Origin of the sequence: Saccharomonospora sp. CUA-673 (assembly GCF_001942305.1) — a bacterium.
In the GTDB taxonomy this organism is placed as follows: domain Bacteria; phylum Actinomycetota; class Actinomycetes; order Mycobacteriales; family Pseudonocardiaceae; genus Prauserella.
The window spans coordinates 1-57671 of sequence record NZ_MKKE01000009.1; the positions used below are offsets into that span (position 1 = coordinate 1).

Below are 57671 nucleotides of genomic sequence, written 5' to 3' on the forward strand. Positions count from 1 at the left end.
GTAACGTCGCCGCTGCGGCGCCGGCGCGAATCGGCGCCGAGACGATGGCGATCGTCAAGGCCGACGGCTACGGCCACGGCGCCGTGCCGGTCGCCAGGCCGCGCTGCGCGGGGCGCCACGTGGCTCGCGCGGTACTCGCTGGCCGAGGCGCTCGACCTGCGCGCCGCCGGGATCGACGTCCCGCTGTTCAGCTGGCTCGACACGCCCGACACCGATTTCGCGCCCGCGCTGGAGGCCGACATCGACGTGTCGGTCAGCTCGGCCGCCGAACTCGCCCGCGTCGCCGGCGCCGCCGCGCGGACCGGGCGGCGGGCCCGCGTGCACCTCAAGATCGACACCGGGCTCTCGCGCAACGGCTGCCCCGCCGAACAGTGGCCCGCGCTCGTGAAGACGGCCGCCGCCGAACCGGACGTCGACGTCGTGGCCATCTGGTCGCACCTGGCCGCCGCCGACGAGGTCGGCGACCCGTCGATCGACCGGCAGGCCGAGCGGTTCGCCGACGCGTACGCGCTCGCGCGCGAGGCCGGGCTGAACCCGTTGCGACACCTGGCGAACTCGGCCGCCACGCTCACCCGGCCCGATCTGCACTTCGACCTCGTGCGCCCCGGGATCGCGATCTACGGCCTCAACCCCGTGCCGCAACAGGAGAATCTGACGCCGGCGATGACGTTCAGCTCGCAGGTCGTGCTCACCAAGCGCATCGCGGCGGGGGAGTCGGTGTCCTACGGACTGACGTGGACGGCGAGCGAGGACACCACGCTCGCGCTCGTGCCCGTCGCTACGCCGACGGCGTGCCGCGCACCTTGTCCGGACGCATGGACGTGTGGCTCGACGGGCGCAGGCGGCCCGTGCGCGGGCGCGTGTGCATGGACCAGCTCGTCGTCGACTGCGGGCCGGAGCCTGCTGGTTCGGACACTGCCGGCGAACCGGCCGTGGGGACCGAGGTCGTGTTGTTCGGCACCGGTGCAGGTGGCGGGCCCACCGCACGCGAATGGGCCGACAAGATCGGCACGATCGACTACGAGATCGTCACCGGCATGTACCGTCCTCGCGTGCAACGCGTGTACACGGGTGGTCGGGAGTGACGAGCGGATCCGACGACGCCGCGGTTCGCCTCGGCGAGTTCGACGACGGCCGCGTGTCGACGGTCGCCGTCGACGACGGCACGCCGCTGTCGGTGGAGGAGGTTCCCGCGGCGGGCGGCGAACCCGCGCTCACCGTGCTCGGGGTGCACGGTTTCGCGCTCTCGCGCCGCAGCTGGCACTTCCAACGGCAGGCGCTGACCGAGCTGGCCGACCCCGCCGTGCGGCAGGTGTACTACGACCACCGCGGGCACGGCCGGTCGGCGGCCGCCGACGAGGCGACGTGCACCATCGAGCAGCTCGCCGCGGACCTGCACTCGGTCATCCGCACCGTCGCGCCGGAGGAGCCGCTCGTCCTCATCGGACACTCGATGGGCGGCATGGTGCTGATGGAACTCGCGCAACAGCGCCCGAGCTGTTCGCCTCGCAGGTGCGCGGCGTCGGCCTGCTCGCCACGGCGGCCGGCGAGGTCGGCAGCCAGGGTCTGCCGAAATCGTTGCTGTCGCGCCGGAATCCGATCACCCGCGGCGTCGGCGAACTCGCCGGCTGGCAGCCGGGCATCGTGGAGTTCGTCCGCGCGGCGAGCGGACAGCTGGCTCGCACCGCGGTGCGTAGGCTCGCGTTCGGCAAGAACGACGTTCCCTCCGAGGTCGTGTCGTTCATGCAGGAGATGCTCGGGGTGTCGACGGTGCGGCAGTTGGCGAGCTTCGCCGACACCTTCGGCACCCACGACCGGTACGCCGCGCTCGCCGGCCTCGCCCACGTGCACACGCTCGTCGTCGGCGGCGACGCCGACCGCATCACGCCGTACGCGCACACCGAGCGGATCGCCGACGGGCTGCCGGACGCCACGGTGCTGCGGCTGCCCGAGGCCGGGCACATGGTGCAACTCGAACGGCCCGACGAGGTCAACGCCGCCGTGCTCGAACTGGTGCGCTCGTGCGCCGACGGCAGGACGGTGAAACGTCAGGGATCGGGGCCGCGCCCCGGTTCTCGCAAGGTGGATCCGGCGACGCTGCTGGACCGGGCGAAGCGCGCGAGGTGGTGGCGCCGATGAGCATCGAGCTGACGACGGCCGACGAGGCGATCGAGTTCGGCCGCAGGCTCGGCCGCGCCCTGCGGCCGGGCGATCTCGTGTTGCTGGCCGGCCCGCTCGGCGCGGGCAAGACGACCATGACGCGCGGCATCGCCGACGGCATGGGCGTGCAGGGCCGGGTCAGCTCGCCGACGTTCGTGCTGGCCCGCGTGCACGCGGCGGGCGCCGACGGCGGCACGCCGCTGGTGCACGTCGACGCCTACCGGCTCGGCGGCGATCTGTCCGAACTGGACGATCTGGACCTCGACGCCGAGCTGGAGTCGTCCGCCGTGGTCGTGGAATGGGGCGAGGGCCTCGCCGAACCCCTCACCGAGGACCGCCTGGTGGTCCGCATCGACCGCCACGCCGACGACACCCGCACCGTCACCCTCGAACCCGCCGGCACCTGGACCGACAGGGCCTCCCACCTCACGTAACCCCGCGTGTCAGCACCCCACGTCGCCGTGTCAGCACCCCACGCGGGCGTGTCAGCGTTCTGCGTCGCCGTGTCGGCATTTCGGGTACGGGGTCAGCGCACGATGCCGCGGGCGATGCCGAGGTCGACGACGTCCTGCGGGCGTAGGCGGAGCTGATCGGCCGTGGCGGGGACGTCGCCGGCGTCGCGTTTGAGGATCTGCGCGGCGGCCTCGGGGGAGGTCACCGAGAAGTAGGCGTCGGCGGTGATCCACATACGTTCGCTCGCCGCGAACGCCAGTGCCCCACCGGATCCACCCTCGCCGATCACGAGGGTCGTCACGGGCACCGATGCCGAGGCGATGGCGTCGAACAGCTCCGCGATCGCCGGTCCGACGCCGGCCCGTTCGGCGTCGGCGTCGTTGGCGGCGCCGGGCGTGTCGACGAGCGTCAGCACCGGGATGTCCAGCCGCGAGGCCAGCCGCACCAACCGCGCCGCGGTGCGGAAACCGGCCGGCGTGGTGGGCGTTCCGCACTGGGCGGCGTAGGCGGTCGTCACCCCGTCGCGGTGGCCGAAACCGCACAGCACGCCGGGATCGACACCGCCGCAGCGGTCGCCGCCGATGTCCTCCCGCCACGCGAACTCGGCATCCACATAGGACTCCGCGCGCGGTCGGGTCTCGGCGCGCGCCGCCTGCACGGCGTCCCAACCCGACCGCGGCGGCGTCGTCGCCCCGAGCGGACGCGGCGGATCGACCGGACCGGCCGGCGTGGTCACCAGCCGTAGCCAACGGCCGAGTGCCCGCGGCAGGTCGGCGGGGTCGACGACCTGGTCGACGTGCCCGGTGCGCAGCTGGCCCTCGGCGGTGTAGGCCGCGGCGTCGTCGGGACCGCCGTCGGGCCGCACCCGCGCGCCGGCGAAGCCGACCTGGGCCCCGGCGACCGCGAGCGTGACGTCGGCTCCCGCGCCGAGCGTGGCCCAACCACCGCCGGTCGCCGGGTCGCACAACACGGCGATCCGCGGCAGTCCGGCGTCGCGGGTCGCCGCGGACGCCCGCGCGATGCGTTGCAACTGCGTCAACGCCCGCATGCCCTCCTGCATGCGACTGCCGCCCGTCGCGATGAGCGACACGACGGGCAGCCGCAGCTCACGTGCCCGCGCGAAGGCGCGTTCGATGCGGAGGCCGGTGCGTTCGCCGATCGAGCCGCCGAGGAAGCCGAACTCGAACGCGATGAGCATCGCGTCGGTGGCGCCGCCGGGACCGGGCACGGTGCCGACGCCGCAGAGCACGGACTCGTCCTCACCGGTGCGTTCGGCCGCCCGGCGGCGGGCGGCGTCGTACCCGGACCACCCGATCGGACCGTCCACATCGGAATGCTCGATGTCGGGGTCGGCGACATCGGCGCCCGACAGCTCGGTGAACGTCGACGTGAGGGAGCGCAGCAGCGCACGGGCGGACTCAGGCATGCAACGACCGCTTCAGGACCTTGCCCATGTCGTTGCGCGGCAACGCATCGAGATACCGCACCACGCGGGGCCGCTTGTGCGGGGTGAGCAACCGGGCGACGTGGTCGACGAGCGCCGACTCGTCGGGCCGCCCGCCCGCGGGGACGACCCACGCGACGATGCGCTCGCCGAGATCGTCGTCGGGTTCGCCCGTCACCGCGACCTCGGCGACCTCGGGGTGTTCGAGGAGCGCGTTCTCGATCTCGCCCGCGCCGATCTTGTAGCCGCCGGACTTGATGATGTCGGTTCCCTTGCGCCCCACGATCTTCACGTAACCGTCGGCGTCGCGCACCGCCATGTCCCCGGTGCGGAACCACGGGCCGTCGAAGGCCTCCGCGGTCGCGTCGGGACGGTTGAGGTACTCGGTGAACAGGTTGGGCCCGTGGACCTGGATCTCGCCGACCGTCTCGCCGTCCCACTCCTCGACGGGCGCGTCGGACTCGTCGACCAGCCGCAACGCGACCCCGGCGAGGGGAACGCCGACGGTGCCCGCCTTCCGCTCGCCGTCGGCGCGCACGCTCGTGTTCATCAGCGTCTCGGACATGCCGTACCGCTCGATGACGCGTTGTCCGGTCGCCGCGCGGATGCGTTCCTGGTCGTGCACCGGCAGGGCCGCCGACCCGGACACCAGCAGCCGCGCGCCGCGCAGCGCATCGGCCAGGTCGGGCCGGTTGTCGAGCTCCTCGGCGATGCGGTGGTACATCGTCGGGACGCCGAACATCATCGTGCCGCCGTGGGCGAGCGCGCCGGTGAGGCCGTCGAGGGTGAACGTGCCGAGGTGCCAGGCCGTGCCGCCCTGCCGCAGCGGTCCGAGGATGCCGAGGATCAGCCCGTGCACGTGGAACAACGGCAATCCGTGCACGACCGTGTCGGCCGCCGTCCACCGCCACGCGTCGGTGAGGGCGTCCATGGTGGCCGCGATCGCCCGGCGCGGCAGGACGACGCCCTTGGGCGCCCCCGTCGTGCCGGACGTGTAGACGATCATCGCGGGCGATTCGGGATCCGGTTCGCCGAAGGTGGGCGCGGATTCGGTGGCCGGCTGGGTGTGGACGTCGATGCGGGGCACGTCGGCCAGGCCCGCGGGCAGCGTCGCGCCGGGGTCGGCGAGCACCGCGTCGGGGCGGCTGTCGGAGACGATGTGCGCCAGTTCCCGCTCGCCGATCTTCGGGTTGACCGGCACCGCGGCGACCCCGGCCGTCAGCGCGCCGACGACGGCGACCGCCGACTCGAGCGTCGGCGTCGCCCACACGGCCACCCTGCGCGCGTCGCCGAGGCGCCGGGCCGTCGCGCCCGCGACGTCGACGAGCTCCCGGTAGGTCAGTGTCCGGTCACCGAACCGCACGGCGACGTCGTCGCTGGGCGCGCCAGGGCGGGAAACAGGGGCTGGGTCATGCGATCTCCTTCGATCCGACGTCCGACGACGATGGCGCTGCCGGCGTTGATCCACTCTCCGACACGGGCGGCTCATCCGAAACCCGGCACGACGAGGATCAGCCAACAGGCCAGCGGTGCCACGGCGACGACGATCCCGCCGTAGATCATGAGTTGTCGGAAGAAGCGGTCCCGGTCGGCTCCCTCGGCGTTGGCGAGTACGAGCGCGCCGTTCGTGGAGAACGGGCTCACATCGACGACCGTCGAGGCCACCGCGAGCGCGGCGATCATGCCGATCGGGCCGATGGTGCCTTCGGCCAGGAACGGGACGGCCAGCGGGATCAACGCGCCCATGATGCCGACCGACGACGCGAACGCGGACACGATCGCCCCGATGTAGCAGATCAACAGGGCTGCGACGAGGGGAGCGCCGACGCCGGACACCGCGTCGCCCGCGTATCCGATGGTGCCCATCTCCTCAAGGACGCCGACGTAGGTGAGCATGCCGCAGATCAGCAGCACCGTCGGCCAGGTGATGTGCTCGATGGCCTTCCTGCTCGTCGCCGGCCACACGATCGACAACAGCACGGCGAGAGTGATCGCGGAAAGGCCGACGTCGAGTTCCGCGACCAGTGCGCCGGTGACCAGGGCGACCAGGCCGACGAGCGTGGTGATCCTGGCCGGGGTGAGCCGCAGCGCCGGGGTGCCGGTGTCGGCGTCCGTGGGGCTGTCGCCAGGGTTCCGGTCTCCGCCGTCTCCGCCGTCTCCGCCGCGTGTGTCGCCGCGCCGGCCATGGCGAGTGCCCGGTCGGCCGAGCGCGACAGCTTGAGCCCACCGCAGACGACGAACACGATGGCCGCGATGGCGAGGTTGACGATCACGCTGGCCAGGAACAGGACGATCTCGTTGCCCGGCAGGCCCTCGCGCGCGACGATCCCGTTGACGATCGTGCCGTAGATGCTGATCGGCGAGAACCCGCCTGCTTGTCCACCGTGGACGACCATGGCCCCCATGAGCAGGGGGCTGATGCCGTACTTGCGGGCGAAGTTCAGAGCGATCGGGGCGACGATCGCGACGGCTGCTGGGCTCACGGCGCCGATGGCGGTGAGCACACCGGTGACGCCGAACATCACCCACGGGATCAGTGCGAGACGCCCGCCGACCAGGCGGATCGACGCGTGCACCAGCCAGTCGGTCGTGCCGTTGGCGCGGGCGATCGCGAACAGGTAGGTGACGCCGACGAGCACGACGAACAGGTCGCCGGGAAAGCCGGCGAAGATCGCGTCGGCATCCATGCCGGCGGCGAGGGTGCCGACACCGAACGCGGCGGCGAACGCGAGTGCGCCCATGTTGATCGATCTCGTCGTGGCGATCACGAACACCACGGCCAGGACGAGGATGGAGACGAGTTCGGCGGACATGCGGATCTCCCGTCGTTGGGCTCGCAGTCGTGGGTGCTCGCCGATGAACACCCCGGCCGACCAGTGGTCCACAGGACCAGTGGCTGGACCACTTTGCGGCCGACTGTGCCGCGATGTCAAGACCGGATTGGATGAGTGGATGGACCACTTTGCGGAGTCGGTCTGCTGTTAGCCTTGCCGGTGGAAGCGCAGGTCAGAGTGAACGTGAAGGGATCGCCGTGTCCGACGCACTGCGGCCGATGGCCCGTCCTCGGCTGTACGAGCAGGTGCTCGACCGGTTGCGGGAGTACGTCACCGGTGCCGGGCTCGGTGCGGGCGACAAGTTGCCCGCCGAACGCGAACTGGCCCAGCGACTCGGCGTGAGCAGGACGTCGATCAAGCAGGCGATCGTCGTGCTCCAGGTGCAGGGGCTCGTCGAGGCGCGCCACGGTGGCGGCACCTATCTGGTCGCCGACACGCTCGACGCCGAACCTGTCGAGCGGCTTGTCGAACGGCGCAAACGGTTGCCCGACGTGCTCGACGCACGCGAGGCGATCGAGACCAAACTCGCCGAACTCGCCGCAGAGCGGAGGACCACGGCCGACCTCGACGCCATCGCCGCGGCACTGGACCACATGCGGCACGAGATCGCCGACGGCGGGCACGGTGTCGAGGGCGACCGGCGGTTCCACGCGGCCGTCACCGAGGCCGCCCACAGCGTGCTGCTCGCCGACTTCATGACGTCGATCGCGGATCAGATCACCGAGAGTCGCAACGAATCCCTGCGTCAACCGGGCAGGCCCACGCGGTCGCTCACCCAGCACACGGCCATCTTCGATGCCGTCAGTCGCGGTGACGGCAAGCGCGCCGCCACCGCGATGCGCCGCCACCTGCGCACCGTCGCCAAGGTGCGCCTGCTCAGCTGGAACCCGGACGCGGAGCAACCCGAGGACTGAGCCGGGCAACCGCGCCCGGTGCGAAAGGCGGTGTCGGAAGCCGGCGCAACCGGGTGGCGGGACCGTCGTACGCTCGAAGGGTGCTGATTCTCGCCCTGGACACCGCCACCCCCGCGGTCACGGCCGGGCTCGTGCGCCTGGTCGACGGCGCCGAGCCCGAGCAGGTGGCCGCGCGCGTGACCGTCGACCCGCGGGCGCACGGCGAGCTGCTGACGCCGCACGTGCTCGACGCCGTGGCCGACGCCGGCGTGACGCTGGCCGACGTGGCCGCCGTCGTCGTCGGCACGGGGCCCGGGCCGTACACCGGCCTGCGCGCCGGCCTGGTCACCGGCGCCGCGCTGGCGCACAGCCTCGGCGTGCCCGCCTACCCGGTGTGCACGCTCGACGCGCTCGCCACCGACGTCGACGGGCCTGCGGTGGTCGTCACCGACGCGCGCAGGCGCGAGGTGTACTGGGCGACCTACGACGAGCGCGGGCAGCGGGCCGACGGGCCGAACGTCGGACCGCGCGCCGACGTGCCCGAGGTCGCCGGGGCGACGCTCGTGGACCACGCCCAGCCCAGCCCTCTCGGCCTGGTCCGGGCCGCCGTGGACGAGATCCGCGCGGGCGCGAACCCGGCCCGTTGACCCCGCTGTACCTGCGCAGGCCCGACGCGGCCGAACCGTCGGCGCGGAAGCGGGTGACGACGTGACCGCCGTCGAGGGCCTGCCGACGACCGTGGCCCTCGAACCGATGCGTCGCCGGCACGTGCGGACCTGCGTCGCGATCGAGCAACTGCTGTTCGCCGAGGAGTCCCCGTGGCCGCCCGCCGCGTTCCACGGCGAGCTCGACCTGGGCGGCTACTACCTCGTGGCGGTCGAGGACGGCGAGGTGATCGGCTACGCGGGTCTGGCGATCATGGGCAAACGCGGCGATCGGGAGACCAGCCTGCACACCATCGGCGTGCACCCGCAGCACCAGGGACGCGGCATCGGCAGGGCGCTGCTGCGCGCGCTGCTGGCCAAGGCCGACGCGCTGGCCGCGCCGGTGTTCCTCGAGGTGCGGGTCGGCAACGACCCCGCCATCGCGCTGTACCGCGCGCACGGATTCGAGCACCTCGGCGTCCGCAAGGGCTACTACCAGCCTCCGGCGCCGACGCCCACACGATGGGCCGCCCCGCCGCGGCCACCCGGTCACAGGAGGACACCCACTGATGTCGAAGATCATCATGGGGATCGAGAGCTCGTGCGACGAGACGGGCGTCGGCCTGGTCGCCGCCCACGACGACGGCACCGTGGAGCTGCTGGCCGACGAGGTCGCCTCCAGTGTCGACCAGCACGCGCGCTTCGGCGGCGTCGTGCCCGAGATCGCCAGCCGGGCGCACCTCGAGGCGATGGTGCCGACCACGCGGCGCGCGTTCGAGGCCGCCGGGCTGTCGATGTCCGATGTGGACGCCATCGCCGTGACGGCCGGGCCCGGCCTCGCGGGCGCACTGCTGGTGGGGGTGTCGGCGGCGAAGGCGTACGCGGCGGCCCTCGACGTCCCGCTGTACGGCGTCAACCACCTGGTCGGCCACATCGCCGTGGACACGTTGCAGCACGGCCCGTTGCCGACACCGTGCCTGGCGCTGCTCGTGTCCGGCGGGCACACGCAACTGCTGCGGGTCGACGACCTCGCGGGCGACATCACCGAGATCGGCTCCACTGTGGACGACGCGGCGGGGGAGGCCTACGACAAGGTCGCCCGGCTGCTGGACCTGCCGTACCCGGGCGGACCGCCGATCGACAAGGCCGCCGCCGACGGCGACCCGGCGGCCATCGCGTTCCCGCGCGGCATGACCGGCCCGCGGGACGCCAAGTTCGACTTCTCGTTCTCCGGCCTGAAAACCGCGGTCGCGCGGTGGGTCGAGGGGGCGCAGGCGCGGGGCGAGACGGTGCCGGTGGCCGACGTCGCCGCGTCGTTCCAGGAGGCCGTGGCCGACGTGCTGACCGCGAAGGCCGTGCGCGCCGCGACCGAGGCCGGCATCGGCACGCTCGTCGTGTCCGGCGGCGTGGCGGCCAACTCGCGGCTCTCGAGCCTGGCGCGCGAGCGCTGCGCCGAGGCCGGCATCGAGCTGCGCATCCCGCGTCCCCGACTGTGCACCGACAACGGCGCGATGATCGCCGCCCTCGGCGCCCACGTCGTGGCGGCCGGCCACAAACCCAGCACCCTCGACCTCTCGGCCACCCCCGGCCTCCCCGTCAACACCGTCCTCCTCTGAGGAAGCTCCCGAGGGCCCCATGGTCGCGCCCACCCGTCGCCCGACCACCGCCCCCCAACGACGCGCTGACGCGCGGCTGCGCCTGATGCGACTAATGTTCCCTTCGCTCTGTGTGAGGAGGTGTCGTGACGGGTGAGTTCCGGCGGGCCGGCGCGTGGCCGCAGCTCGAGATTCGGCGTAGCTGCACGGAGAACTCCTGCTACCGGCCGCACAGCCACGACACGGTGTCGATCGGGCTCATCGACGAGGGCACGTCCGTGTTCCGCGGCCCGCCCGGCGGCACGGTCCGCCTCCTGCCGGGCGACGTCGTCGTCATCCCCGCCGGGCACGTCCACGCCTGCAACCCCGACGCCGGACGTTGGCGGTACCAGATGGTGCACCTCGACGAGACGTGGGCGGCGTCCCTGCTGGACCGCGACGACCCGTCGAGCCGTGCCTTGATGAACGAGGTCCGGGTGCTGCGGCGCCCCGACCTGCACCGCCGCATCAGCGAGGCCTGCGACGCGATCCTCACCCTCGACCCCGCGACCGACACCGACCCCGACACCGATCCGGACGTCCACCTCGCCCCGGTCCTGCGTGCCGTGGCGGCGGCCGCGCCGGATCACGTCGTGCCCGACGGCACCGACGCCGCCCTGCGCGCCCGCCTGCGGCCCGTGCTGGAACGCCTCCGCGGTGACGAGACGAACCCGCCGCTCGACGAACTCGCCCGGCTGGTCGGGTTGAGCCGCGGAGAGCTCGTCCGCGCGGTGCGCCGCGCGACCGGGCTGAGCCCGCTGGCCTGGCGGCAGAACGCCCGCATCGTGCGCGCCCGCAATCTGCTGCGCGCGGGCAGGCCGATCGCCGACACCGCGCAGGCCCTCGGCTTCACCGATCAGAGCCACTTCCACCGGGTGTTCCGCGCGCACGTCGCCGCGTCACCCGGCGTCTACCGCGGGCGGGCGCACGAACGTACAAGACCCACGGCCTGAGCGCTCCGCATGCTCGGCGCGTCCCAACGCCGCCGAGTGTCACGTGAGGAGACATGGAGCAGTTCGCCGCGGTCGCCGCCGCGCATTTCCTCGCCCTGCTGATTCCCGGGGTCGACTTCGTCCTGATCGCCCGCACCGCGCTGGTGACCGGCCGGCGCCGGGCCGTCGCCGTGTGCCTGGGGATCGCGGGCGCCAACGGAATTCTCATCGCCGCCGCGTTCTCCGGCGTGGCACTGCTGTCGCATCCCGTGCTGCTCGGAGCCGTCCAGGCGGCGGGCGGGGCGTTCCTGGTGTTCGTCGGGGTGGTGTTCGTGCGGTCGAAGGTGCGGATCGACCTCGGCGACGGTGCACGCGCCGGGGCCGCGGCGGCCGACGGGCGTGTGTGGTGGCGCGCCGTCGGCCTCGGACTCGCGTCGGGGTTGCTGAACCCGAAGAACGCGCTGTTCTACGTCAGTCTCGCCGCTGCCGTCGCGGCCGCGCCGGCGCCGGCGTTGGTGGCGTACGGCGCGTGGATGGTGACGGTCGTGCTCGCCTGGGACGTGTTCGTCGCCGTCGTACTCGGCTCGCGCCGGGCGTTGGCGAGGATGGACCGCGCCCTGCCGTGGTTGACGGCGATCGCGGGCGGATTCCTCGTCCTGTTCGCGCCGGAATGCTCGCCGACCTCGCCGCCGAGTTCCTACGGTGAACACCGCCTCGCGTCCCGAACCCGATACAGCCCGCCAAGGCCGATCACGGGCGAGGGATGCCGGGTTCAGAGCCCGAGCCGGACGGCGGCGCGAATCGCCGGGCCGAGCATGCCGGACGGGCCCCGGCGGGGCAGGGCGTCGATGCGGTGAGAACGCCGGAGCAGGCCGTCGAGATCGCCGTTCCGGACATGGTGGGCGACGTGGAGCGCGGCGAGCTGGTGGGTGTCCATCGCGCTGTGCCCGTTGCTGGGCAGGTCGACGAGGGTGGCGCGAGAAAGCAACGACACGGCGCGTTCGGCGATCGGCCGCGGGGTGCGCAGATCGCGCGCGCCGGAGACGACCGCCGTCGGCCACGTGAACGTCGGCAACGCGGCGGGCAGATCGACCGGATCGCCCCGGAAGGGCGGCGCGTCCGGGTGGGCGGCGGCCGCCGCGAACGCCTGCTGAGGATCGAGCGGCAGGCCGTCCGGGTTCGCACCGAACCCGAGCGTGCCGTGCGTGATGCCCGCGACCAGGTCGAACTCGGCGACGAACGGCTGGTTCCGGCCCTCGCGTTCGCCCGCGCCGAGCGACGCGATCCACTGCCACGTACGCCCGGCCCGTCCGCGGAGCCGCGCTTCGAGGAGCCGTTCGAGCGTCTCCGGGCCCGCGAACTCGTGGACGACCTGCACGACGCCCCCGACCCCGGCGGCACCGTGCCCATCGGGTGCGCCCGCCGCGAGGACCTCGCGCACCAGGGCGGGCAGGCGCCCACGGCCGTGCAACAACAGTTCCCGCCGGTACTCCCGGACCGTGTCGCGGTCGGCGGCCGAGAGTACGGGGGAGTCGAGGACCATCCCCGCGACCCGGCCGGGGTGCCGCACCCCGAAGACCTGGGCCAGGTAGGAGCCGTATGACGTGCCGTAGACGACGGCGCGTTCGACTCCCTCCCGGTCGAGCACCGCGGCGAGGTCGTCGGCCGCCGCTTCGACCGTCACCTCCGGAACCGTCAGTTCCCTGTCGTCGCGGTGCATGCGGGACAGGCCGACGCCGCGGTGTTCCATCATGAGCACGTCGAGCCCGCGGACGACGGCGTGTTTGCGCAGTCGGTGGTACAGGAACACCGACGCGAGTCCCGGCCCTCCCGGTAACAGCACGACCGGGGTGCCGTTCGACGGCGCGGGACGCACGTAGGCGATCCGGGCGCCGTCGCCCGCCTCGGCGATGCGGGAGTCGTACCGTTCGGCGGCCTTCCGGGCGCGCTCGGTCCTCATGCCCGCCCACCGTACAGCCCGCCCGGTCGGTTCCGTGCGCAGCGAGGTGACCAGGGCGGATACCCCTGGTTGCGCGGCTAGCACTCCCATGGCTAGAGTGCTAATTACACGGCACCCAACACGCCCCGGCACCCGCGACGGCGGGGTGGTAGGCGCCGTACTCAATAGGTACCTGCCAACGCTTTCTTCGACCCGTGGAGGTCAACCCGGTGAGCGTGAACATCAAACCGCTCGAGGACAAGATTGTTGTCCAGAGGAGCGAGGCCGAGGAGACGACGGCTTCCGGTCTCGTCATCCCCGACACCGCTAAGGAAAAGCCCCAGGAGGGCAAGGTTCTGGCCGTGGGCCCGGGCCGTGTCGACGAGAAGGGCAACCGCGTCCCCGTGGACGTGAACGAGGGTGACGTCGTCATCTACTCCAAGTACGGCGGCACCGAGGTCACGTACAACGGCGAGGAGTACTTGATCCTGTCCGCCCGCGACGTGCTGGCCGTCGTCAACTGAGACGACCCGCGTATGCGCAGCGCCCCGGGCCCCGCATGAAGCCGGGGGTCGGGGCGTTTCGCGCGTATGGAGAGAGGTTCCTCAATGCCTAAGCAGATTCACTTCAACGAGGACGCTCGCCGCGCACTCGAGCGCGGGGTCGACAGGCTGGCCAACGCCGTCAAGGTGACGCTCGGCCCGAGCGGTCGTCACGTCGTCCTCGACAAGCAGTTCGGCGGCCCGACGGTCACGCTCGACGGCGTCACCGTCGCACGGGACGTCGAGATCGACGATCCGTTCGAGAACCTGGGCGCCCAGCTCGCCAAGAGCGTCGCGACCAAGACCAACGACGTCGCCGGCGACGGCACCACCACGGCGACCGTGCTGGCCCAGGCGCTGGTCAGCGTCGGCCTGCGCAACGTCGCCGCCGGGGCCAACCCGGCCGCGCTCGGTGCGGGCATCGAGAAGGCCGCCGACCACGTCGTCGAGCTCCTCAAGAGCAAGGCGACGCCGGTCAAGGGCCGCGACAACATCGCCCAGGTCGGCACGGTCACCTCGCGGGACGCCAACATCGGCGCCCTGCTCGGCGAGGCCGTCGAGAAGATCGGCGAGGACGGCGTGATCACCGTGGAGGAGTCCTCCACGATGGCCACCGAGCTCGACATCACCGAGGGTGTGCAGTTCGACAAGGGCTTCCTGTCGGCACACTTCGCGACGAACCCGGAGGAGCAGCGGGCGATCCTCGAGAACGCCTACGTGCTGCTGCACCGGGACAAGATCTCGTCGATCAACGACCTGCTGCCGTTGCTGGAGAAGGTCGCCGAGGCCAAGAAGCCGCTGCTGATCATCGCCGAGGACGTCGAGGGCGAGGCGCTGTCCACCCTCGTGGTCAACTCGCTGCGCAAGACGATCAGCGCGGTGGCCGTGAAGGCTCCGTTCTTCGGTGACCGTCGCAAGGCGTTCCTGGACGACCTCGCGGTCGTCACGGGCGGCACCGTCGTGGCCGGCGAGGTCGGTCTGAAGCTGTCCGAGGTCGGCGTCGAGGTGCTGGGCCAGGCCCGGCGCATCGAGGTCACCAAGGACGTCACGACGATCGTCGACGGCGCGGGCACCTCCGGCGACATCGACGCGCGGATCGCCCGGATCCGCAAGGAGATCGAGACGACCGACTCCGACTGGGATCGCGAGAAGCTCCAGGAGCGGCTCGCGAAGCTCGGCGGCGGCGTCGCGGTCATCAAGGTCGGTGCGGCCACGGAGACCGAGCTCAACGAGCGCAAGCACCGCATCGAGGACGCCGTGGCATCCACCAAGGCGGCCGTCGAGGAGGGCATCGTGCCCGGCGGTGGTTCCGCACTGGCCCACGCGTCGAAGGAGCTCGAGGGCAACCTCGGACTCACCGGCGACGAGGCCACGGGCGTCAAGATCGTCCGCGAGGCGCTGACCGCTCCGCTGTTCTGGATCGCCAGCAACGCCGGCCAGGAGGCCGCGGTGCTCGTGTCCAAGGTCAAGGAGCAGGAGTGGGGCCAGGGCCTCAACGCCGCGACCGGTGAGATCACCGACCTGCTCGCGGCCGGCGTGGTCGACCCGGTGAAGGTGACGCGTTCCGCCGTCGCCAACGCCGCGTCCATCACCCGCCTCGTGCTCACCACGGAGAGCTCCGTGGTGGACAAGCCCGAGGAGGAGGACGAGGACGCGGGCCACGGCCACGCGCACTGACGCCTCCACGCAGAAACACCACAGGGGCGGCACTCCCACCGGGGGTGCCGCCCCTGTTGGGAGTTACGGCCGCTTTTCGTGCGGAGTGTTTCCCCGATCGGTTTCGCGGCCGGTCCGGTATCGCATGCGGCGTAGAAGTGTCGGACGATAAACGTTTCGCGGGGAAGTACTTAGCGTGGAAGACAATGCGGGCAAAAGAAAGGGACGCCCGCCCGGGGCGTCCCTTTCTTCTTCCCCCTCGGGAATCGCGAATATGCCTCAGCTTGTCAGGGTCAGCGTACGCCGGTCCTGTCGGATGATGTGCTCCCGTTCGCTTTCCGACAATCCGCCCCACACCCCATAGGCTCATGGACCGCCAGTGCGTGCTCCCGGCACAGCTCCAACACCGGACACGATCGGCATACCGCCTTTGCCCTGGCCTCCCTGCGAGCCCTGGCCGGCCCTCGTTCGCCGTCCGGGTGGAAGAACGAGGCGCTGTCCATCCCTCTGCAGGACCCCTCGAGCTGCCAATCCCAGATATCTGCATTCGGACCGGGAAGCCGGCGAATATCGGCCATCGGGTGCCCCCTTGCTCACAGTCCGGTTCCACGCGAACCGGAGTTGCTGCGGCTACTCCATTTGGTGCAACGAGGTGCACGTTAGGAGTGTGGGAAAAGTTGTTCAAGGGATCTGCGCCGATTCATTCTTTAGGCATCCCCCAGTGGTGTGATGGACGACACAGAGTGGGTTTCGGGTCGCCGGATTCGGCGACCACTCCCACGAAGGGCAGGATGCTCGCGTGACGATGGTGACGCTTGAGAGCCGGTTGCGCCAGTTGGCGTTCGGTGACGTCCCCGAACCGGGGGCCGACCCGGGTCACCGGATCGTTGGTGCGGCCCGCACGGATCGTGAGCGCTGGCTCGCCGCGGTCGCCCTCGGTGCCCGCGGGCACTACGCCGCGGCTGCCACGCTCCTCGAGTCCCTGATGCGCTCCGCCGGTGTCCGAACGGGTCGCCGACCTGCGGTTCTGTCGTCCCTTGCCCTCAGTGCGCTCGCCTCGCACCGGCGGCAGCTCGGCGGGCACAGGGCGGCGATGCGACTCGACGGCATCGCCCTGGCCCGCGTCGGAGGCCTCGAGCCCCCGCCGCAGGCGGATGTTCCGCGCGGGCACGGCGGGGACGGCTGGGACGGCGGGGATGTCGACGGGGTCGACGCCGTCGGCGCGTGGGCGGACGCCGTGCTCGGCCTCGCCGCCGACCACCTCGGCACCGGACGACCCGATCTGGCCCGCGGACTGGTCGCCCGCGTCCGCACCGTCGAACCCGTCCTGCCCTGGCGCTCGCGCGTGCGCGCGAACTGGGTGGGTGCCGAGGCCGCATTGGTCGCGGGCGATGCCGCCGCGCCTGCCGATCGCCGAACGTGCGCTCGCGGTCCTCGACGAGCCCCCCGCCGACAGGGACGACGACGGTAGGGGCGCCGACAGGGACGGGACGCCGTCGCGGTCCGGGGCGCTCCCCGCAGGGCGCCGCGGCATCGGGCGAAGTCGGCACTCGTCGTCGCCGCCGCACTGGTGGCCGGGGGCGGCGACGCGCGGCGGGCCGGATCGCTCGTGACGTCCGCGCTCGAGACGATCGAGGCGCACGGCTTCCGGTCGCTGTCGTGGCCGGCCCACCTCCTCGCCGCCGACCTTGCCGACGGTGCTGCCGGCGGCGGGTCGTCACGCACGGCGACAGGCGGGTCGGCCGGGACGGCGGACGAGCATCGACGCCGGGCCACGTGTGAGGTACACGCACTGTTACGCAGCGCTGATCCCGAGGCGCGCAGACTCGCGGTGGCCTCGCCGTGGATCCCGAACTGACAGGTGGAGCCCACGTTCCGGCATCCGGGTCAGAGAAATTTCAAAAAAGCCACCAGATCGTGTCAAGGTCCGGCCTAAAGCGTCCGATAGTGGGGGTAGTACGTCACCCGGCTGCAGGAAGGAACCCCCCGTGACAACGGTCTTGATCTGCGACGACCGACGCAGTGTCCGTGAAGGGCTCACCCGTGTGATGTCCGCTGTGCCCGGCGTCAGTCGCATCGACTGTGTAGCGCACGGTGACGAGTTGCTGGCCCGCTACTCGCGGCAGCCGGTCGACGTCGTGCTCGTCGGCACGCAGCGTGCCGTGCCGACCGGCGTCGAAGCGACCCGTCGTCTCGTGTCCGCGAACCCGCAGGCCAACGTGATCGTGTTCGGCGCCCCGGACGACGCGGGCAGCATCGCCGCGGCGATCGCGGGCGGTGCGCGCGGCTACCTGCGCTGGGACGCCTCGCGTCCCGAGCTCGTCGCCGCGCTCGCGCACACGCTCGCCAGCACCTCCGTGCCCGCCCAGCGGCAGCCCGCCGACCCGGGCGTGCAGCTCACCGAGCGCGAACTGCAGGTGCTGCGTGGGATGGCGCAGGGCAAGAGCAACGGGCAGATCGGCCGCGAGCTGTACCTGTCCGAGGACACCGTGAAGACCCACGCCCGCCGGCTGTTCCGCAAGCTCGGCGTGCGCGACCGCGCGCAGGCCGTGGCCCACGGCTTCCGTCGCGGCCTGGTGGCCTGAGCACCGACGTCCGGGAGAGCACCGGAGTTCGGGGCGGGAGAGTTTCGTAGCTCACATCCGCCACCGACGACAAACCAGCACCACCCCGCAGCCGGGGACCACAGCGGACGGGGCGCGGCATGCCTGCATGCCGCGCCCCGTTGTACTGTGAACCGCGCCCACGACGCGGCCTGCGACAGTTTGCCGGGATTGCGCTTCATCCAGCGGATTCCCGGGGTTCGGAGGGGACGTGGGACGCGTCACGCGCGCGTGCGTGCGCTCGGAACTCACGCCGAACACAGGGCGCGGCCAGGTAGTGTGGTCGCATCACCGGCGTGAGGGACGCTGAGGCCCGCACGCCGCTTTTCATGCACACCGAGACGTAACACCGGGATCGTTGTCTGCGATGGCCACTGTGGGGGATGGACTGGACGAGTCAGTCGCCGCCGCTGTTGAGGGAGATCAGCAAGCGGTAGAGCGACTGCTCGCTTCGATCCGTCCCCTTGTGGTGCGGTACTGCCGCGCCCGAGTTGGAAGGCAGGAGCGTTCGTACGCTTCGGCAGACGACGTGGCCCAGGAGGTGTGTCTCGCGGTGCTGACCGCATTGCCCTCCTACCGCGACCAGGGACGTCCGTTCCTGCTTTCGTCTACGGGATCGCCGCCCACAAGGTGGCCGACGCCCACCGCGCCGCCGCCAGGAACAAGGCGGAGCCGGTCGCCGAGGTGCCGGACGAGATGGAGCGCGACGTCGGGCCCGAGCAGTTCGCCATCCAGGGCGAGCTGAACGAGCGCATGACGAAGCTGCTGCAGGTCCTGCCGGAGAAACAACGCGAGATCGTGGTGTTGCGTGTGGTCGTCGGACTCTCCGCGGAGGAGACCGCCGAAGCCGTGGGTTCGACCCCCGGCGCGGTCCGGGTCGCCCAGCACCGTGCTCTCGCGCGGCTGCGCAAGGTGCTGGCCGCAGAGGAGGTGGTCTGAGTGACGGAACACACCGGTCCCCACGGTCCGGCCGACGAGCCGGAGCGGGATGCCGACGCGGTCGAGGGCTCGGCGGGCGCCGAGCGCCCCGAGGGCACCGAGGGCAGCGACAACACCGACAGTGCCGACAGTGCCGACAACGTCGAGCAGGTCGAGCACGTCGAGCAGGTCGAGGTCACCGGCGGCGCGGAGGTCACCGACCTGACCGCGGCCATCGAGGCTGCGCGCAACGGGTCGAACGGCACGCATCCCGTCGACGAGAGCGGCGAGACGTCCGGCGCGAGCGCCGTGGACGCCGCCGCCGTGGACCTGACCGTCGTGCAGGCCGACGACGTGCTGCTCAACGCGCTGGGCGGGCCCGACCCGCAGGCCGCCGACGAGCTGAGCGCGGACGAGCTGGGCGCGGTGCTGCTGGCGTGGCGCCGCGACATCGACACCGAGCGGATCCCCGAGCTCGTCGACATCGACACGGCCGTCACCGAGATCAAGACCGCCGCGCTGGCCAGGAAGCACTCCGGCCGCGGACACAAGCGCCGGTTCATGGTTCCCGTCGCCGCGGCCGCCGCCGTGCTGGCGATCGGCTTCACCGGCACGTCGCTGGCCGCGCGGGACGCGCAGCCCGGCGACACCCTGTGGGGCCTGAGCAAGGTCCTCTACGCCGACCACGCCCGATCCGTCGAGGCGGCGGCGTCGGTGCGGTCGTCGATGGACGAGGCGCGCCTCGCGATGGCCTCCGACCGTTACGAGGAGGCGCGGAGCGCGCTGTCGAAGGCCGAGACCGACCTGCGGAACGTGACCTCCGACGAGGCCGAGCAGCTCAAGGCCCGGCACACGCAGCTGATGGCGCAGCTCGACGAGCGTCCGGACCCGGCCAACCCGGCTCCGCCGGAGTCGTCGGAGGACGAGGACTCGCAGCACCGGCCGACGTCGCCGGACGAGTCGCCGCGTCCGACCGACCCGTCGAGCCCGACGACCACGGACCCGTCCGACCCGACGACGACGGACCCGACGGACCCGACGACGACGGACCCGGACGACTCGACGACGACGGATCCGGACGACTCGACCAGCACGACGCCGACGTCGCCGACCGACGAGAGCGGCAGCTCACCCGGCAGCAGCGGCTCGGACGAGTCGGGCCTGTTCGGCAGCGCCCCCAACTGACCGCTTCAAAGCACCCGAGGCATGGTCGCGTTGAACGCGCCATGGGGCCCTCGGGTGCTTTTTACGGACGGAGGCTGTTCGCTCTGCGCGAACAGGACCCTCAGTAGGCGTTCTCGGTGGCGGTGATGCCGTCGGCGAAGCCGCGGCAGTAGTCCCACGTCACATAATCGGCGGGGTCCGGGTCGAACGCGGGTTCGTGCGGACGCATCCGGCCGTCGGCCAGCAACTGCTCCAGGCTCGCCTTCAGCAGATGCCAGTCGTGGTAGTGGGGCAGGTCGCACTCGCCGCAGTCCACGACGATTCCGCGCACCCCGCGAGGTTCGAGGAGCGCCTGGTAGACGGTCAGATCCGCGAGATCGGCGAGCAGCTCGGAACGCTCCTCGTCGGAGATCGGCTCTCCGATCGGTTCCTCGCGGTCGGCGATCTCCTTGGCGGGATCGTCGGGGTCGTCGGCGAATGGGTCTGGGGGCAACACGTCGTGCGGCACGCGCTGCACGGTACCGGCTAGGTACCCGGGTGCGTCCAGATACCATCGATAACGAGGCATTAAGCCGTGTCGCACCACCCCCGCCCCGAGGAAGGTCCGCCCCACCATGTCGAGTGAAGTCACCGGCTCCGACATCCCCGGCTCCGGCGCTGTCGGCCACAGCGGTGCCGACGAGGCCGCCGTGCAGACGGACAAGTTCGCACTGCTCGGGTTGACCTTCGACGACGTCCTGCTGCTGCCCGCCGAGTCCGACATCGTGCCCAGCGCGGTCGACACGGGCACCCTGGTCACCCGCAACGTGCGACTGCGCATCCCGCTCCTGTCGGCGGCGATGGACACCGTCACCGAGGCGCGCATGGCCATCGCGATGGCCCGCCAGGGCGGGATGGGCGTGTTGCAGCGCAACCTGCCGATCGACGAGCAGGCGCAGGCCGTGGAGATCGTGAAGCGGTCGGAGGCCGGCATGGTGACCGACCCGGTGACGTGCTCGCCCGACGACTCGCTGGCCGACGTCGACGCGTTGTGCGCCCGGTTCCGCATCTCCGGTGTTCCGGTGACGGACGCCTCCGGCCAGCTGGTGGGCATCATCACCAACCGCGACATGCGGTTCGAGCTCGACCACTCCAAGCAGGTGCGCGAGGTCATGACGCCGGCGCCGCTGGTGACCGCCCAGGTGGGCGTCACGGCGGAGGCCGCGCTCGGCCTGCTGCGCAAGCACAAGATCGAGAAGCTTCCGATCGTCGACGGCGCGGGCAAGCTGCGCGGGCTGATCACGGTCAAGGACTTCGTCAAGACCGAGCAGTACCCGGACGCCAGCAAGGACGCCGACGGGCGGCTGCTCGTCGCGCGGCGGTCGGCGTGGGCCCGGACGGGCACCAGCGTGCGATGGCGCTGGCCGACGCGGGCGTCGACGTGCTCGTGGTGGACACCGCGCACGGCCACTCGAGGGGCGTGGTCGACACGGTGGCGCTGCTGAAGAAGGAGCTCGGCGACGCGGTCGACGTCGTGGGCGGCAACGTCGCGACGCGCGCGGGCGCGCAGGCGCTCGTCGACGCGGGCGCGACGGTGTGAAGGTCGGCGTCGGCCCCGGGTCGATCTGCACCACGCGGGTCGTCGCGGGCGTCGGCATGCCGCAGATCTCCGCGATCCACGAGGCCGACAAGGCGTGCCGGCCCGCGGGCGTCCCGGTGATCGGCGACGGCGGCATCCAGTACTCGGGCGACATCTCGAAGGCCATCGCGGCCGGCGCGTCGACCGTCATGCTCGGCAGCCTGCTCGCGGGCACCGCCGAGGCGCCCGGCGAGGTCGTGCTGGTCGGCGGCAAGCAGTTCAAGACCTACCGCGGCATGGGTTCGCTCGGCGCGATGAGCTCGCGCGGCGGCGGGAAGTCGTACTCCAAGGACCGCTACTCGCAGGACGACGTGCTGGCCGAGGACAAGCTGGTGCCGGAGGGCATCGAGGGTCGGACACCGTTCCGCGGTCCGCTGAGGGGCGTCGTGCACCAGCTCGTGGGTGGACTGCGTTCCGGAATGGGGTACGCCGGTGCGCAGACGATCCCCGAACTGCAGCGGGCGCAGTTGGTGCGCATCACGGCGGCGGGACTCAAGGAGAGCCACCCGCACGACGTCACGATGACCGTCGAGTCGCCGAACTACACGAGCCGCTGACCCGTCCCGCGTTCGCGGCGGTACGGGAAACCAGGGGAGACAGGCGCTCGAACGCGGGCGCTGGAGAGGACTGACACGTGCGGGATCTGGTCGAGATCGGCATGGGACGGACCGCGCGGCGGTCGTACGACTTCGACGACATCGACATCGTGCCGTCGCGGCGGACGCGGTCGTCGAAGGTGGTGTCCACCGCGTGGCAGATCGACGCCTACCGGTTCGACCTGCCGCTGGTGACGCATCCGACGGACGCCGTCGTCTCGCCGCACACCGCCATCGAGGTCGGCAAGCTCGGAGGTCTGGGCGCGTTGAACGCCGAGGGCCTGTGGGCGCGGCACGCCGACGCCGAGAGCGCGTTGGCGAAGGTCGCCGAGGCGGCCAAGGAGGGCGCGTCGGCGTCGGAGGTCGTGCGGCGCCTCCAGGAGCTGCACTCGGCGCCCATCCGCACCGATCTGCTCACCGAGGCCGTGCGCACCGTGCGCGACTCGGGCACGACGGTGGCCGCGCGCGTGAGCCCGCAGCACGCCGCGGAGCTGACCCCGCACCTGCTGTCGGCGGGCGTGGAGATCCTCATCGTGCAGGGCACGATCGTGTCGGCCGAGCACGTCGGGGTCGACGACGTCGACACCGGTGAGGGCGGCGAGAGCGACACCGATCCGCTGAACCTCAAGGACTTCATCGCCGACCTCGACGTGCCGGTCGTGGCGGGTGGTGTCAGCGACTACCGCACGGCGATGCACCTGATGCGCACCGGCGCGGCGGGCGTCATCGTCGGCCACGGCTACAGCCCGGGCGTGACGACGACCGACCAGGTGCTGGGCATCGGCGTGCCGATGGCGACGGCGTTGATCGACGCCGCGGCCGCGCGCCGCGACTACCTCGACGAGACCGGCGGCCGCTACGTGCACGTCCTGGCCGACGGCGGGGTGCGGCACTCGGGCGACATCGCCAAGGCGGTCGCGTGCGGCGCCGACGCGTGATGCTGGGCGCCCCGCTGGCCGTGGCCGCCGAGGCGCCGGGCAGCGGCCTGTACTGGACGTCCGCCGCCGCGCACCCCTCGTTGCCGCGCTCGCGCGTGGCACCCGTCTCGGCCGGTGCGGACTCGGTGGACCTGCGCACGCTGCTGCACGGGCCCGCGCAGGACCCGAGCGGCACGGTGAACCTGTTCGGCGCGCTGCGCAGGGCGTTGGCGAAGACGGGCTACTCCGACCTCAAGGAGTTCCAGCGTGTCGGCCTCACGGTGCGGCACTGACACGGACCGTCCGCTGTGTACCGTGCGTGACTGACCGGCCGGTAACTTACCTCTGGTCAGGAATGGGATGACTGGTTACAGTTTTCCTGTGACTTCGCGTAACACCATCACCGAGGATGGCAGGAATCTCGATTACGACGTGCTCGTCGTCGGCTCCGGTTTCGGGGGCAGCGTCGCCGCGCTGCGGCTGACGGAGAAGGGCTACCGCGTCGGCGTGATCGAGGCGGGCAGGCGGTTCAGCGACGAGGAGTTCGCCCAGACGTCGTGGGACCTGCGCAAGTATCTGTGGGCCCCGCAGCTCGGGTGCTACGGCATCCAGCGCGTCCACCTGCTGCGCGACTGCATGATCCTCGCCGGCTCCGGTGTCGGCGGCGGCTCGCTGGTGTACGCGAACACGCTGTACCGGCCGCTCTCGCCGTTCTACCGCGATCCGCAGTGGTCGCACATCACCGACTGGGAGAGCGAGCTCTCGCCGTACTACGACCAGGCGAGCCGGATGCTCGGCGTGAACCTCAACCCGACGGTGACGCCGTCCGACGAGGTCATGCGCAAGGTCGCCGCCGACATGGGGGTGTCGGACACCTACCACCACACGCCGGTCGGCGTGTACTTCGGCGAGGCCGGCAAGGACGTCGCCGATCCGTACTTCGGCGGCGCGGGCCCCGACCGCACCGGCTGCACCGAATGCGGTGCGTGCATGACGGGTTGCCGCGTCGGCGCGAAGAACACGCTCGTGAAGAACTACCTGTACCTGGCCGAGCAGGGCGGGGCCCACGTCGTGCCGATGACGACGGTGACCGCCGTGCGGCCCCGGGGCGACGGTGCTTTCGAGGTGGATCTGCGGAAGACGGGCACGACGTCGAAGCGGTTCACCACGACGGTCACCGCCGGGCACGTGGTGATGGCCGCGGGCACGTGGGGCACGCAGAAGCTGCTGCACAAGATGCGCGACACCGGCACGCTGCCGAAGCTGTCGAAGCGGTTCGGCGAGCTGACGCGCACCAACTCGGAGGCGATCCTCGGCGCGGCGCGGCCCTCGGTGGACCCGGACGCCGACTACAGCCAGGGCGTGGCGATCACCTCGTCGATCCACCCCGACGAGAACACGCACATCGAACCGGTGCGCTACGGCAAGGGCAGCAACGCGATGAGCCTGCTGCAGACCATCGCCACCGACGGCAGCCTGCCGGAGCCGCGGTGGAAGCAGCTGCTGAAGTACATGGTCAAGAACCCGCTCAAGACGATGCAGATGCTGCGCGCGTACCGGTGGAGCGAGCGCACCGTGGTGCTGCTGGTGATGCAGAGCCTCGACAACTCGCTCACGACCTACACCAAGCGCGGTCTGTTCGGCCGGCGCAAGTACACCTCGAAGCAGGGTCACGGCGAGCCGAACCCGACGTTCATCCCCGCCGGGCACGAGGCGAACGAGCGCACCGCCGAGCACATCGGCGGCATCGCGGGCGGCACGTGGGGCGAGATCTTCGACATGCCGCTCACGGCGCACTACATCGGCGGCGCGGCCATCGGCACCAGCACCGAGGACGGCGTCATCGACCCGTACCACCGGGTGTTCGGCTATCCGAACCTGCACATCGTCGACGGCACGGCCGTGACGGCGAACCTCGGCGTGAACCCGTCGCTGACCATCACGGCCCAGGCGGAGCGGGCATTCTCGTTCTGGCCGAACGCCGGCGAGGTGGACCCGCGTCCCGCGCAGGAGGCGGGATACGTCCGCATCGACCCGGTCGCCCCGCGCCGCCCCGCCGTCCCCGCCGAGGCCCCAGGAGCCCTCCGCCTCCCCATCACCCCGGTGTAACCCCACGCCGCGCGTCCCCGCCGTGTCAGCATCTCGCGTCGCCGTGTCAGCGTTTGGCGTCGCCGTGTCAGCACTCCACGTCGCCGTGTCAGCACCTCGTGTCGCCGTGTTGGCGATTCGGGGTCGTGTGAGCGGTTGACCTTCGGGTCGGTTGAAGCCCGACGATCACTCGGGCCGGTGGCACCCACCGGTCCGAGGAGATCGAGGAGCCCGCTCATGACCGCCACACCATCCCCCGAAGCAACGCCCGCGCCCGATCCGACGATGGAGGCCGTCATCGCGGCCGTGTCGGCCGGGCGGGACGGCGACGTCGACACCGCCCGCCGTGACCTGCTGCGCCTCTGGGCGCGGATCGGCGTGACGGGGGATCCGTTCCACCGCTGCACGGTGGCGCACTACCTGGCCGACCTGTACGACGACCCTGCCGAGTCGCTGATGTGGGACGTTCGCGCCCTCGACGCGGCCGACGCGCTCACCGACCGGCGTGCCCGGCGACACCATGGAAGCCTGCGCGTGGCCGGGTTCTATCCGAGTCTGTACCTCAACCTGGCCGACGATCTCCGCCGCCTCGGCGCTTTCCGTATTGCCGCCGAGTACATCGCCGAGGCCGAGCGACACGTCTCGGCGCTGTCCGCCGACGCGTACGGCGACACCATCCGCACGGCCGTCCGGGACGTGGGCCGTGCGGTGGCGGCACGCGACTCGGCACCCCGCGCCGCGCCCTCAGCCCCGACCGAGTGACGATTCGGCGCAAGACTGCGCCGCGAGATGCCAACACGGCGCCGCGAGGTGCTGACACGGCGACGCAGGATGCTGACACGGCGACGTGGGGTGCTGACACGGCCGGGTGGGTCAGTGGAGGTGGGTCAGGGTTGGGGTGGTGAGGGTGTGGATGGTGATGTGGACGGCTGCCGGGTCGTAGTCGGGCACGGCGCCGACGACCACCCGCGCCGCGTCGAGCTGTGCCCGCGCACGCAGCGCGAGCGCCGGGTCGCCCGTGAACAGCCCCACCGCCGACGCCGCCGCACCGCCCGTGCCGACCGCCGCCAACGCCTCCTCCGGTTCGTCGACGACCGTCACGGCCAGGACCGGACCCGCCGTCGGAACGGACTCGGTGCCCGTGACGAGCGTCGGCTCCCCGGCGGTGCCGCCGGTCAACACGGTCGCGCCGGCCGAGACGACGTCGTCGAGCCATGCGGCCGCCGACTCGACCGTCTCGACGGGCAGCGCGCCCACCGACACGGTCGTGTCGTAGGCGTTGCCGGTCGGCTGCGCCGCGATCGCGGACGTCAACGCGGGCAGGAACTCGTCGGCGACCGGCGCGCACACGACGGCCCTGCGTACGGCCTCCGGGCGCAGCCCGCCCTGGCGGGTGGCCGCGACGGCGATGCGCTCCGCGAGGTCGTCGGCCGACCCCGGCAGGTCGGTCACGACAACGGCCGCACCCACCGACCCGCTCGCTGAGGCACCCGAGGGCCCCATGACAGCGTTCAACGCACCCAACGGCCCCATGGCGGCGCTCAACGCGACCATGGGGCCCTCGGGAGCAGGGTCGAGGCGCACGAGGTCCTCCGACTCGAGTGCTGCTGTCGGTTCGGTACCGGGCAGCACGGAGAACGCACCGCCGGGCAGTCCGACCTCGCCCAGCGCCTCGCCGAGCGCCAGCGCCGACAGGGGTGTGTCGACGCCGGCCGCCACGATCACCGGGGCACCGACCGCGAACGCCGCCGCCACCGCGTGCGCCGCGCTGCGCAGCGGGGCCTGCGGCGACACCGCGGCCAGCACGGGTCCGCGCGGGACGGTGTGGATCAGCGTCGTGGCCCCGGTCGCGCCGCCGTCGACGACGCGACCCTCGCCCGGGAGCGGATGCCGCGCGGCGTACTGCAGGACCGCGACGGCGTCGTCGACCTCGCGTTCGGCCCAGCGCAGCGGGATTCCGCTCTCGGCGGTGATCAGCTCCGCGAGCTCCTCGCGGCGGGCGTCCAGTTCCCCGGCGGCGATCTGCAGCGCGCCGGTGCGCAGCTCGACGTCGTCGAGGCGGCCGAGCCCGACGGCCGCCTCGACCGCGGTGGCCGTCTGCTCCCGCGACGGCAGCGCGACGGTCGCGACCTCGGTGTCGTCCGCGGGATGCGTGACGAGGGCGGTCTCGCCCGTGTCACTCGCCTCGGTCCGCCCCGCGACCCACGCCTCGCGCGGCCGCGGCGTGTACGCCTCCTCGCCGGTGTCGCCGGTGTCGCCGGTGTCGTCGGGGTCGAATGCGGGGTCGGGCGGGCCTGCTGTGCTCATGGGCGCACCCTATTGGCCCCGCGTGTGGGCCCGCTCACCCGTCGACCCGGCGTCCGCGCCGGGCCGGCGCGGACGCCCACCTGGCAGCAGCGCCCGGCGGCTCACCTGCGACGATGGAGACCGCGAAACGTCGTCGAGCTCGCACCGCAGCTCGCACTACAGCTCGCACTACAGCTCGCACCGCAGCTCGCACTACAGCTCGCACAACCCGAACTCGCACAACCCAGGAGGTCCTGCTCGTGCCCGAGAACGCGCCCGGGAATCCGGTGGAGGTCACCGGGGGTCCTGTCCTCGTCGTGGACTACGGCGCGCAGTACGCCCAGCTCATCGCGCGGCGGGTGCGTGAGGCGCAGGTGTACTCCGAGGTCGTGCCGCACACCGCGTCGGTCGCCGAGATGCTCGACCGCAATCCGTCGGCGATCATCCTGTCCGGCGGTCCGGCGAGCGTGTACGCCGACGAGGCGCCGAACGTCGACCCGGCGCTGTTCGACGCCGGGGTCCCGGTGTTCGGCATCTGCTACGGCTTCCAGCTGATGGCGGGTGCCCTGGGCGGCACGGTCGAGCACACGGGCACGCGCGAGTTCGGCCGCACCGAGCTGGACGTCGCGGGTGGCCGGTTGCACGAGGAGCTGCCCGCGCGGCACCCGGTGTGGATGAGCCACGGCGACTGCGTCACCAAGGCGCCCGAGGGTTTCGAGGTCACCGCGCGCAGCGAGGGCGCCCCGGTGGCCGGGTTCGAGAACGTCGAGGCCCGGTTCGCGGGTGTGCAGTACCACCCCGAGGTGGCGCATTCGCCGCACGGCCAGGAGGTGCTGCGCCGCTTCCTGCACGAGATCGCGGGTGTGCGTCCACAGTGGACCACGTCGTCCATCGTGGACGATCAGATCGCCCGGATCCGCGCCGAGATCGGCGACGGTCACGCGATCTGCGCGCTGTCCGGCGGCGTCGACTCCGCCGTGGCGGGCGCGCTCGTGCAGCGCGCCATCGGCGACCGGCTGACCTGCGTGTTCGTCGACCACGGCCTGTTGCGGGCGGGGGAGCGCACGCAGGTGGAGCGGGACTTCGTCGCCGCGACGGGCGTCAACCTCGTGACCGTCGACGCGCGCGAGCAGTTCCTGACCGCGCTGGCCGGCGTCAGCGACCCGGAGGAGAAGCGCAAGATCATCGGACGCGAGTTCATCCGCGTCTTCGAACGCGCCGCCCGCGACCTCAAGGAGAAGGGCGACGCCGAGTTCCTCGTGCAGGGCACGTTGTACCCGGACGTCGTCGAATCCGGCGGCGGCACGGGCGCTCGAACATCAAGAGCCACCACAACGTGGGAGGCCTGCCGGACGATCTGCAGTTCTCGCTCGTCGAACCGCTCCGGTTGCTGTTCAAGGACGAGGTGCGCCGGGTGGGCCTCGAACTGGGCCTGCCCGAGACGATCGTGCAGCGTCAGCCGTTCCCCGGGCCGGGCCTGGGCATCCGCATCATCGGCGAGGTCACCGCCGACCGGCTCGAGACGTTGCGCGCGGCCGACGCCATCGCGCGCGAGGAGCTGTCGGCGGCCGGACTGGACCGCGAGATCTGGCAGTGCCCGGTGGTGCTGCTGGCCGATGTGCGCAGTGTCGGTGTGCAGGGCGACGGCCGCACGTACGGTCATCCTGTGGTTCTGCGGCCCGTTTCGAGCGAGGACGCCATGACGGCCGACTGGACTCGGCTACCCTACGACGTGCTCGAGCGCATCTCGACGCGCATCACCAACGAGGTCGCCGAGGTCAACAGGGTCGTGCTGGACGTGACGAGCAAGCCGCCGGGCACGATCGAATGGGAATGACGCGCCGATAGGACCGGGGGTCGCCGCACGTGTGGATCGCAGGGCTCGTTCTGATCGTGGCAGGGGTGGTGGCGTTCTTCTTCATGCGGCACACCAAGAAGAGCCTGCATGCCATGATCGGCACGGAGACGTACACGATCCCGGAGCTGGAGGAGCGGCGGAAGATCTCCGACGACCTCGGCGCCAGGGGCTCGTTCCGCAAGTCCGCCGAGGTCGTCGGCGCGGCATATCCGCCGCCCAGTGGCATCCTGACGTCCGAACTGTCCAAATCGGAATGCGTCTGGTATCGCTACACCGTCGAGCGCGAGTACGAGCACACCGAGTACCGCGACGGCAAGCGGCAGACGCGGCGGCGTACCGAGAAGCTGACCGATCACACCTCGCACGGTGGGTTCGCCGTGATCGACGAGGCCGGCCGCACCATCGGCGTCGACCTCGGCGGGGAGCGACCCGACAAACCGGAACAGGTCATCGACCGGTTCGAACCGCACCAGGCGGCCGCAGCAGCATGGAACTGTTCGGCGTGCGGCTGCCCAATTTCGGTGGCGGGAACCGGACGATCGGCTACAAGTACAAGGAATGGGTCGTCCGCCCCGGGCAACGGCTGTACGTGCACGGCGAGGTGAACGACGCGGCGGGACCGCTGATCATCGGCAAACCCGTCGAGGGCGGATTCTTCATCGTCTCCACGCGCACCGAGGCAGAACTGCGCAAGGCGCACGAGACCCGGCACAAGTTCCTCGCCGCGGGTGCCATCGGCGGCGTCGTCATCGGCGTCGGACTCCTCGCCGCCCAAGCCGTCAGCATGGCCCTGTAGTTCCGAACTCACCGAGTCCCGCGGATCGCTGTCATTCCGGCGGGTTGTGGGCAAAGAAAATCGGCGGGAATTCTCCCGCCGTATTTACGGTATAGCGCACTGCCGGGCTTGCGGCAAGACCCCGGGCGCGGCGGAGACTGTTGTCCTTCGACATTCTCAGGGGGACACCTCATGCACGACGTGATCATCGTGGGTGCCGGGCCGACGGGCACGATGCTGGCCGCGGAACTGCGGTTGCACGGCCGGTCGGTGCTGGTGGTGGAACGTGAGCCCGAACCGTCGCGGGTGGTGCGGTCGCTCGGGTTGCACGTCCGCAGCGTCGAGATTCTCGACCAACGGGGGATTCTGCAGCCGTTCCTCGACGCGGGCACGCGGTATCCGCTGGGGAATCCGTTCGCCGCGCTGGGCGGTCCGGCGCCGGACGTCGACACCGCGCACCCGTACATTCTCGGCCTGGCGCAACCGGTGATCGACCGGCTGCTCGAGACCCACGCCGTCGACGCGGGCGCCCAGGTGCGCCGCGGCCGCGCCGTGACCGGTCTGGAGCAGGACGCCGACGGCGTCACCGTGGAACTGGACGACGGAACGAGCGAACGGGCCCGCTACGTCGTCGGCTGCGACGGCGGGCGCAGCACGGTGCGGCGGCTGCTCGGCATCGGCTTCCCCGGCGAACCAGCGCGGACCGAGAACCTGCTCGGCGAGGTCGCCCTCACAGCGAGCGCCGACGAGGTGAGCGCGGTCGTCGCCGAGGTGCGCCCGCGGCAACTCCGGTTCGGCATCGGCCCGCTCGGCGACGGGATGTACCGGGTCACCGTGCCCGCCGCGGAGGTGTCCGACGACCGCGTCCCGCCGACCCTCGACGAACTGCGCAACCGGCTCGTCGCCGTCGCCGGAACCGACTTCGGCGTGCACTCGGCGCGCTGGCTGTCCCGCTTCGGCGACGCGACCCGGCTCGCCGACCGCTACCGGGCCGGTCGCGTGCTGTTGGCCGGCGACGCCGCCCACGTGCACCCGCCACTCGGCGGCCAGGGCCTCGGACTCGGCATGCAGGACGCGTTCAACCTCGGCTGGAAACTCGCCGCCGAACTCGCCGGCCGCGCGCCCGCCGGACTGCTCGACAGCTACGAAGACGAACGCCGCCCCGTCGCCGAACGCGTCCTCGACAACACGCTCGCCCAGTCGGCGCTCATGGCCACCGACGTGCGATCGCAGGCCGTGCGCCGGCTGGTCACCGAACTGCAGGGCATCGACGAGGTCAACCGGCGCCTCACCGAGAAGATCGTCGCCACCGACGTCCGTTACGAGGTCGGCGAACCGGCCGACGGCGAACGCGCGGACCTGCTCGGCCTGCGCCTGCCCGACATGCCTCTGCCCATCGGGGGCCGGCTCTACGAACGGATGCACACCGGCCGCGGACTGCTCCTCGACCCGGCAGGGGAGTTCCCGATCGAGGGCTGGTCCGACCGCGTCGACCGCATCGAGCCGGGCGGCGACGCCGTGCCCACCGTGTTGCTGCGTCCCGACGGGCACGTGGCGTGGGCCGGCGGCGATCCGGCGACGCTGCGCGAACGGCTCGGCCGCTGGTTCGGTGCGGCCGCCTGACGACCACCCCGAACCAGCGGCCCGGAACTATCGCTTGCGGAAGGAGGAGGCGAACATGCCGAGGCCGATCATGACGGCGGTCCCCGCGAGGACCCACCGCATGTCCGGGACTCCCATCCACTGTGGACCGTCGGAGAGCACGTAGCCGGCGATGGCCAGCGTGGCCAGGCCCGCGACGAGGGCCAGGGGGTCGAAGCGGCGTTCGGGCCGCGTCCGGTCAGCCGACACGCTGCACCTCCACACTGCCCATGCGGGCCTCGAGCGTCACGTCGATGTCGGGGCGGGTGCCGATCTCGTCCCCGTCGGCCCGGTCGGTGCCGGTCAGCGTCCGCGGGTTGAGCCCGGCGACCGTCCTGTCCAGACAGTCCATGTTGCCGACGCCCACGTCGCACGAGAACCGCACCGTCGCGTCCGCGGGCACCCGCACGATCGCCTCGCCGGCGCGACCCGCAGCGTGGTGGTGACCGGGTCGGCGTTGTCGGATCCGACGTCGAGGCGGCTCAGGTCGACCTCGACCCTGCCCGCGCCTCGCTCGTACACCGGCTGCACGGCGCCGACGCCGGTCGGGGTCTCGCGCAGCTCGCCGACCGTGGTGCCGTATCCGTCCGGCGGCAGGAACGAGAGCACAACGGCGACCGCGGCCAGCGGCACCGCGGCGCCGATCAGCCCGCGGCCCGCACCGAGGAACGCACCGATGAGCAGCCCGCCGCCGATGACGGCCAGCGCGATCCCGGCGACCGTGGCCGCGGTCCACGCCGGGTTGGTGGTCAGGACGGCCACCAGCGTGGCGAGTCCGGCGGCGACGGTGGCCAGGCCGAGGGTGACCGGGGTGAGCTTCGACCGGCGACGCGGCGGCCGCTCGGGTTCGGCGTCGTCGTCGCCGTCGGGTTGGTAGTCGTCGGTCGGCGGGACCGTGCGGTCGGCCAGGTCCCAGCCGAGCGGGCCGGCGCCGAGGGCGTCCCAGTCGTCGGACGTCGTGTCGACGGGGGAGCCCTTCGCCGTCCGCGCCGCCGTGGTCGTGCCCGGCACCGGTCCGCGCTCCGGCGGACGGTTGTGTTGTCCGCGGCCGCGATGCAACAGGTACAGCGCCGTCACCACGAGTGCGAGGCCGAGGATCCCGCCGCCGTCGAGCCACGTCCCCCCGAACGCCATGCCGAACGCCGGGAAGCACGCGAGGGACAGCACCACGGTCGTTCCGCCGCCGGTGTTGCTGTGGCCGTGCCCGAGCAGCGCCTCGAACGCCGACACCTCGTCGTCCTCGGCCGGCAGGAACAACCAGCCCAACAGGTACACCGCGGGGCCGACGCCACCGAAGAACGTCAGCGCCACCAGCGCCACGCGGACGACGATCGGGTCCACGCCGTACCGCGTGCCGATGCCCGCGGCCACACCCGCCGCCTTGCGTCCCTCGGAGGGACGGCGCGGCCTGCTGACCCAGAAGTCCTTGACGACGTCCCGGAAGCCCTCCAGGTGCCGCGTCGCGCTGCTCGTGCTGTTCATGGCGTCGAGCATGCGCGATGGCCACTCGCGGGCACATCCGGGACGACCCTGAAACTCACCCCTGGAATCGGGGGTCCGGGGCTCATCAGGGGTTTCCCTGATGAATCGGCGCCGCCCATCTGTGACGATGGACAGCGACCATGGACGACGTGCAGGACACACCCACCGCCGAGAACGCGGTGGTGACGCAGGCGAGACCCGACGGTGCCGGCTCCGGCGCCGCCGGGCGAGCGCCCGTGTCCACGGAGGCGGCCCGGCGCGCGCAGGAACTGTCGGCCGGACTCGAACCGCCGCCCAAGATGTACCGCCGACGCGGCGGACGCGCACTGGCCGGCGTCGCGGGCGGACTGGCCGACCACCTGGGCGTGCAGGTCCTGTGGGTGCGGATCGTGCTGGTCGTGCTGGCCGGTTTCGGCGGGCTCGGCCTCGTGTTCTACGGCCTGCTGTGGGCGTTCGTGCCGCAGCAGGGCCGCGACGAACCGCAACACGAACTGGCCGGCCGCGAACGGCAACAGGCCTACGGTCTGCTCGCGCTCGGCACGGGCGTCGCCGTCGTGGGCGGTGTGCTGTCCGGTGTGCTCACCGGCTGGGCGGCGGTCCCGTTCGCGGTCGTGCTCCTCGGCGCCGCCGTGGTGTGGCGCGAGGCCGACGAATCGCAACGCCGCCGGTGGCGCACCGGCGCGCGCAGCGGCGTCGCGGGGGCCGTCTTCGGTGGCGGCGGCGCATCGGCCGTCGTCCGGGTGCTGTGCGGCGTCGCGCTGGTGATGGTCGGCATCGGCGTCATCGTGCTGCGCGGCAGCGACGGCGGTCAGCTGCAGTTCGCGCTGGCGGCCGTGCTCGCGGCACTCGGCGGCGTCGCCCTGTTGACCGTGCCCTACTGGCTGCGCCTCGTGCGCGACCTCGGCGAGGAACGCCGCGCGCGCATCCGCACCGAGGAACGCGCCGAGATCGCCGCGCACCTGCACGACTCCGTCCTGCAAACGCTTGCGCTCATCCAGAAGCGCGCCGAGCATCCGCGCGAGGTCGCCCGACTGGCCCGCGGACAGGAACGCGAGCTGCGCACCTGGCTCTACGGGCCCAGCGGCTACGGCACACCCGGCCGCGACGCCTCCTCCGGCCCGAGCCCGGGCTCCGGCTCGGCTGCCGGCCCGGGTGCCGCGGGTTCGGCTGCGCCGGAGACGTTGGCCCCGGCCGTCGCCGCGGCGTGCGGCGAGGTCGAGGACCGCTTCGGCATCTCCGTGCAACAGGTCGTCGTCGGCGACGCCGCACTCGACGACGGCCTCGGCGCGCTCGTGCAGGCCGCGCGGGAGGCGATCGTCAACGCCGCCAAGCACGCCGCGTCGACGAGGTCAGCGTGTACGCCGAGGTCGAACCCACGTCCGTCACCGTGTTCGTGCGCGACCGCGGCGCCGGGTTCGACCCCGACGCCGTGCCCGACGACCGCCGCGGGCTCTCCGACTCCATCCGGGGCAGGATGGAACGCGGCGGCGGCACGTGCCGGGTGCGCACCGCACCCGGGGAGGGCACCGAGATCCAGCTCGAGATGCCGCGCAAGGACACCGCGTCCGGCGGCCAGACCAGCACCGACCGACCAGCACAGGGGGCCTCGACATGAACGCCGACGACACCACCGACGAGACGCCCGCCGGTTCGCCTTCGGGCGGCTCCGGGTCGGACAGCGGCGCACGGGAGCCGGTGACGGTGTTCCTGGTCGACGACCACGGACTGTTCCGGGCCGGGGCCAAGGCCGAGCTGCAGTCGATCAGCGACGAGGTGCGCGTCGTCGGCGAGGCGGGATCGGTGGCCGAGGCGGTCACCGGGATCGCGCGCGTGCGCCCCCAGGTGGTGCTGCTCGACGTGCACATGCCCGACGGCGGCGGGGCCGAGGTACTGCGGCGACTGCGCACCGACCTGCCGACGTGGTGTTCCTGGCCCTGTCGGTGTCGGACGCCGCCGAGGACGTCATCGCCGTCATCCGCGCCGGAGCCCGCGGCTACGTCACGAAGACGATCTCGTCGGCCGAACTGGTCAAGGCCGTCGTGCGCGTCGCCGACGGGGATGCGGTGTTCTCGCCGCGGCTGGCCGGGTTCGTGCTCGACGCCTTCGCCGAACGCCCCGGCGCCGAGCCGATCAGCGACCCCGAACTCGACCAGCTCACGCCCCGCGAACGCGACGTGCTGCGCCTGCTCGCACGCGGCTACGCCTACAAGGAGATCGCCTCCGAGCTGTTCATCTCCGTCAAGACCGTGGAGACCCACGTGTCCAGCGTCCTGCGCAAGACCCAGCTGTCGAACCGCTACGAACTGTCCCGCTGGGCCACCGACCGCCGCCTGGTCTGACGGAGGCCTTTGACTGTGTAGGCGAGCTTAAGGCGAATTCAGAATTGTTCGCTTGTTCTCATTAGTTGTGTGGGCGAAAATCGCGGCATGCCGTCGTTCTCCCGGAACTCCGCGGCGTTGCCGTGGGTGGCCGCGCTGGCCGTGATGCTGCTCTGGGCCTCGTCGTTCGTCATCATCCGCGGCGTCGGCGTGCATTTCTCGCCGGGCGCGATGGCGCTGCTGCGGCTGGTCGTGGCCACGGCGGCGCTGGCGATCGGCGCGCTCGTCCTGCGGCCCCGCATGCCGCGCACCCGCGCGGGCTGGGGGTGGACGTTGTTGTGGGGCGTCGCCTGGTTCGGCGTCTACACGGTGGTGCTCAACCTGGCCACCCACCACGTCGATGCCGGCACCGCCGCGATGCTCGTCAACCTCGCACCCCTGATCGTCGCGTTGTCGTCCGGACTGCTGCTCGGCGAAGGGCTGCCCGCGCGGCTGTTCGTGGGCATCGCCGTGTCGATGGCGGGCATCGCCGTCATCACCCTCGCCACCACGACCGGCCACCTCACCCCGTTCGGCGTCGTCCTGTCGCTGATCGCCGCACTGCTGTACGCGGGCAGCGTGCTGTTGCAGAAATGGCGGCTCACCGGCGGCGACGCCTACGCCGTGACGTTCGTCGGCATCGCAGGCGCCACCGTCGCGTGCGTTCCCTTCACCGGCGAGCTGCTCGGCGAACTGGCCGTCGCCCCGACCTCGGCGGTGCTGGCCGTGGCCTACCTCGGCCTGTTCCCGACGGCCCTCGCGTTCAATTTCTGGGGCTACGCGCTCAAGCACATCCCGGCAGGCGTGCTCAGCTCGTCGTCGCTCGTGGTGCCCGCACTTGTGGTGCTGTTGTCCTGGCTGACCCTCGCCGAGGTGCCGCCCCCGTTGGCGGTGCTCGGCGGCGCCCTGTGCCTGACCGGCGCCGGATTCGCGATCGTGCCGCACGTCCGCGCCGCACTCCGCGCTCCCACCCCGGAGCAGGAGTCGGTGGCGAGGTCCGAGCCACCGGAGGTCGAGCGCTCCCTACGATGAGCGCATGGTTCGTCCTGAGGTGGCACCCGACAGCGATCTGGCGACGGTGCTGCGTGATCTGGCGTGGACGGTGCATCGCCTGGCGCCCAACGTGGCCGGTTTCGAGCCGCTGCCGAACAGCGAACTGGCCGTCGTCAAGGAGGTGCTCGCCGAACCGGGCATCACCGTGACCGAACTCGGCAGACGCGTCGGGATGTTGCAGAGCAACACGAGCGCGGCGGTGCGCGCGCTCGTGCGCAAGGACCTGGTCACGCGCCAGCGATGTGACAGCGACCGGCGCATCACGCGGCTGGTGCCCACCCAGATGTGCCTCGACGTGAGCGACACGATCCGCACCGTGTGGTCGGGCACCGTGTGCGAGGCGATGACGCGGCTGACCCCCGAGCACGTCGAGGCGATCGCCGCCGCCCGCCCGGCCCTCCGTGCCCTCGACAAGGTCCTGAAGGAAACCGCCTAGCGCCCTCTCAGAGGAGCAGCAGCAGGAGGACGATCAGGGCGGCTACGGCGGCGGCGCCGATGAGCAGCCAGCGGGTGGGGATGCCGGCCGGGCCGGTGGTGCGCATCGCCGCGGGGGTGGCCGCCGGCGTGGCCGGCACGTTCACCACCTGGGGCAGCGCCGGTGCGGCGGGCATCGCCGGCGCGGTCGGCGGCACCACGCCGACCTCCTCGCCCTTCGTGACCGCCTTCAACGCCTGCACGGTGTCCTGCATGGTCGGCCGCAGCTCGGGGTCGTCGCGCAGCATCTTCAACAGCGCTCCGGTCAACGGTCCGCTGCGCTGCGGCACCACCGGAGCGCCCGTGCCGTCGGTGCCGAACGGCGGCGTCCCCTCGACGGCCGCGAACAACGTGGCACCCAGTGCGAACGCATCCGACGACGGCACCGGTTCGGTGCCCATCGCCACCTCCGGCGCCCGGAACGCCGGATTCGGTGCAGGTGCGGACAGTCCGATGTCGGTGAGCTTCACGCCGCCGTCGTCGCACAGCAGCACGTTGCCCGGTTCGACGGACCGGTGCGTGATGCCGATGGCGTGCGCCGTCGCCAACGCCGCGCCGAGTCGCCGGCCCAGGTAGGCGCCCTGCTGCGGGGTCAGCTCGCCGTGCTCGGCGAGGAAGTCGGCCATGTTGCGGCACGGCACGTACTCCATGACGACCCACACGTCGTCCTCGTGGCGCACCGCGTCGAACACCGTGACGGCGGCCGCATGCAGCACGCGCGTCGCCTGCCGCGCCTCGTACAGGGCGGTCGCCCTGGCCTCCTCCGCGGCGTCGCCGGTCGCGTCGGGGTCGACGTAGACGCGCTTGGCCGCGACGGTCCGGTGCAGCATCGTGTCGAACGCCATCCACACGATGCCTGCTCGTCCGCGCCCGATGGGCTGGTCCAGCCTGTATCGCGCCGACGACGGTGCCTTCCGCGTAGCTCACACGATCCCTCGAACGATCAGGATGCGGACGATCCGAGCGTCGGGGAGACCGTCGGCTCGCTGGTCGGCTCGCTCGACGTGGGCGGCGGCTCCTCGCTCGTGGTCGGGGGCGGCTCGGGCGAGGGCTCCGTCGTCGGTTCGGGCTCGCTCGTCGGTTCCGGCTGCGGCTCGGGCTCGTAGGTCGGTTCCGGCTCGTAGGTCGGCTCGGGCACCTCGACGTACGTCGACTCCTCGGTCGTCGGCTCGGGCGAGCTCGTCGAGGGGGCCTCGCTGGTGGTCGACTCGGACGTCGTCGCCGGCGGCACCTGGTTGCCCGCGGGCTCGGGGCCGTCGCCGCCGCTCGGTCCGCTGAAGATCCACACGGCGAACGCGGCCAGGCCCACCACGACGGCGCCGCCGACCAGGGCGGGCACCTTCCACTTGGGCTTCTCGTCCTCGTCGGCACCGGCCGCACCACCTGCGGCGGCCGCGGCGGGGGCGATCCGGGTGCCCTCGCCGTCGTAGGGATCGTCGTACGGGTCGTCCGGGTACGCGCCGTAACCGGCGCCCCCGGCGGCCGCGACCCGCGTGGGCTGGTCGTAGTCGTCCTCGGGGTAGCCGTACCCGGCCTCGTAGCCGTCCTCGTACGGGGCGTCGTAGTCGTGGCTGGGGTAAGCGGCCGTGGCGGCGTACGGGTCGTCGTAGTCGCCGTAACCCTCGGAGCCGTAACCGTCGGATCCGTAGTTGTCGTAGCCGTCGTCGTAGTAGCCGCCCTGGTCACCGCCGAGCGTGCCGGAGTGCGCGTCGGGTGTTTCCTCGCCGTTCGCGCCGAGCGCGGCCCCGGCCGCCCCGCCTGCGAGGCCACCGGCGAGCGCGCCCGCGCCGGCCGCGCCGAGCACCGACGTCCGGTCGCCGTCCTCCTCGGCGGGACCGCCCAGCGGCGTCTCCCCGCGCGCACGGCGGCGAGCAGTTCCTCGCACTCCTCGGCGGTGGGCCGGTGCTGGGTGTCCGGGTGCAGCATCACGGCGAGCACGCTGGTCAGCGGACCGGACTGGCGCGGCGGGTTGATCTGTCCCGCGGCGACCGCGTGCAGCAGGCTCAGCGTGTTCTCGGACAGACCGAACGGGGGCTGTCCCTCCGTCGCCGCGTACAGCGTCGAACCGAGGGAGAACACGTCCGACTCGGGGCCGGGATCGCCGCCGATGGCGACCTCGGGGGCCAGGTAGGCGGGCGTGCCGGCGATCATGCCGGTCTTGGTGACCGTCACGTCGTCCTTGGCGCGCGAGATGCCGAAGTCGGTCAGTTTCACCATGCCGTTCGGCGCGAGCAGGATGTTGCCCGGCTTGATGTCGCGGTGGACGATGCCGACGGCGTGGGCGGCCTTCAACGCGGCCGCGACCTGCGAGCCGATCTTCGCCACGTCGATCGGGTCGAGCGTCCGCCCGCCCTGGAGTTCCTGGGCGAGGCTGGTCGACTCGAGGTACTCCATGACCAGGCACGGCTGCCCGCTGTCGTCGGTGACGACGTCGAACACGCTGATGGCGTTGGGGTGGTGGAGTCGAGCGGCGATCCGCGCCTCGCGCATCGTGCGGGCGCGCGCGTCGTCGATCTCGTGGTCCTCGAGCCCGGTCTGCAGCAGCAGCTGCTTGATGGCGACCGTGCGGTGCAGCAGCTCGTCCTGTGCCATCCACACGGCGCCCATGGCACCGGAACCGATCCGGCTCACGACACGGTAGCGGCCCGCGATCAGGCGACCCTCGTCGCGCACGCGACCTCCTTCGGGGCTGGTGTCTCCGGTGGTGGAGCGTCGGCACACCGATCCGACGAGCTGGCTGGTGCGGTCGTGTGCTGCCGCGCGGCAGTCACCACCGTCCAGGACAGGTTAGGCCGCTCACGCTGCGCACACGACGGCGGCACTCTCGCACACGGTATGTCGCGTCCGCAGGGAAAGACGCATCAGCCGTCAGAAAGGTTGTTTCACCGTGAAGAATGATACCGGCGATGTCGTGGGGGCGGAGCGTAGTGATTCGGCCCCTGCGTCACTCTCGCCGGTGACGAAGGCTGCCACCACGATCGATGCGATCACCATCGCGGTCGCCAGAACGAGCGCGGCGAGCTTGGCGCGACGGGCGAACGGGTGTTCCGGGCTGGGGCTGTCGCTCCGGGGGTCGGGGCGCGCCTGCACGCTCGGTGGCGGCAGGTAGCGACCGGGGGCGGTCAGGGCCTCGTGCAGGCGTGTGTCGTCGGCCAGGTCGCGCTCGAACTCGCCGACCAGGCGGTCCTGGTCGGCGACGTCCCGGGACTCTGCGCCGGTGACACCGTTGGTGTCGGTGTCGACGCTCTTGCCCTCGCCCGTGTCGCCGTCGACGTGGTCCTCGACGGCGACGCATTCGTCACTTCCGTGGCGGCGCTGGTGCACTGTGTGGCCCTGTCTGCTCCGGCTCGTGGTTCACGTGGGTGCGGACCCCGAGGACCAGGTAACCGGCTGCGAATCCCGATCACCAGTGCGTGTCGGTGGGGGGTCGCGGACGTACGACGAGCGGTCGAGGTGATCACTCGGAAAGAGCAATTTGCGACCGCTCGCCGAATGCACGTGCAACGGAATGTGCGGGAAACCTCGCGGCAGGGTGGGAAACTGTCCGCCGATCAGCGCCCGTCGGCGGAGATCTTTTCGGCGCTGTCGAACGTCAGCTGCCGGGTCTGCTGCTCGGTGCGCCCGTCGGGGTAGGTCACGCGAAGGGTGTTGTCGGTGACGCCCTCGTTCTGGTCGATGTAGATGTGCGTGACCTCGAAGTACGCGACGTCGGAGTAGGCGCGTTCGAGCCCGTCGGGGCCCTGTTCGCGCAGCTGCCCGCTGGTGAGCTCGTACGCGGCCTGCGGATCCTCGGTGACCTGGTCGAAGAACGCCTGCGAGCGCTGGGCCATGACCTCCGGGTCGTACGAGTTCGAGAAGACCACCGGGTCCGCGGTCTGCGTGGGTGCGGGCGTCGACGGCGGCTTGGTCGGGCTCGAGCTCGACGGGCTCGACGGGCTCGACGGACCGGACGGCCCGGGTGGCCCCGACGAACCGGGGGTCGACTCGACGGGCGAGCCGGCGCCGGTCGTCGGCGCACCGGCCGTCGACCCCGGACCGCGCAGTGCCTCGGTGAGGCTCGACGAGGTGCCCTCGCCCGTGGTGGCGCTGGAGGAGCCGTCGGCGGAGGAACTCGACCGGTCCGACGAGGTGTCCTCGGAGGTGTTCGCGCCGGCCCGCCGCGGCGGTCGCTCGTCTCGTCCGGGATGAGCGGCGCGATCGCGCCGTTCTGATCGGGCCAGCCCTCGGCGGTGTTGGTCGACGGTCCGTCGGGGCTGACCAGGAAGGTGCCCGCGACCAGCAGCGCGACGACCACCGCACCCGACGACAGGCTCGCGAACCACGCGGCCTTGCGCCAGGTACGCGGCGGCGTGACCGACGCCGGGACCGTGCCCAGCTGCAGCCCGCCGAGCCCGTCGCGCCCGACACGGCCACCACGCCCGCGCCGAGCGCGTGGTCGGGATGGTTCTCGTCGGGTTCGTCCGCGGCGGCCAGCTGCTCGGGCAGGTCGTCCGGCATCGCGGCCGTGCTGGCGGGCAGCCCCGCCGCGGTGGCCGACGCCCGGTGCCGGTCCGGACCGCCGTCCTGGCCGGGGGTGGCCAGGGAGATGCGCTGCCGGCGGACCGGCTGTTGGGTGGCGGGTTGTCGAGAAGTGGAGCGCCCCCGCGCCGCGCCTGCCTGCGTGGGAACGGACGGCTGCGTGGCGGACGGCTGCAACTGCGCCGCGGGGACGACCGAGACCGGGGTCGTCGTCTCGGCCGTCGAGGGTGCAGGAGCCGGCGGTCCGGGTGTCGACGGGACGGGTCCCCAGGCGGAGGCCTGGGACCACTGCGAGGCGAGGATCGAGCCGGACAACGAGCCGGAGACGGAACCTGCGGCCGGGTCCGCGGCGGCGCCGGAACGCCGGTGTCGGCCGCCGGACCTGGTCGACCGGGTCGGCCGCGTCGCCGCGGCAGGGTCCTGCCGGGCATGCCGGCCGGAGGGCTGTCGCGGTGGTGCGAAGTAGTCGAACCTGTCGGGCGTGCTGGCGCTCATGCGGTGGAGACCCCTCCTCCCGCGCCGGCTGACGACAGATACGTCCTGTTCCGCCCGAATGGAGCAGGCCCCTCGGCGCCGTGCTGCCGGACAACGTGCTGCCGGAGAGGCCGGAATCCCGCGAGTGCGGGGGCGTCGGTGAACACGACAAGGGCACGCGCAGCTGCACGGCAGTTTGCACGTGCGCTGCAAATTGCAGCGCAGACGATGCCCCTCGGGATGTTCACCCGGCCAAGGGTAGGAGCTTCCGCGGCTTTCGGCTCGTCCTCAAGCCGTTAGTGCGCGGATATCACTCCACTGGGCGCACCCGGCCGCGCTGCGTGTTCACCGAGGTCAACCGCCGGAACGGTACTTCGCCCGCGTCGACTGCAGGGCCTTCGTCGCCACCGCGCCGCTGCCCGCGGCGAGCAGGATGGCGATGACGTCCATGGCCATCGGGCCCGCGGTCATCAGCAGGGCGACGAGCGAGGCGACGGTCGTGCCACCCGCGATGGGCCAGCGGGAACGGACGTAGTCGGCGATCGGACCACCGCCCGCGCGCTTGTTGGCCGCACTGTTGAGCAACGCGAGGTAACCGGTGTGACCGAGGGCCGCGAGCACGCTGGCGAGCGAGATCAGCAGCGCGATCAGATTGATGATCGTTCCCATGTGTCCAGTGTGCCCGAAAGGGGTGAAGCCCCGGTCACCGGAAGCGGCCGGTGCCGCTGCGGGTAGAACGCCCTGGTGACACGCTCGGTAGGTGGCGGCCCGGCGACGCGTTCGGTGACAGGCTGGGTGCGCGGGCCGCGCCGGGCTCAGTGGCCGAGTCGGCCGCGGCCCAGGCTCAGCAGTGCGAGCGCGAGCTGACGTCCCTCGGGGCCGAGTTCGCGGTAGCGGGCGAGTACGTCCATCTCGCGGTTGTAGACGATGCGCGTCCCGCCGGCGGCCATCCGCGCGGCGCCGATCGTCCTCGACACCTCGGCGCGGCGCTTGACCAGGCGCAGGATCTCGGCGTCGAGCCAGTCGATCTCGGTGCGCAGGTCGTCGATCGAGCTCTCGGACACGGGGGTGTCGCCGGTGGGTTCGGCGGGGGATTCACCGTGGGTCTGGGCGGTCATGAGACTTCCTCCTCGGGTCGGTCCGATCCCGGTCTCCGGCCCGAAGCCGACGAAAGCCCCGGGTCCGAGGACTCCGGGGCTTCAAGGTGATGGCGAGTCAGCACGCGATCACGGGAGCCGGAGTCCGGTTCCCGTAGAAAATCGGCACGTCACGCTGAACACGTCGCGAGTATGGCACATTCCGGGGTTGTCGGGGGAGCGCGGTAGCGTGAAGTCACAATGAGCACCCTCTTCGATCTTCCTCCGGACCAGGGCAAGTACGCCGAGCTGACCGGCGACCTCAACCCGGCGCAGCGTGACGCCGTCGAGCACGCCGGCGCGCCGCTGCTCGTCGTCGCGGGCGCGGGGTCGGGCAAGACGCGGGTGCTCACCCGGCGGATCGCCTACCTGTTGGCCGCGCGCGGGGCCCAGCCCGGCCAGATCATGGCCATCACGTTCACCAACAAGGCCGCCGCCGAGATGCGCGAGCGCGTCTCCGAGCTGGTCGGGCGGCGTTCCGGCGCGATGTGGGTGTCGACGTTCCACTCGATGTGCGTGCGGGTGCTGCGACGCGAGGCGAAGACGCTCGAGATGTCGTCGAACTTCTCGATCTACGACGCGACGACGCCCGGCGGCTGCTGACGCTGGTGGCGCGCGATCTGGACCTCGATGCGAAGCGGTACCAGCCGCGGGCGCTCGCGGCGCACATCTCGAACCTCAAGAACGAGCTGATCGACTCCGAGTCGGCCGGTTCGCACGCCACCAACGACTTCGAGCGCCGCGCCGCGGAGGTCTACGTCGAGTACCAGCGCCGGTTGGCGCAGGCCAACGCGATGGACTTCGACGACCTGATCATGCGCACGGTCGAGCTGTTGCAGGCCTTCCCCGACGTCGCCGAGTACTACAGGCGCCGGTTCCGGCACGTGCTGGTCGACGAGTACCAGGACACCAACCACGCGCAGTACACGTTGGTGCGCGAGCTCGTGGGTACCGAGCCGACCGAGTCGGGCGTGCAGCCTGCGGAGCTGTGCGTCGTCGGTGACGCCGACCAGTCGATCTACGCGTTCCGCGGCGCCACGATCCGCAACATCGAGGAGTTCGAACGCGACTTCCCGAACGCGCGCACGATCCTGCTCGAGCAGAACTACCGGTCGACCCAGACGATCCTGTCGGCGGCCAACGCGGTCATCGCGCGCAACCCGAACCGCAGGGACAAGCGGCTGTGGACGTCCGAGGGCGACGGCGAGCGGATCGTCGGCTACGTCGCCGACAACGAGCACGACGAGGCCGCGTTCGTCGCGGGCGAGATCGACGAGCTCGTCGACCAGGGCACGGTGGCCTACTCCGACGTGGCGGTCTTCTACCGCACCAACAACCAGTCGCGTGTGTTCGAGGAGATCTTCATCCGGCTCGGCCTGCCGTACCGCGTGGTCGGCGGCGTGCGGTTCTACGAGCGCCGCGAGGTGCGCGACGCCCTCGCCTACCTGCGCGTGTTGGCCAATCCGGAGGACACGGTCACCTGCGGCGGATCCTGAACGTGCCCAAGCGCGGCATCGGCGACCGGGCCGAGGCGTGCGTGGCCACGCACGCCGAGCGGGAGCGCATCTCGTTCGCCTCCGCGCTGCGCGACGCCGTCGCCGACAAGGTGCCGATGCTCAACCCGCGTTCGCGCAAGGCGATCACGGCGTTCGTGGAGCTGCTCGACGGCCTGTACGAGCTGGTCGACTCCGGTGCCGAGGTCGCCGACGTCCTCGAGGCCGTGCTCGACCGCACCGGGTACCGCGCCGAGCTGGACTCCTCCGACGACCCGCAGGACGCCTCGCGGCTCGAGAACCTCGACGAGCTCGTCACCGTGGCCAGGGAGTTCACCGAGTCGGCCGCCGAGGCGGCCGCACTCGCCCCGCCCGACGACGGCGAGACCGACGCCGTGGACGACGCGGGCGTGCCGGAACCGGGCTCGCTGCCGGCGTTCCTCGAGCGCGTCTCGCTGGTCGCCGACGCCGATTCGATCCCCGAGTCCGACGGTGGTGACGAGGAGGACGACGACGAGGCCGACGACGGCGGTGTGGTCACGCTGATGACCGTGCACACGGCGAAGGGCCTCGAGTATCCCGTGGTGTTCGGGACGGGCTGGGAGGACGGCGTGTTCCCGCACCTGCGCGCACTGGGCGAGCCGAAGGAACTGGCCGAGGAACGCCGGCTCGCCTACGTCGCGATCACCCGCGCGCGCGAGCGGCTGTACCTCTCGCGCGCCCTGATGCGCACCCAGTGGGGTCAGCCCGCGGCCAACCCGGCCTCGCGGTTCCTCGACGAGATCCCGGCCGAGCTGATCGACTGGCGCAGGGAGGCTCCGACCTCGGACGGTGGCGGTTCGCCGCGTGCCGCGACGACGTGGGGCGGCCGGTCCGGGTTCGGCGCGGACTCGGCGCAGGCGAGGCTCGCCTCGGGCGGCATGCGCACCACCGGTTTCAAGGGCGTGCGGAACGACTGGAAGGACACGGTCGCGCTCAAGCTCGACGTGGGCGACCGGGTCAACCACGACAAGTACGGCCTCGGCACGGTCGTGTCGACCGACGGCACGGGCCCGCGGGCGACCGCCACGATCGATTTCGGCGCGGCCGGCACCGTGCGGTTGATGCTCATCGGCAGCGTGCCGATGCAGAAGCTCTGAACGTTCCGGGTTCGCGACGCCGGAGCTTCACTCGATCGTCTGTTCGAGTGAAGCTCGCCGTCGGCGACTGATTTCTGTCGGGGCGCCACGCTAGCCTTGGTGTCGAACACAGGTTCGAGATCAAGGTGGGTTCGTGCAGGCAGACGGCAGAGGTGTCCTGAGTGCCGGCGTCCTGGACGACGGTGTCCGGGGTGGCGATGTTCAGGGTGGCGATGTTCAGGACTGTGGTGTCCGGGGTGACGACAGCGAGAACGGCGCCGACCGGGACGGTGGCGCCGTTCTCACGAGTGCTTGTTCGGTTGTCGAGCCGGGGAGCGTCGAGCCGAGGTCAGCCGACGGTCACGCCGTGCTCGGCGAGCCAGGGCAGCGGGTCGAGCTTCTCGCCGTTGTCGGAGGTCCAGACCTCGAAGTGGAGGTGCGGACCGGTCGACTGGCCCTCGTTGCCCATGATGGCGATCTGGTCACCGGCCTTGACCTGCTGGCCCTCGGAGACGTTGAAGCCGGCGACGTGGCCGTAGACGGTCACGATGCCGTCGTCGCGCTGCACCTTGACCCACTGGCCGAAACCGCTGGCGGGGCCGGCCTCGATGACCGTGCCGTCGGTCGCGGACAGGATCGGCGTGCCGATGCTGTTGGCGATGTCGATGCCGTAGTGGGTGGTGCCCCAGCGGGCGCGTAGCCGGAGGTGAAGCTGCCCTCGGCCGGGGAGACCACCTTCGGGCGGGCGGCCTCGATCGCGGCCTGCCTGCGCTCCTCGGCCTCGGCGGCGAGCCGGGCGTTGGTGCGCTCCGCGTTCTGGGTGATCTGCTCGGCCTCGGCGGACGCGCTCGCGGCCGAGGTTTCGGCGGATTCGCGCACCTGGAGCAGCTGCGGAGCGCTCACGGGGGTGTCTCCGCCCATTCCCATGGCCGCAGTCGCGTCATGGGAGTTCGCCAGCGGCGTCACATCGGTGTTGGTGTCCACCGCGCCGGACTGGGCTTCGTTGGAGGTTGTGGTTTGAAGGGTCTGACCTGCTGCGGCGGCGGCGAAAGCACCTGCGGCGACGGCCGCGACCATGACCCGTCCGCGCAGCGCGGAGGACGGCGCGGGCAGCCGATGGGCGCCACGCGTACGCACGGTCGAATCGTCGACCCCGTCCAGCGCGTTCTCGAGCGCAGGCGAGGGTGCTTGGCCGCCGGGAGAGCGGTGTCGAGCCAAGGCGGGGGGCCTTCCGTTACTCGGGGGAGCCAGGTCGCGAACTCCGGGCGGGGGAACCGGTGGGCGATCTCGGGGGTGATCGCCCGTGTGGCACGCGCACCTCGGGGGGAGGTGACCGGCCACGTTGGTCCGTGATCTGACCGTAATGGGGACTGCGGGACAGTAACGAAGGGGCGCCGCGAGGGGCAAGGATGACGCGCGTCTTTCGGCCGTACGGGGAGTCTTCGCGCGGTCTGCCGGCGTGCGATCACGCAAGGTAGAGGCCCATTCCGAACCGACTGCGCCGTTGGTGTGAGTTGGGTTACACAAGCGCAACCGGAGGTTTGAACGTCGGGTTGTGGCCCGTTCGTTCGTCGTGTCCGGATCCCCGGCGGGGACGTGTGCCGCCTGCGATGGCACCGCTCTGTGTCGTTACCGTGCTGGCGGGAGTCCGCGTGCGCCCACGTCCGCCGTAGGCGGGGTGTGTGCGGCGTGGAATCCCTGGACAGCGGAGCCGCACAGGGCCCGAGGTGAGTCGATGCTGCAGGGGCGGATCTAGGCGTGAACGATCTTCGGTCGAACGGCGGGCGGTCCCTGCTGACTGCCGCGCTGGTCGCTGCGGCCGCGGCGGCCGTGCTCGGGGTGCTGGGTGCGGTGCTGCCGGTCGTCGACGGCGCCGAACGCGGGCTGTCGGCCGCGCTCGCCGTGCCCATGACGGCCGTGCTGGCCGCGCTGCCGGTGGCGCTGGCGGGCGCGTTCGCCGCACGCGGACGCCCCGGCGTCGCCGTGGGTGTGCTCGTCGGCGCGGCCGCGCTCGCGCCGGGCAGGGCGGTGCTGGACCTGCAGTTCGCCGCCGACCCGTCGCGGGCTCTGCGTCCCGAGCTGTACGTGCCCACGGATCTGCAGGCCCATGAGCCAGCGATCGGACTGTGGCTGCTCGTCGCCGGGCACGTCGTCGCCGCTGTCGCCGGTCTGCTCGCCGTCCGCGCCCGCGAGGGTGCGGCGGTGGCCGAGCCCGTCTTCGGTGCGTCCGCCTCGGCAGGCGACATCTCCGGTCCCGCGGGCGACACCCCCGACGAGAACGACGGCCGGGGCGTGCCCGACGACGGGTCGACGAACCGGCTGACCGCCGTGGTGCTCGTGGCCGTCGTCGCCGCGATCGGCCTGTTGATGCAGCCGATGGTGTCCGACGACGTCTATCTCCTGGCGCAGAACGCGTTCGAGGGGCCGGTGGTCGCGATGGCCGGCTACCTGCTGCTCGCGGCCGCGCTGCCGTTGGCCGCCGCGGTCGCCGTGTCGACGAACGACCGCTCCGGCGCCGCCGGCACGCTGTACGGCCTCGCCGCGGGCGGGGCGGCCGTCGCCGTGCCCGCGGTCGTCTCGGGTCTGGCCGCCGACGTGGTCGGCGTCGACGTCGGACCGTTCGTGGCGCTGGCGGGACTGCTGGGTCTCGTGGCGGCCGCCGCGCTGCCCGCCCGCACCCGAGGCGCCGCATCCGACTCCGCCGGTGCGGCCGTGCGGCTGCCGGGCGGCACGGGAATGTCGGTGACCACCGGCGCGCTCGCCGTCGTGACCGGCGTACTGGCGGTCGTCGGCGCGCTGATGCCGCAGCTGGCCGTCGAGGCCGACCTCGCGCCTCCCGAGAGTCCTGCCCGGTGGACCTTGCTGGCCGCGGGCGTGCTCGTCGGCGTCCTCGGCCTGGTGATCGCCGCGGCGCCCGCGGTCGGGACGCGGGTCGCGGTCGGTGTCCGGCCGACGCTGTCGGTGGCGTGGGTGTCGGTGCTCGTGGCGGGCACGGCGGTGCTCGACACGGCCGTGACGGCCACCGGTTCCGCTGGCGGCATCGCCTCGCCCGGGCCCGGCGTCGTCTGGACCTGGAGCGCCATGCTGCTGGCCGCCGTGACCGCGGTGTGCTCGGTGATCACGGGCGCCGTGCAGCGCGACGCCGAACTGGACACCGACACCGGCGCCACCTCCACCACCTCCACCACCGACACCGAGGGCGCCCAGGGCGCCGCCACCCGCCCGTCGCCGGTCCTGCTCGCCTCGCTGGCCGGGACGGGACTGCTGGCCGTAGCGGCGTTCGCCTTCCCGGTCCTGACGGCGTCCGGCTACACCGCGGCCGGGTTGTGGTCGCGGCTGGGCACACCGTCGTGGGGGCTGCTCGCGGCGGTGCTGGTCGTCCTCGGCGCGCTGGCGCTGGTTCCGCGGAGCAGGCCGGCCGCGGCGGTGGGTCTGCTCGCCGGGGTGGGCGTGGTGGTGGCGCTGCGGGCCGCGGCGTTGCCGTTGATGCGCGGCGAGCTCGACGCGGCCACCGCCGGCATGGGGTTCTGGTTCGGTTTCGCCGCCCTCGTCGCCGTGGTCGTGACCGGGATGGTCGCGGCGCTCGGCGGGCCCGCGCGGCGCTGATTCGCACCGAGTTCCGACCCGGGTTCGACGCCGGGTTCTGGCGAAAAGGAAAAATCGCATTCCGGCCGGGCTCTGCCGCCCCCGGCGGCTACTGTTCGGTAACTCCTGTGTGGCGTCCGGCTGAATGCTTCAAGGCGAGGGCGATCTGCGCCACAGTCCCAGCTCAGAGCGTTTTTGGTGACCGAGTTCACCAGAGGCGGGCGCGTCGCGCCGAGGCCGGCTCGATAGGGTCGTCCCCGTCCGGCAGCACGGTTTGTGACAAGAAGTCTTTGCAAACCACAGTGGCGTGTGTCGTCAGGAGACAGAAGTAGTGGACCTCTACGAATATCAGGCGAAGGATCTCTTCGCCGCTCACGGCGTGCCGGTGCTTCCCGGCGCGTGGCGAGTACCCCGGAGGAAGCACAGGCCGCGGCTGAGCAGATCGGCGGCCAGGTCGTCGTCAAGTCGCAGGTGAAGATCGGCGGCCGTGGCAAGGCGGGCGGCGTCAAGCTGGCCGAGAACCCTGCCGAGGCCAAGGAGAAGGCCGAGGCCATCCTCGGCCTGGACATCAAGGGTCACATCACGCGGCGCGTGCTGGTGACCGAGGCGTCGGACATCGCCGAGGAGTACTACTTCTCGTTCCTGCTCGACCGCGCGAACCGCACCTTCCTCGCGATGGCCTCCGCCGAAGGCGGCGTGGAGATCGAGCAGCTGGCCGTCGAGCGCCCGGAGGCGCTGGCCCGCGTGGCCGTCGACCCCATCGAGGGCATCGACAAGGCCAAGGCCCTCGACATCCTCACCCAGGGCAACTTCCCCGAGGCCGTCAAGGACGAGGCCGCGGACGTCGTCGTCAAGCTGTGGGAGACCTTCGTGGCCGAGGACGCCACGCTGGTCGAGATCAACCCGCTGGTGCGCGACCCGCAGGACAAGATCGTCGCTCTCGACGGCAAGGTGACCCTCGACGAGAACGCCGGTTTCCGGCACCCGAACCACGAGGGCCTCGTCGACAAGGACGCCGAGGACCCGCTGGAGGCCAAGGCCAAGGCGAAGGACCTCAACTACGTCAAGCTCGACGGCCAGGTCGGCATCATCGGTAACGGTGCCGGTCTCGTGATGTCCACTCTGGACGTCGTGGCCTACGCGGGCGAGAACCACGGTGGCGTGAAGCCGGCGAACTTCCTCGACATCGGTGGCGGCGCCTCGGCCGAGGTCATGGCCGCCGGTCTGGACGTCATCCTCGGTGACCCGGACGTCAAGAGCGTGTTCGTCAACGTCTTCGGTGGCATCACCGCCTGCGACGCCGTCGCGAACGGCATCGTCGAGGCGCTGAAGATCCTGGGTGACGACGCGACCAAGCCCCTCGTTGTGCGCCTGGACGGCAACAACGTCGAGGAAGGCCGCCGCATCCTGGACGCCGCGAACCACCCGCTGGTCACCCAGGTGGACACCATGGACAACGCGGCGGACAAGGCCGCCGAGCTGGCGGCAGGAGCGTAAGAGACATGTCGATCTTCCTCGATTCCAGCAGCAAGGTCATCGTTCAGGGCATCACCGGGTCCGAGGGCACCAAGCACGCGACCAAGATGATCGCCTCCGGCACGAACATCGTCGGCGGTGTCAACGCCCGCAAGGCCGGGCAGACCGTGACCATCGCCGAGAAGGACCTCACCGTCTTCGGTTCGGTGTCCGAGGCGATGGCCGAGACCGGTGCCGACGTCAGCGTGATCTTCGTTCCGCCGAAGTTCGCCAAGGACGCGGTCATCGAAGCCATCGACGCCGAGATCCCGCTCGCGGTCGTCATCACCGAGGGCATCCCGGTGCACGACGCCGCGTACTTCTGGGCGCACGCCAAGGCCAAGGGCAACAAGACCCGGATCATCGGCCCGAACTGCCCGGGCATCATCTCGCCGGCGCAGTCCAACGCGGGCATCATCCCGGCGAACATCACCGGCGCCGGTCGCATCGGCCTCGTGTCGAAGTCGGGCACGCTGACGTACCAGATGATGTACGAGCTGCGTGACATCGGCTTCTCGACGTGCGTCGGCATCGGCGGTGACCCGATCATCGGCACCACGCACATCGACGCCCTCGAGGCGTTCCAGGCCGACCCGGAGACCGACGTCATCGTGATGATCGGTGAGATCGGCGGCGACGCCGAGGAGCGGGCCGCCGACTTCATCTCCGAGAACGTGACGAAGCCGGTCGTCGGCTACGTCGCGGGCTTCACCGCCCCGGAGGGCAAGACGATGGGCCACGCCGGCGCGATCGTCTCCGGTTCCGCGGGCACGGCGCAGGCCAAGAAGGAGGCCCTCGAGGCCGCGGGCGTGAAGGTCGGCAAGACGCCGACCGAGACCGCCGACCTGGCCAGGGAGCTGTACAAGGCTCTGTAGAGCGAGTTCTCTCAGCAGCACAGGGGCCGGGCACCGCACGCGGTGTCCGGCCCTTGGCATGCGTGGGACGGTGGCTGTGTGTCCGTACCGGTGCAGAGGTGGCGGAACCCGGCGGGCGAATCGTCCGTCTAACCGGCGGGGGTTCCCGGCGGTGCGCTAACGTCCGTGCTGTGGTCGTCGGCCGGCCGACGATCGACGGCCGGAGGCGACCCGAAACCCCGGGTGTGCACGGCAGGGCGACCAGGACCCGCCGTGTCTGCGAGCGAGAACCACGACAGGAGAACACGGATGAGCTTCCCGAGCGGTGGCCCCGGTACGGGCGGATTCCCCGGCCAGGGACCGCAGCAGCCGCAGCAGCAGGCGCAGCAGCCTCACCAGCCGCAGCAATCATTCCCGGGGCAGCCCGTGGCTCCGGCCGGCGGCGGTGGGCTGAAGCTCGGCCTGCCGCAGATCCTCTTCCTGGCGACGGCCGGGCTGGGTCTGGTCATCCTCTTCCTGGGTTTCATGAACGTCTACGTCGCGCCCGGTGGAAATGCGGGGATCTCGTTCTATGCGGGCAGTGCGGGCTGGGCGCCCGCCCTGTACTTCCTCAGCGGTCTCGTCGCCGCGTTGACGATCGTTCCGGGCGACAAGCACAAGCCCGGGGCGTGGCCCGCGCTCATCGCGATCGCCGTGACGTTCCCGTTCCTGTTCTTCACGTTCTCCGTCGACTACGACCTCGGCGCCGGCGCGATCATCGTGCTGATCGTCGGCATCATCCAGATGCTCGCGGCGGTGGCGGCGTTCCTGTTCGACGAGAACATCATCAAGCCGCCGCAGCCGAAGCCGGCACAGCCCGCGCAGCCCGGCCCGTACGGCCAGCCGGGCCCGGGCGGCTACCCGGGCCAGCACTCCGGGCCGCAGTCGGGTGGGTTCGCGCAGCAGGGCCAGCCGCCGCAGCCGGTGAACCCACACGCGCAGCCGACGGCGTACGCACCGCAGCAGGGCCAGTTCTTCCAGCCGCAGCAGGACCCGAGCCAGACCCAGGGTCAGCAGGCGCAGGGCCAGCAGGGTGGCCAGCAGGGCCAGCTGGGCGAGCCGGGCCAGGGGCCGCAGCAGGGAGCGTGACCGTCCGCCGGCACCAGCGGCGCCGGTCCGACTACCACAGATAGACAGCGCGCACGCGGCGTCCACGGCCGAACACCGGCTGTGGACGCCGCGTGCGTTGTAGGGCCGGTTGTTCGGCCGGTGTGAGGGAACCCGGTCGGGCGAACGTGATTCTCGTCAGAGGGTGGCGCGCGGCGTGGCGCCTGCTGGGGTGCGACACCGTTTGCGATGGTCGAGGGCATGAGCCTGCTCGACTCCTCCGGCCGTTCCGCGTCCGCGGACGGCGAGTCGGTGCCTGGTTCGTCCCCGTCGCCGTCCCGTTCCACCTGGGTACGGGCGTTGTCGACGGCCGCGTTGGCGCCGCTGCTCACCGGATTCCTCGTCACGGCGGCGCTGCTCACGGCGGTCCTCGCGATCGCGACGACCTCGCATTTCGCCACGGCCACGGTGTTCGCGACGGCCGGACCGCTGTGGCTCGCGGCGTACCAGGTTCCGCTGGACATCGGGGGACAGCCGCTCGGCGTGCTTCCTCTCGTGCCGACGATCGCGGTGGTCGTCGGTGTCGCCCGCACCGCGCGGAGCGGGGCGCAGCGTCTCGGGCTCACGACGTGGGATCGGGTGCCGGTGCTGATCGGCGTCATCGCGGGCGCCCACGCCCTGGCCGGCGGCGTCCTCGCGCTGGTGACGGCCGACGAGCACATCACGGTCGACCCGCTGTCGGCCGTGTTCGTGCCCGCGCTCGTGGCGACGCTGGCCGCGACGGTCGGGCTGGCGAAACCCTGCGGTCTGACCACCGAGATCGCGCGCTACCTCGACCCGATCGCCATCCGGGGCCTGCGCGCGGGCGCGCTCGGCATCGCCGGCCTGCTGGCCGCGGGCGGATTGGTCGTGACCCTGGCGACCGGGTTGTCGGTGCCGACGATCGGCACGCTGTTCGACGAGGTCGCCCCCGGTGTGGGCAGCGGCGTCGGACTCCTGCTGTTGTCGCTGGTGTACGTGCCGAACGCGGTGGTGCTGGGGCTCGGCTTCGTGACCGGTCCCGGCGTCGAGCTGGGCGCCGTCGGCGTGGGTCCGTTCACGTTCACCGGCGGCGGCGTTCCGCCGTTCCCGCTGCTCGGCGCGCTGCCCGCCGAGCACGCGCCGTGGTGGCCGGTGCTGCTCGTGTTGCCCGCGGCGGTCGGTGCGCTCGTCGGCTGGACCCTGCGGACGTGCCACGACGACCCGCGGACCCGGCTGCGCATCGTCGGCGTCGCCGGCGCGACGGTCGGTTTCGCCGCGGTGGTGGCCGGTTTCCTCGCCGGCGGACGGCTGGCCTCGGGCCCGTTCGACCCGGTCGGCATCCCGCTCGGCTTCGTCTCGATCGCCGCGTTCCTGTGGATCGCCGTGCCGGGCGCGCTCGTCGCCTGGTTCGCCGCGCCCGCCCCCAACCCGCGCCCGCCACCGAGGAGCCAGCCGAGCCCGAGGCCGACGAGGCCGACGAGGACAGCGAGGTCGACCCGGACGAGGCCGACGAAGACGACCCGGACGAGGCCGACGGCGCGGAAGGCGACGAGGCCGAGTCCGATGTCGACGACGAAATGGACCTCGACGAAGAAGAAGCCGAAGACAGCCTCGAAGGCGAAGAAGCCGAAGAAGACGACGAAGACGAGTCGGACGAGGAGAACGAGAACAGCGAAGCAGAAGAGGCCGAACTAGACGAGGCCGACGAGCCGGACGACGAACTCGACGCCGACGAGCACGACGAGGCCGACCTCGACGACGACGACGCCGACGACGAGCTCGACGGCGAGCGGGGCGGTGACTCGGCCCACGACGAGGCCGGCGCGAAGCCCATGACGAACCCCACGACGCGGGGGAATCCGCTGATGACGACCGGGACCAGGGCGAACGTGCGGACCGTCACTGAGTCCTCGGCGGGTGGCGGCGCGCGCCGGCGTTAGGGTGTGGGGCACCAGGTCATGCGATGTGCGCAACCGTGTGCACCACTCGGCTAGGAGAGCGTTCTGGGTACCAGGTTGGAGTTGCCGACGCCGGCGAAACTCGTCGTTCTCGCCTCGGGCTCCGGAACCCTGTTGCAGGCGGTCCTCGATGCTGCTGCCGCGCCGGACTTCCCTGCCACCGTCGTGGCCGTGGGCACCGATCGCGCGGGCATCGCGGCGCTGAAGCGCGCCGAGGCCGCCGGCGTTCCCCATTTCACGGTGCGCACCACCGACCACGCCGACCGCGCTGCGTGGGACGGCGCGTTGCGGGACGCCGTCGCCGCCCACGAACCCGATCTCGTCGTATCGGCGGGTTTCATGAAGCTGCTGGGGCCTGCGTTCCTCGAGGCCTTCGGGAACCGGGTGATCAACACGCATCCCGCGTTGTTGCCCGCGTTCCCCGGAATGCACGCGGTCGCGGACGCGCTGGAGGCCGGGGTCAAGGTCACCGGGTCGACGGTGCATTTCGTCGACACCGGTGTGGACACCGGGCCGATCATCGCGCAGGAGCCGGTGGTCGTGGACCCGGATGACGACGAGTCGAGCCTCCACGAGCGGATCAAGGTGGCCGAACGCCGGCTGCTCGTGGATGTGATCGCGAACCTGGCGCGTGCGGGGTGCACGTTGGACGGACGAAAGGTGAGGTTGTCGTGAGCGAGCGGACTCCTGGGGCCGGGCAGCGCCCGATTCGGCGGGCGCTGATCGGGGTGTCGGACAAGGCCGGGCTGCTCGAACTCGGCACCGGGCTGCACGCCGCCGGGGTGGAGATCGTGTCCACCGGCGGCACCGCGAAGGTCCTCGCGGACGCGGGTGTGCCGGTGACGAAGGTCGAGGAGGTCACCGGGTTCCCGGAGTCGTTCGACGGCCGGGTCAAGACGTTGCACCCGCGCGTGCACGCGGGGCTGCTGGCCGACCGTGGCAGGGCCGAGCACGAGGCCCAGCTCGCCTCGCTCGACATCGCGCCGTTCGATCTGCTCGTGGTGAACCTGTACCCGTTCGAGAAGACCGTGGCGTCGGGGGCGAGCCCCGAGACTGCGTCGAGAACATCGACATCGGCGGTCCCGCGATGGTGCGCGCCGCCGCGAAGAACCACGGCAGCGTCGGGGTGGTCGTCGACCCGTCGAACTACGAGTGGGTGCTCGAGCGCGTGCGGTCGGGCGGGTTCACGTTCGCCGAGCGCACCCGGCTCGCCGCGCGGGCGTACGCCCACACCGCGTCGTACGACACGGCCGTGGCGGCATGGTTCGCCGGTTCGTACGCCCCGGCCGACGAGTCGGGCTTCGCCGATTTCGCCGGCGCCACGTGGGAACGCGGTGACGTGCTGCGGTACGGCGAGAACCCGCACCAGACGGCCGCGATGTACCGGACTCCCGGCGCGGGCGGTATCGCGCACGCCGAGCAGCTGCACGGCAAGGCCATGTCGTACAACAACTATGTCGACACCGACGCCGCGCGCCGGGCCGCCGCCGACTTCGACGAGCCCGCGGTCGCGATCATCAAGCACGCCAACCCGTGCGGCATCGCCCTCGGCGACGACATCGCCGAGGCGCACCGCAAGGCGCACGCATGCGATCCGGTGTCGGCGTTCGGTGGGGTGATCGCGGCCAACCGTCCGGTGTCGTTGGCGATGGCCGAGCAGATCGCCGACGTGTTCACCGAGGTCGTGTTGGCGCCGGCGTTCGACGACGACGCCCTCGAGGTGCTGACCCGCAAGAAGAACGTGCGCCTGCTGACCCTGCCCGAACCGGTCACCTCCGACGTCGAACTGCGGCCCATCTCGGGCGGCATGCTGATGCAGAGCGTGGACCGGATCGACGCCGAGGGCGACGATCCCGCCGACTGGACGCTCGCCACGGGCGAGGCCGCCGACGAGCAGACCCTCGCCGACCTGCGGTTCGCGTGGCGGTCGATCCGCGCCGTGAAGTCGAACGCGATCCTGCTGGCGCACGACCGCGCTACCGTCGGGGTCGGCATGGGCCAGGTCAACCGGGTCGACTCGTCGCGGTTGGCCGTGCAGCGCGCTGCCGAGCGGGCACAGGGTTCGGTCGCCGCGTCGGATGCGTTCTTCCCGTTCCCCGACGGCCTGCAGGTGCTCCTCGACGCGGGGGTGCGCGCGGTCGTCCAGCCCGGTGGTTCGGTGCGGGACGCCGAGGTCGTCGCCGCCGCCGAGGCCGCGGGCGTGACCCTCTACCTCACCGGGACGCGCCACTTCGCCCACTGAGTCTCTACCGCAGTAGGCCCCGATGTCCGACCATTTCGGACATCGGGGCTTTTTCGTTCCATAGCGCACTTTCCGGAGATCAGGGTCGCGTGTGGACACTCGTCCTGTCGGCGGTCTCCGGTGGTTGCGGTCCCCTCGATGGGGGATTCGCGATGCTGCCCGGGGCCTCGTCCGTGGCGCGGATTCGCCCCGTGGCGGCCACCCGGGGCGCGGCGATTGCCCCGGCCGTGGGGTCGGACCCGGGTGGCGTGTCCGGCAGTCGGATCTGCTTTTCAAGCACGTGTTTGAATACTCTGTGTACCCCGACGAAAATCACCGACCACGGCCACCTGTGACGACGATGTCCACATGCCGTTCTTCCCGGTTCTGGTGATCGCACCGTCACTGTACGTGGAAACTCGTGGGTACGGCGGTTTTAACCGAACATGCGGGTGGTTCGGTGCATGTCTTGCGGTGACTCCGCCCCGTGGTCCCAACCTTGTTCGTTGCTTCTTTCCGCCTGGAAACAAGTCGTTCAGTCACCGGTAACGCGTGGCACGGGGGCTGCGAAGCGAACCCTGTGAAGGAGTCCCCATCGGGTCGATGATCGGATTCGGAACGGTTTTGATCGATTCTGCCGTGCCGTTTCGTCGATTTCCCGTGGGCGTGAGAAAAGGGGTTACCATTCGTGTCTGAGGCAACGTCGGATGCTGCCGTCGGCAGCAGAGTGT

38 protein-coding genes and 19 pseudogenes are annotated in these 57671 nt (G+C 71.6%); 40 read left to right on the plus strand and 17 right to left on the minus strand.

Annotation, left to right across the window (positions count from 1 at the left end; genetic code table 11):
- The 4 genes and pseudogenes from alr to tsaE all read left to right on the plus strand — a co-directional run.
- Positions 1-1085, plus strand: a pseudogene (gene alr / locus BJF85_RS05160) (alanine racemase); the annotation flags it as partial.
- Positions 992-1588 (plus strand): annotated as a pseudogene (locus tag BJF85_RS31090) (alpha/beta hydrolase); the annotation flags it as partial. The pseudogenes alr and BJF85_RS31090, both read left to right, overlap by 94 nt.
- Positions 1589-1677: 89 nt before the next feature.
- Positions 1678-2139 (plus strand): annotated as a pseudogene (locus BJF85_RS31095) (alpha/beta fold hydrolase); the annotation flags it as partial.
- Positions 2136-2594, plus strand: a complete 459-nt coding sequence (tsaE, locus tag BJF85_RS05175) for a tRNA (adenosine(37)-N6)-threonylcarbamoyltransferase complex ATPase subunit type 1 TsaE (RefSeq protein WP_139320474.1) — start codon at positions 2136-2138, stop codon at positions 2592-2594. The pseudogene BJF85_RS31095 and the gene tsaE, both read left to right, overlap by 4 nt.
- Before the next feature lie 92 nt (positions 2595-2686).
- Here the strand turns inward: tsaE and BJF85_RS05180 are convergent, their stop codons facing one another.
- The 3 genes and pseudogenes from BJF85_RS05180 to BJF85_RS31100 all read right to left on the minus strand — a co-directional run bounded on the left by BJF85_RS05180 (position 2687) and on the right by BJF85_RS31100 (position 6870).
- Complete coding sequence (locus BJF85_RS05180) at positions 2687-4039, minus strand: carboxyl transferase domain-containing protein (protein WP_075846001.1); 1353 nt, start codon at positions 4037-4039, stop codon at positions 2687-2689.
- Positions 4032-5470 (minus strand): annotated as a pseudogene (locus BJF85_RS05185) (acyl-CoA synthetase). Before BJF85_RS05185 ends, BJF85_RS05180 begins: the two are co-directional and overlap by 8 nt.
- A gap of 72 nt (positions 5471-5542) precedes the next feature.
- A pseudogene (locus BJF85_RS31100) lies at positions 5543-6870 on the minus strand (SLC13 family permease).
- Between the two features lie 218 nt (positions 6871-7088).
- On the opposite strand from BJF85_RS31100, the gene BJF85_RS05195 reads away from it, so the two are divergent.
- The 6 genes and pseudogenes from BJF85_RS05195 (at position 7089) to BJF85_RS05220 (ending at position 11851) form a co-directional block, all read left to right on the plus strand.
- A complete protein-coding gene (locus BJF85_RS05195) occupies positions 7089-7805 on the plus strand; it encodes a FadR/GntR family transcriptional regulator (protein ID WP_255375402.1) in 717 nt (238 codons plus the stop codon).
- Positions 7806-7885: 80 nt separating this feature from the next.
- Positions 7886-8496: pseudogene (tsaB, locus tag BJF85_RS05200) on the plus strand (tRNA (adenosine(37)-N6)-threonylcarbamoyltransferase complex dimerization subunit type 1 TsaB).
- 41 nt (positions 8497-8537) lie between these two features.
- Positions 8538-8998: pseudogene (gene rimI, locus BJF85_RS05205) on the plus strand (ribosomal protein S18-alanine N-acetyltransferase).
- Positions 8998-10044, plus strand: a complete 1047-nt coding sequence (gene tsaD / locus BJF85_RS05210) for a tRNA (adenosine(37)-N6)-threonylcarbamoyltransferase complex transferase subunit TsaD (protein WP_075846002.1) — start codon at positions 8998-9000, stop codon at positions 10042-10044. Before rimI ends, tsaD begins: the two are co-directional and overlap by 1 nt.
- A 125-nt stretch (positions 10045-10169) precedes the next feature.
- The gene (locus BJF85_RS05215; RefSeq protein ID WP_075846003.1) at positions 10170-11015 is read left to right on the plus strand and encodes an AraC family transcriptional regulator; all 846 of its coding nucleotides are present in this window, start codon (positions 10170-10172) and stop codon (positions 11013-11015) included.
- A 53-nt stretch (positions 11016-11068) separates the two neighbouring features.
- On the plus strand, positions 11069-11851 hold the full coding sequence (locus tag BJF85_RS05220) for a LysE family translocator (RefSeq protein WP_083665952.1): 783 nt from the start codon (positions 11069-11071) through the stop codon (positions 11849-11851).
- Here the strand turns inward: BJF85_RS05220 and BJF85_RS05225 are convergent.
- Positions 11767-12954: an alpha/beta fold hydrolase gene (locus BJF85_RS05225; protein ID WP_075846004.1), complete on the minus strand. Its 1188-nt coding sequence runs from the start codon at positions 12952-12954 to the stop codon at positions 11767-11769. The two genes, BJF85_RS05220 and BJF85_RS05225, sit on opposite strands and share 85 nt — an antisense overlap.
- A 209-nt stretch (positions 12955-13163) precedes the next feature.
- Between BJF85_RS05225 and groES the strand changes: the two genes are divergently transcribed.
- Both groES and groL read left to right on the plus strand, forming a co-directional pair.
- A complete protein-coding gene (groES, locus tag BJF85_RS05230) occupies positions 13164-13457 on the plus strand; it encodes a co-chaperone GroES (RefSeq protein WP_075846047.1) in 294 nt (97 codons plus the stop codon).
- A gap of 84 nt (positions 13458-13541) precedes the next feature.
- Positions 13542-15152 carry a chaperonin GroEL gene (gene groL / locus BJF85_RS05235; protein WP_075846005.1) on the plus strand — a complete coding sequence of 537 codons (1611 nt, stop codon included), beginning with the start codon at positions 13542-13544 and terminating at the stop codon, positions 15150-15152.
- Between the two features lie 258 nt (positions 15153-15410).
- Here the strand turns inward: groL and BJF85_RS05240 are convergent.
- Positions 15411-15709: pseudogene (locus tag BJF85_RS05240) on the minus strand (WhiB family transcriptional regulator).
- 221 nt (positions 15710-15930) lie between these two features.
- On the opposite strand from BJF85_RS05240, the gene BJF85_RS31105 reads away from it, so the two are divergent.
- From BJF85_RS31105 to BJF85_RS05260, 5 genes and pseudogenes are all read left to right on the plus strand, one after another.
- Positions 15931-16602 carry a hypothetical protein gene (locus BJF85_RS31105; protein ID WP_369822081.1) on the plus strand — a complete coding sequence of 224 codons (672 nt, stop codon included), beginning with the start codon at positions 15931-15933 and terminating at the stop codon, positions 16600-16602.
- 99 nt (positions 16603-16701) lie between these two features.
- Complete coding sequence (locus tag BJF85_RS31110; RefSeq protein ID WP_369822082.1) at positions 16702-16989, plus strand: hypothetical protein; 288 nt, start codon at positions 16702-16704, stop codon at positions 16987-16989.
- Positions 16990-17119: 130 nt separating this feature from the next.
- Positions 17120-17716, plus strand: coding sequence for a response regulator transcription factor (locus BJF85_RS05250; RefSeq protein ID WP_030532824.1), 597 nt, complete (start codon positions 17120-17122; stop codon positions 17714-17716).
- 385 nt (positions 17717-18101) lie between these two features.
- Positions 18102-18673, plus strand: a pseudogene (locus BJF85_RS05255) (sigma-70 family RNA polymerase sigma factor).
- Complete coding sequence (locus BJF85_RS05260) at positions 18674-19837, plus strand: anti-sigma-D factor RsdA (RefSeq protein WP_139320475.1); 1164 nt, start codon at positions 18674-18676, stop codon at positions 19835-19837.
- A gap of 100 nt (positions 19838-19937) precedes the next feature.
- On the opposite strand, the gene BJF85_RS05265 is transcribed toward BJF85_RS05260, so the two are convergent.
- Positions 19938-20324, minus strand: coding sequence for a DUF5319 domain-containing protein (locus BJF85_RS05265; protein ID WP_075846049.1), 387 nt, complete (start codon positions 20322-20324; stop codon positions 19938-19940).
- A 106-nt stretch (positions 20325-20430) separates the two neighbouring features.
- Between BJF85_RS05265 and guaB the strand changes: the two are divergent.
- The 4 genes and pseudogenes from guaB to BJF85_RS05285 all read left to right on the plus strand — a co-directional run bounded on the left by guaB (position 20431) and on the right by BJF85_RS05285 (position 25797).
- Positions 20431-21991, plus strand: a pseudogene (guaB, locus tag BJF85_RS05270) (IMP dehydrogenase).
- Positions 21992-22068: 77 nt separating this feature from the next.
- Positions 22069-23240: pseudogene (locus BJF85_RS05275) on the plus strand (GuaB3 family IMP dehydrogenase-related protein).
- An 88-nt stretch (positions 23241-23328) separates the two neighbouring features.
- Complete coding sequence (locus tag BJF85_RS05280) at positions 23329-25056, plus strand: GMC family oxidoreductase N-terminal domain-containing protein (protein ID WP_255375403.1); 1728 nt, start codon at positions 23329-23331, stop codon at positions 25054-25056.
- 216 nt (positions 25057-25272) lie between these two features.
- The gene (locus BJF85_RS05285) at positions 25273-25797 is read left to right on the plus strand and encodes a hypothetical protein (protein WP_075846007.1); all 525 of its coding nucleotides are present in this window, start codon (positions 25273-25275) and stop codon (positions 25795-25797) included.
- Positions 25798-25908: 111 nt separating this feature from the next.
- Here BJF85_RS05285 and BJF85_RS05290 read toward each other — a convergent pair whose 3' ends face one another.
- The gene (locus tag BJF85_RS05290; RefSeq protein WP_083665954.1) at positions 25909-27342 is read right to left on the minus strand and encodes an aldehyde dehydrogenase family protein; all 1434 of its coding nucleotides are present in this window, start codon (positions 27340-27342) and stop codon (positions 25909-25911) included.
- A 266-nt stretch (positions 27343-27608) separates the two neighbouring features.
- On the opposite strand from BJF85_RS05290, the pseudogene guaA reads away from it, so the two are divergent.
- The 4 genes and pseudogenes from guaA (at position 27609) to BJF85_RS05305 (ending at position 31577) form a co-directional block, all read left to right on the plus strand.
- Positions 27609-29158, plus strand: a pseudogene (guaA, locus tag BJF85_RS05295) (glutamine-hydrolyzing GMP synthase).
- Between the two features lie 56 nt (positions 29159-29214).
- Positions 29215-29784, plus strand: a complete 570-nt coding sequence (locus tag BJF85_RS05300) for a GIDE domain-containing protein (RefSeq protein ID WP_369822083.1) — start codon at positions 29215-29217, stop codon at positions 29782-29784.
- Entirely contained in the window at positions 29667-29975 is a 309-nt protein-coding gene (locus BJF85_RS31115; protein ID WP_369822084.1) for a GIDE domain-containing protein, read from the plus strand. Before BJF85_RS05300 ends, BJF85_RS31115 begins: the two co-directional genes overlap by 118 nt.
- A gap of 171 nt (positions 29976-30146) precedes the next feature.
- Positions 30147-31577 (plus strand): FAD-dependent monooxygenase, encoded by a 1431-nt coding sequence (locus tag BJF85_RS05305; RefSeq protein ID WP_075846008.1) that lies wholly within the window; start codon positions 30147-30149, stop codon positions 31575-31577.
- 27 nt (positions 31578-31604) lie between these two features.
- Here the strand turns inward: BJF85_RS05305 and BJF85_RS05310 are convergent, their stop codons facing one another.
- From BJF85_RS05310 to BJF85_RS05315, 3 genes are read right to left on the minus strand one after another with little or no spacing between them, the layout of a single operon-like run.
- On the minus strand, positions 31605-31805 hold the full coding sequence (locus BJF85_RS05310; RefSeq protein WP_083665956.1) for a hypothetical protein: 201 nt from the start codon (positions 31803-31805) through the stop codon (positions 31605-31607).
- Positions 31795-31947, minus strand: a complete 153-nt coding sequence (locus tag BJF85_RS29655; protein ID WP_255375404.1) for a hypothetical protein — start codon at positions 31945-31947, stop codon at positions 31795-31797. The genes BJF85_RS05310 and BJF85_RS29655 overlap by 11 nt, the downstream gene beginning before the upstream one ends.
- A complete protein-coding gene (locus tag BJF85_RS05315) occupies positions 31899-33077 on the minus strand; it encodes a PspC domain-containing protein (RefSeq protein WP_255375405.1) in 1179 nt (392 codons plus the stop codon). The genes BJF85_RS29655 and BJF85_RS05315 overlap by 49 nt, the downstream gene beginning before the upstream one ends.
- A 140-nt stretch (positions 33078-33217) precedes the next feature.
- Here BJF85_RS05315 and BJF85_RS05320 point away from each other — a divergent pair.
- From BJF85_RS05320 to BJF85_RS05335, 4 genes and pseudogenes are all read left to right on the plus strand, one after another.
- A pseudogene (locus BJF85_RS05320) lies at positions 33218-34692 on the plus strand (PspC domain-containing protein).
- Positions 34689-35416 (plus strand): annotated as a pseudogene (locus tag BJF85_RS05325) (response regulator). Before BJF85_RS05320 ends, BJF85_RS05325 begins: the two co-directional pseudogenes overlap by 4 nt.
- Positions 35417-35503: 87 nt before the next feature.
- Entirely contained in the window at positions 35504-36466 is a 963-nt protein-coding gene (locus tag BJF85_RS05330) for a DMT family transporter (protein WP_075846010.1), read from the plus strand.
- A 4-nt stretch (positions 36467-36470) separates the two neighbouring features.
- A complete protein-coding gene (locus BJF85_RS05335) occupies positions 36471-36923 on the plus strand; it encodes a MarR family winged helix-turn-helix transcriptional regulator (RefSeq protein ID WP_075846011.1) in 453 nt (150 codons plus the stop codon).
- Positions 36924-36930: 7 nt separating this feature from the next.
- Here BJF85_RS05335 and BJF85_RS05340 read toward each other — a convergent pair whose 3' ends face one another.
- The 4 genes and pseudogenes from BJF85_RS05340 to BJF85_RS05355 all read right to left on the minus strand — a co-directional run bounded on the left by BJF85_RS05340 (position 36931) and on the right by BJF85_RS05355 (position 40791).
- Positions 36931-37806 (minus strand): serine/threonine-protein kinase, encoded by an 876-nt coding sequence (locus BJF85_RS05340; protein ID WP_255375406.1) that lies wholly within the window; start codon positions 37804-37806, stop codon positions 36931-36933.
- Positions 37807-37904: 98 nt separating this feature from the next.
- Positions 37905-39634: pseudogene (locus BJF85_RS05345) on the minus strand (serine/threonine-protein kinase).
- A gap of 195 nt (positions 39635-39829) precedes the next feature.
- A complete protein-coding gene (locus tag BJF85_RS05350; RefSeq protein WP_075846013.1) occupies positions 39830-40285 on the minus strand; it encodes a hypothetical protein in 456 nt (151 codons plus the stop codon).
- A 227-nt stretch (positions 40286-40512) separates the two neighbouring features.
- Positions 40513-40791: a hypothetical protein gene (locus BJF85_RS05355; protein ID WP_139320477.1), complete on the minus strand. Its 279-nt coding sequence runs from the start codon at positions 40789-40791 to the stop codon at positions 40513-40515.
- Here BJF85_RS05355 and BJF85_RS05360 point away from each other — a divergent pair.
- Both BJF85_RS05360 and BJF85_RS05365 read left to right on the plus strand, forming a co-directional pair.
- Entirely contained in the window at positions 40790-41149 is a 360-nt protein-coding gene (locus BJF85_RS05360) for a hypothetical protein (protein WP_075846015.1), read from the plus strand. The two genes, BJF85_RS05355 and BJF85_RS05360, sit on opposite strands and share 2 nt — an antisense overlap.
- A 490-nt stretch (positions 41150-41639) precedes the next feature.
- Entirely contained in the window at positions 41640-41945 is a 306-nt protein-coding gene (locus BJF85_RS05365) for a hypothetical protein (protein WP_139320478.1), read from the plus strand.
- Between the two features lie 362 nt (positions 41946-42307).
- On the opposite strand, the gene BJF85_RS05370 is transcribed toward BJF85_RS05365, so the two are convergent.
- The gene (locus BJF85_RS05370) at positions 42308-42622 is read right to left on the minus strand and encodes a hypothetical protein (protein ID WP_075846017.1); all 315 of its coding nucleotides are present in this window, start codon (positions 42620-42622) and stop codon (positions 42308-42310) included.
- A 146-nt stretch (positions 42623-42768) separates the two neighbouring features.
- A complete protein-coding gene (locus BJF85_RS05375; RefSeq protein WP_075846018.1) occupies positions 42769-43071 on the minus strand; it encodes a chorismate mutase in 303 nt (100 codons plus the stop codon).
- Between the two features lie 219 nt (positions 43072-43290).
- Here BJF85_RS05375 and pcrA point away from each other — a divergent pair.
- Positions 43291-45721, plus strand: a pseudogene (pcrA, locus tag BJF85_RS05380) (DNA helicase PcrA).
- 328 nt (positions 45722-46049) lie between these two features.
- Here the strand turns inward: pcrA and BJF85_RS05385 are convergent.
- Positions 46050-46777 (minus strand): annotated as a pseudogene (locus BJF85_RS05385) (M23 family metallopeptidase).
- Between the two features lie 681 nt (positions 46778-47458).
- Between BJF85_RS05385 and BJF85_RS05390 the strand changes: the two are divergent.
- The 8 genes and pseudogenes from BJF85_RS05390 (at position 47459) to purH (ending at position 56961) form a co-directional block, all read left to right on the plus strand.
- The gene (locus BJF85_RS05390) at positions 47459-49306 is read left to right on the plus strand and encodes a hypothetical protein (protein ID WP_075846019.1); all 1848 of its coding nucleotides are present in this window, start codon (positions 47459-47461) and stop codon (positions 49304-49306) included.
- A gap of 310 nt (positions 49307-49616) precedes the next feature.
- Positions 49617-50782, plus strand: a pseudogene (gene sucC / locus BJF85_RS05395) (ADP-forming succinate--CoA ligase subunit beta).
- A gap of 5 nt (positions 50783-50787) precedes the next feature.
- Positions 50788-51675, plus strand: coding sequence for a succinate--CoA ligase subunit alpha (gene sucD, locus BJF85_RS05400; RefSeq protein ID WP_075846020.1), 888 nt, complete (start codon positions 50788-50790; stop codon positions 51673-51675).
- Positions 51676-51963: 288 nt separating this feature from the next.
- Positions 51964-52782, plus strand: a complete 819-nt coding sequence (locus BJF85_RS05405) for a DUF5336 domain-containing protein (protein ID WP_075846021.1) — start codon at positions 51964-51966, stop codon at positions 52780-52782.
- 219 nt (positions 52783-53001) lie between these two features.
- Positions 53002-54456, plus strand: coding sequence for a DUF6350 family protein (locus BJF85_RS05410; RefSeq protein WP_139320479.1), 1455 nt, complete (start codon positions 53002-53004; stop codon positions 54454-54456).
- Positions 54339-54701 (plus strand): hypothetical protein, encoded by a 363-nt coding sequence (locus tag BJF85_RS27115; protein ID WP_139320480.1) that lies wholly within the window; start codon positions 54339-54341, stop codon positions 54699-54701. Before BJF85_RS05410 ends, BJF85_RS27115 begins: the two co-directional genes overlap by 118 nt.
- 75 nt (positions 54702-54776) lie before the next feature.
- Positions 54777-55394: a phosphoribosylglycinamide formyltransferase gene (purN, locus tag BJF85_RS05415; protein WP_075846023.1), complete on the plus strand. Its 618-nt coding sequence runs from the start codon at positions 54777-54779 to the stop codon at positions 55392-55394.
- Positions 55391-56961 (plus strand): annotated as a pseudogene (gene purH / locus BJF85_RS05420) (bifunctional phosphoribosylaminoimidazolecarboxamide formyltransferase/IMP cyclohydrolase). The gene purN and the pseudogene purH overlap by 4 nt, the downstream one beginning before the upstream one ends.
- Positions 56962-57671: the final 710 nt, after the last annotated feature.

Excerpts from the sequence above, each read along its gene's own strand:
- BJF85_RS05410 (WP_139320479.1), top strand. The coding sequence starts at position 53,002 with ATGAGCCTGCTCGACTCCTCCGGCCGTTCCGCGTCCGCGGACGGCGAG.
- BJF85_RS05360 (WP_075846015.1), top strand. The coding sequence starts at position 40,790 with ATGACCTCCGGGTCGTACGAGTTCGAGAAGACCACCGGGTCCGCGGTC.
- BJF85_RS05315 (WP_255375405.1), bottom strand. The coding sequence starts at position 33,077 with ATGAACAGCACGAGCAGCGCGACGCGGCACCTGGAGGGCTTCCGGGAC.
- BJF85_RS05330 (WP_075846010.1), top strand. The coding sequence starts at position 35,504 with ATGCCGTCGTTCTCCCGGAACTCCGCGGCGTTGCCGTGGGTGGCCGCG.
- BJF85_RS05220 (WP_083665952.1), top strand. The coding sequence starts at position 11,069 with ATGGAGCAGTTCGCCGCGGTCGCCGCCGCGCATTTCCTCGCCCTGCTG.
- BJF85_RS27115 (WP_139320480.1), top strand. The coding sequence starts at position 54,339 with ATGGACCTCGACGAAGAAGAAGCCGAAGACAGCCTCGAAGGCGAAGAA.
- BJF85_RS05285 (WP_075846007.1), top strand. The coding sequence starts at position 25,273 with ATGACCGCCACACCATCCCCCGAAGCAACGCCCGCGCCCGATCCGACG.
- tsaE (WP_139320474.1), top strand. The coding sequence starts at position 2,136 with ATGAGCATCGAGCTGACGACGGCCGACGAGGCGATCGAGTTCGGCCGC.
- BJF85_RS05225 (WP_075846004.1), bottom strand. The coding sequence starts at position 12,954 with ATGAGGACCGAGCGCGCCCGGAAGGCCGCCGAACGGTACGACTCCCGC.
- BJF85_RS05305 (WP_075846008.1), top strand. The coding sequence starts at position 30,147 with ATGCACGACGTGATCATCGTGGGTGCCGGGCCGACGGGCACGATGCTG.
- tsaD (WP_075846002.1), top strand. The coding sequence starts at position 8,998 with ATGTCGAAGATCATCATGGGGATCGAGAGCTCGTGCGACGAGACGGGC.
- BJF85_RS05355 (WP_139320477.1), bottom strand. The coding sequence starts at position 40,791 with ATGGCCCAGCGCTCGCAGGCGTTCTTCGACCAGGTCACCGAGGATCCG.
- sucD (WP_075846020.1), top strand. The coding sequence starts at position 50,788 with ATGTCGATCTTCCTCGATTCCAGCAGCAAGGTCATCGTTCAGGGCATC.
- BJF85_RS05335 (WP_075846011.1), top strand. The coding sequence starts at position 36,471 with ATGGTTCGTCCTGAGGTGGCACCCGACAGCGATCTGGCGACGGTGCTG.
- BJF85_RS05290 (WP_083665954.1), bottom strand. The coding sequence starts at position 27,342 with ATGAGCACAGCAGGCCCGCCCGACCCCGCATTCGACCCCGACGACACC.
- BJF85_RS05405 (WP_075846021.1), top strand. The coding sequence starts at position 51,964 with ATGAGCTTCCCGAGCGGTGGCCCCGGTACGGGCGGATTCCCCGGCCAG.
- BJF85_RS31115 (WP_369822084.1), top strand. The coding sequence starts at position 29,667 with ATGGAACTGTTCGGCGTGCGGCTGCCCAATTTCGGTGGCGGGAACCGG.
- BJF85_RS05340 (WP_255375406.1), bottom strand. The coding sequence starts at position 37,806 with ATGGCGTTCGACACGATGCTGCACCGGACCGTCGCGGCCAAGCGCGTC.
- BJF85_RS05375 (WP_075846018.1), bottom strand. The coding sequence starts at position 43,071 with ATGACCGCCCAGACCCACGGTGAATCCCCCGCCGAACCCACCGGCGAC.
- groL (WP_075846005.1), top strand. The coding sequence starts at position 13,542 with ATGCCTAAGCAGATTCACTTCAACGAGGACGCTCGCCGCGCACTCGAG.
- BJF85_RS05370 (WP_075846017.1), bottom strand. The coding sequence starts at position 42,622 with ATGGGAACGATCATCAATCTGATCGCGCTGCTGATCTCGCTCGCCAGC.
- BJF85_RS29655 (WP_255375404.1), bottom strand. The coding sequence starts at position 31,947 with ATGGACTGTCTGGACAGGACGGTCGCCGGGCTCAACCCGCGGACGCTG.
- BJF85_RS05180 (WP_075846001.1), bottom strand. The coding sequence starts at position 4,039 with ATGCCTGAGTCCGCCCGTGCGCTGCTGCGCTCCCTCACGTCGACGTTC.